The 57,671-nt window shown below is 50.5% G+C and carries 58 protein-coding genes and 1 other RNA gene (2 of these 59 running past the window's edge); 20 read left to right on the forward strand and 39 right to left on the reverse strand.

Annotated features, from left to right (window positions below; genetic code table 11):
- Both secA and FM042_RS06120 read right to left on the reverse strand, forming a co-directional pair.
- A protein-coding gene (secA, locus tag FM042_RS06115) for a preprotein translocase subunit SecA (RefSeq protein ID WP_143235357.1) crosses the window boundary here: on the reverse strand, positions 1-1,984 show its 5' portion. Its footprint begins 734 nt before the window's first position; 1,984 of the gene's 2,718 nt are visible here — the first part of the coding sequence; the start codon lies at positions 1,982-1,984; its stop codon lies beyond the left edge, outside the window.
- 92 nt (positions 1,985-2,076) lie between these two features.
- A complete protein-coding gene (locus FM042_RS06120; protein WP_143235359.1) occupies positions 2,077-3,006 on the reverse strand; it encodes a M23 family metallopeptidase in 930 nt (309 codons plus the stop codon).
- Between the two features lie 27 nt (positions 3,007-3,033).
- Between FM042_RS06120 and FM042_RS12030 the strand changes: the two genes are divergently transcribed.
- The gene (locus FM042_RS12030; protein ID WP_143235361.1) at positions 3,034-3,336 is read left to right on the forward strand and encodes a DciA family protein; all 303 of its coding nucleotides are present in this window, start codon (positions 3,034-3,036) and stop codon (positions 3,334-3,336) included.
- A 65-nt stretch (positions 3,337-3,401) separates the two neighbouring features.
- Here FM042_RS12030 and lpxC read toward each other — a convergent pair whose 3' ends face one another.
- From lpxC to mraZ, 16 genes are all read right to left on the reverse strand, one after another.
- Positions 3,402-4,316: a UDP-3-O-acyl-N-acetylglucosamine deacetylase gene (gene lpxC, locus FM042_RS06130; protein WP_143235363.1), complete on the reverse strand. Its 915-nt coding sequence runs from the start codon at positions 4,314-4,316 to the stop codon at positions 3,402-3,404.
- Positions 4,317-4,494: 178 nt separating this feature from the next.
- A complete protein-coding gene (ftsZ, locus tag FM042_RS06135) occupies positions 4,495-5,670 on the reverse strand; it encodes a cell division protein FtsZ (RefSeq protein ID WP_408608843.1) in 1,176 nt (391 codons plus the stop codon).
- Positions 5,671-5,741: 71 nt separating this feature from the next.
- A complete protein-coding gene (gene ftsA, locus FM042_RS06140) occupies positions 5,742-6,950 on the reverse strand; it encodes a cell division protein FtsA (RefSeq protein WP_408608849.1) in 1,209 nt (402 codons plus the stop codon).
- A 23-nt stretch (positions 6,951-6,973) separates the two neighbouring features.
- Positions 6,974-7,735 (reverse strand): cell division protein FtsQ/DivIB, encoded by a 762-nt coding sequence (locus FM042_RS06145; RefSeq protein ID WP_143235365.1) that lies wholly within the window; start codon positions 7,733-7,735, stop codon positions 6,974-6,976.
- A 7-nt stretch (positions 7,736-7,742) separates the two neighbouring features.
- A complete protein-coding gene (locus tag FM042_RS06150; protein ID WP_143235367.1) occupies positions 7,743-8,663 on the reverse strand; it encodes a D-alanine--D-alanine ligase in 921 nt (306 codons plus the stop codon).
- Complete coding sequence (murC, locus tag FM042_RS06155) at positions 8,660-10,135, reverse strand: UDP-N-acetylmuramate--L-alanine ligase (protein ID WP_143235369.1); 1,476 nt, start codon at positions 10,133-10,135, stop codon at positions 8,660-8,662. The genes FM042_RS06150 and murC overlap by 4 nt, the downstream gene beginning before the upstream one ends.
- Entirely contained in the window at positions 10,132-11,217 is a 1,086-nt protein-coding gene (murG, locus tag FM042_RS06160; RefSeq protein ID WP_143235372.1) for an undecaprenyldiphospho-muramoylpentapeptide beta-N-acetylglucosaminyltransferase, read from the reverse strand. The genes murC and murG overlap by 4 nt, the downstream gene beginning before the upstream one ends.
- Entirely contained in the window at positions 11,214-12,476 is a 1,263-nt protein-coding gene (gene ftsW, locus FM042_RS06165) for a cell division protein FtsW (protein ID WP_143235375.1), read from the reverse strand. Before ftsW ends, murG begins: the two co-directional genes overlap by 4 nt.
- Positions 12,463-13,815, reverse strand: a complete 1,353-nt coding sequence (murD, locus tag FM042_RS06170) for a UDP-N-acetylmuramoyl-L-alanine--D-glutamate ligase (RefSeq protein WP_232366371.1) — start codon at positions 13,813-13,815, stop codon at positions 12,463-12,465. The genes ftsW and murD overlap by 14 nt, the downstream gene beginning before the upstream one ends.
- A 24-nt stretch (positions 13,816-13,839) precedes the next feature.
- On the reverse strand, positions 13,840-14,925 hold the full coding sequence (mraY, locus tag FM042_RS06175) for a phospho-N-acetylmuramoyl-pentapeptide-transferase (RefSeq protein WP_143235377.1): 1,086 nt from the start codon (positions 14,923-14,925) through the stop codon (positions 13,840-13,842).
- Positions 14,919-16,337 carry a UDP-N-acetylmuramoyl-tripeptide--D-alanyl-D-alanine ligase gene (locus FM042_RS06180; RefSeq protein WP_143235379.1) on the reverse strand — a complete coding sequence of 473 codons (1,419 nt, stop codon included), beginning with the start codon at positions 16,335-16,337 and terminating at the stop codon, positions 14,919-14,921. Before FM042_RS06180 ends, mraY begins: the two co-directional genes overlap by 7 nt.
- The gene (gene murE / locus FM042_RS06185; protein ID WP_143235381.1) at positions 16,334-17,791 is read right to left on the reverse strand and encodes a UDP-N-acetylmuramoyl-L-alanyl-D-glutamate--2,6-diaminopimelate ligase; all 1,458 of its coding nucleotides are present in this window, start codon (positions 17,789-17,791) and stop codon (positions 16,334-16,336) included. Before murE ends, FM042_RS06180 begins: the two co-directional genes overlap by 4 nt.
- On the reverse strand, positions 17,784-19,520 hold the full coding sequence (locus FM042_RS06190) for a penicillin-binding transpeptidase domain-containing protein (RefSeq protein ID WP_143235383.1): 1,737 nt from the start codon (positions 19,518-19,520) through the stop codon (positions 17,784-17,786). Before FM042_RS06190 ends, murE begins: the two co-directional genes overlap by 8 nt.
- Positions 19,511-19,846: a cell division protein FtsL gene (gene ftsL / locus FM042_RS06195; RefSeq protein WP_143235385.1), complete on the reverse strand. Its 336-nt coding sequence runs from the start codon at positions 19,844-19,846 to the stop codon at positions 19,511-19,513. Before ftsL ends, FM042_RS06190 begins: the two co-directional genes overlap by 10 nt.
- Positions 19,843-20,784 (reverse strand): 16S rRNA (cytosine(1402)-N(4))-methyltransferase RsmH, encoded by a 942-nt coding sequence (gene rsmH, locus FM042_RS06200; RefSeq protein ID WP_185960728.1) that lies wholly within the window; start codon positions 20,782-20,784, stop codon positions 19,843-19,845. Before rsmH ends, ftsL begins: the two co-directional genes overlap by 4 nt.
- Positions 20,781-21,239 carry a division/cell wall cluster transcriptional repressor MraZ gene (gene mraZ / locus FM042_RS06205; RefSeq protein ID WP_143235389.1) on the reverse strand — a complete coding sequence of 153 codons (459 nt, stop codon included), beginning with the start codon at positions 21,237-21,239 and terminating at the stop codon, positions 20,781-20,783. The genes rsmH and mraZ overlap by 4 nt, the downstream gene beginning before the upstream one ends.
- A gap of 191 nt (positions 21,240-21,430) precedes the next feature.
- Here mraZ and FM042_RS06210 point away from each other — a divergent pair, with 191 nt between their 5' ends.
- A complete protein-coding gene (locus FM042_RS06210; protein WP_143235391.1) occupies positions 21,431-23,635 on the forward strand; it encodes a putative bifunctional diguanylate cyclase/phosphodiesterase in 2,205 nt (734 codons plus the stop codon).
- Positions 23,636-23,658: 23 nt separating this feature from the next.
- Here the strand turns inward: FM042_RS06210 and rnpB are convergent.
- Positions 23,659-24,037, reverse strand: an RNA gene (rnpB, locus tag FM042_RS06215) — RNase P RNA component class A.
- Positions 24,038-24,093: 56 nt separating this feature from the next.
- Positions 24,094-24,927 carry a 16S rRNA (cytidine(1402)-2'-O)-methyltransferase gene (gene rsmI, locus FM042_RS06220; RefSeq protein WP_143235393.1) on the reverse strand — a complete coding sequence of 278 codons (834 nt, stop codon included), beginning with the start codon at positions 24,925-24,927 and terminating at the stop codon, positions 24,094-24,096.
- A gap of 88 nt (positions 24,928-25,015) precedes the next feature.
- On the opposite strand from rsmI, the gene FM042_RS06225 reads away from it, so the two are divergent.
- Genes FM042_RS06225 through FM042_RS06240 form a run of 4 tightly spaced genes read left to right on the forward strand, consistent with a single transcriptional unit; the run spans position 25,016 to position 28,366 of the window.
- Positions 25,016-26,887: a penicillin-binding protein activator gene (locus FM042_RS06225; protein ID WP_143235395.1), complete on the forward strand. Its 1,872-nt coding sequence runs from the start codon at positions 25,016-25,018 to the stop codon at positions 26,885-26,887.
- Complete coding sequence (locus tag FM042_RS06230; protein WP_143235397.1) at positions 26,862-27,212, forward strand: YraN family protein; 351 nt, start codon at positions 26,862-26,864, stop codon at positions 27,210-27,212. The genes FM042_RS06225 and FM042_RS06230 overlap by 26 nt, the downstream gene beginning before the upstream one ends.
- A gap of 2 nt (positions 27,213-27,214) precedes the next feature.
- On the forward strand, positions 27,215-27,778 hold the full coding sequence (locus tag FM042_RS06235) for a D-sedoheptulose-7-phosphate isomerase (RefSeq protein ID WP_143235399.1): 564 nt from the start codon (positions 27,215-27,217) through the stop codon (positions 27,776-27,778).
- A 3-nt stretch (positions 27,779-27,781) separates the two neighbouring features.
- Complete coding sequence (locus FM042_RS06240) at positions 27,782-28,366, forward strand: BON domain-containing protein (RefSeq protein WP_143235401.1); 585 nt, start codon at positions 27,782-27,784, stop codon at positions 28,364-28,366.
- A gap of 97 nt (positions 28,367-28,463) precedes the next feature.
- Here the strand turns inward: FM042_RS06240 and FM042_RS06245 are convergent, their stop codons facing one another.
- From FM042_RS06245 to zapE, 8 genes are all read right to left on the reverse strand, one after another.
- Positions 28,464-28,880, reverse strand: a complete 417-nt coding sequence (locus FM042_RS06245; RefSeq protein WP_143235403.1) for a ClpXP protease specificity-enhancing factor — start codon at positions 28,878-28,880, stop codon at positions 28,464-28,466.
- Between the two features lie 37 nt (positions 28,881-28,917).
- Positions 28,918-29,553: a stringent starvation protein SspA gene (sspA, locus tag FM042_RS06250; RefSeq protein WP_143235404.1), complete on the reverse strand. Its 636-nt coding sequence runs from the start codon at positions 29,551-29,553 to the stop codon at positions 28,918-28,920.
- Positions 29,554-29,629: 76 nt separating this feature from the next.
- Entirely contained in the window at positions 29,630-30,364 is a 735-nt protein-coding gene (locus FM042_RS06255; protein ID WP_143235632.1) for a cytochrome c1, read from the reverse strand.
- A complete protein-coding gene (locus FM042_RS06260; protein WP_143235406.1) occupies positions 30,364-31,629 on the reverse strand; it encodes a cytochrome b in 1,266 nt (421 codons plus the stop codon). Before FM042_RS06260 ends, FM042_RS06255 begins: the two co-directional genes overlap by 1 nt.
- The gene (petA, locus tag FM042_RS06265) at positions 31,629-32,216 is read right to left on the reverse strand and encodes a ubiquinol-cytochrome c reductase iron-sulfur subunit (protein WP_143235408.1); all 588 of its coding nucleotides are present in this window, start codon (positions 32,214-32,216) and stop codon (positions 31,629-31,631) included. The genes FM042_RS06260 and petA overlap by 1 nt, the downstream gene beginning before the upstream one ends.
- Positions 32,217-32,453: 237 nt before the next feature.
- On the reverse strand, positions 32,454-32,846 hold the full coding sequence (gene rpsI, locus FM042_RS06270) for a 30S ribosomal protein S9 (protein WP_143235410.1): 393 nt from the start codon (positions 32,844-32,846) through the stop codon (positions 32,454-32,456).
- A gap of 16 nt (positions 32,847-32,862) precedes the next feature.
- Positions 32,863-33,291 carry a 50S ribosomal protein L13 gene (gene rplM / locus FM042_RS06275; RefSeq protein WP_143235412.1) on the reverse strand — a complete coding sequence of 143 codons (429 nt, stop codon included), beginning with the start codon at positions 33,289-33,291 and terminating at the stop codon, positions 32,863-32,865.
- A gap of 602 nt (positions 33,292-33,893) precedes the next feature.
- Positions 33,894-35,021 (reverse strand): cell division protein ZapE, encoded by a 1,128-nt coding sequence (gene zapE, locus FM042_RS06280; RefSeq protein WP_143235414.1) that lies wholly within the window; start codon positions 35,019-35,021, stop codon positions 33,894-33,896.
- A gap of 96 nt (positions 35,022-35,117) precedes the next feature.
- Between zapE and FM042_RS06285 the strand changes: the two genes are divergently transcribed.
- The 3 genes from FM042_RS06285 (at position 35,118) to FM042_RS06295 (ending at position 38,357) form a co-directional block, all read left to right on the forward strand.
- The gene (locus FM042_RS06285) at positions 35,118-35,567 is read left to right on the forward strand and encodes a ZapG family protein (protein WP_143235417.1); all 450 of its coding nucleotides are present in this window, start codon (positions 35,118-35,120) and stop codon (positions 35,565-35,567) included.
- A gap of 158 nt (positions 35,568-35,725) precedes the next feature.
- Positions 35,726-37,084, forward strand: coding sequence for a DegQ family serine endoprotease (locus FM042_RS06290; RefSeq protein ID WP_143235420.1), 1,359 nt, complete (start codon positions 35,726-35,728; stop codon positions 37,082-37,084).
- 208 nt (positions 37,085-37,292) lie between these two features.
- Positions 37,293-38,357 carry a trypsin-like peptidase domain-containing protein gene (locus FM042_RS06295; RefSeq protein WP_143235422.1) on the forward strand — a complete coding sequence of 355 codons (1,065 nt, stop codon included), beginning with the start codon at positions 37,293-37,295 and terminating at the stop codon, positions 38,355-38,357.
- Between the two features lie 60 nt (positions 38,358-38,417).
- Here the strand turns inward: FM042_RS06295 and murA are convergent, their stop codons facing one another.
- The 7 genes from murA to FM042_RS06330 form a co-directional block, all read right to left on the reverse strand.
- A complete protein-coding gene (gene murA / locus FM042_RS06300) occupies positions 38,418-39,707 on the reverse strand; it encodes a UDP-N-acetylglucosamine 1-carboxyvinyltransferase (protein ID WP_143235424.1) in 1,290 nt (429 codons plus the stop codon).
- Positions 39,708-39,717: 10 nt separating this feature from the next.
- The gene (locus FM042_RS06305) at positions 39,718-39,975 is read right to left on the reverse strand and encodes a BolA family protein (RefSeq protein WP_143235427.1); all 258 of its coding nucleotides are present in this window, start codon (positions 39,973-39,975) and stop codon (positions 39,718-39,720) included.
- 19 nt (positions 39,976-39,994) lie between these two features.
- The gene (locus FM042_RS06310) at positions 39,995-40,306 is read right to left on the reverse strand and encodes an STAS domain-containing protein (protein WP_143235429.1); all 312 of its coding nucleotides are present in this window, start codon (positions 40,304-40,306) and stop codon (positions 39,995-39,997) included.
- A 14-nt stretch (positions 40,307-40,320) separates the two neighbouring features.
- A complete protein-coding gene (gene mlaD, locus FM042_RS06315; RefSeq protein WP_143235432.1) occupies positions 40,321-40,788 on the reverse strand; it encodes an outer membrane lipid asymmetry maintenance protein MlaD in 468 nt (155 codons plus the stop codon).
- Positions 40,789-40,791: 3 nt separating this feature from the next.
- A complete protein-coding gene (gene mlaE, locus FM042_RS06320; protein ID WP_143235434.1) occupies positions 40,792-41,568 on the reverse strand; it encodes a lipid asymmetry maintenance ABC transporter permease subunit MlaE in 777 nt (258 codons plus the stop codon).
- Entirely contained in the window at positions 41,568-42,368 is an 801-nt protein-coding gene (locus tag FM042_RS06325) for an ATP-binding cassette domain-containing protein (protein WP_143235437.1), read from the reverse strand. Before FM042_RS06325 ends, mlaE begins: the two co-directional genes overlap by 1 nt.
- A gap of 118 nt (positions 42,369-42,486) precedes the next feature.
- Positions 42,487-43,107 carry a TetR/AcrR family transcriptional regulator gene (locus FM042_RS06330; protein ID WP_185960714.1) on the reverse strand — a complete coding sequence of 207 codons (621 nt, stop codon included), beginning with the start codon at positions 43,105-43,107 and terminating at the stop codon, positions 42,487-42,489.
- Positions 43,108-43,310: 203 nt separating this feature from the next.
- On the opposite strand from FM042_RS06330, the gene FM042_RS06335 reads away from it, so the two are divergent.
- From FM042_RS06335 to FM042_RS06380, 10 genes are all read left to right on the forward strand, one after another.
- Positions 43,311-44,303, forward strand: coding sequence for a KpsF/GutQ family sugar-phosphate isomerase (locus tag FM042_RS06335; protein ID WP_143235441.1), 993 nt, complete (start codon positions 43,311-43,313; stop codon positions 44,301-44,303).
- Positions 44,303-44,860, forward strand: a complete 558-nt coding sequence (gene kdsC, locus FM042_RS06340) for a 3-deoxy-manno-octulosonate-8-phosphatase KdsC (RefSeq protein WP_143235444.1) — start codon at positions 44,303-44,305, stop codon at positions 44,858-44,860. Before FM042_RS06335 ends, kdsC begins: the two co-directional genes overlap by 1 nt.
- Positions 44,857-45,450 (forward strand): LPS export ABC transporter periplasmic protein LptC, encoded by a 594-nt coding sequence (gene lptC, locus FM042_RS06345; protein ID WP_185960715.1) that lies wholly within the window; start codon positions 44,857-44,859, stop codon positions 45,448-45,450. The genes kdsC and lptC overlap by 4 nt, the downstream gene beginning before the upstream one ends.
- Complete coding sequence (gene lptA / locus FM042_RS06350) at positions 45,410-45,949, forward strand: lipopolysaccharide transport periplasmic protein LptA (RefSeq protein WP_143235448.1); 540 nt, start codon at positions 45,410-45,412, stop codon at positions 45,947-45,949. The genes lptC and lptA overlap by 41 nt, the downstream gene beginning before the upstream one ends.
- 8 nt (positions 45,950-45,957) lie before the next feature.
- Positions 45,958-46,683, forward strand: a complete 726-nt coding sequence (gene lptB / locus FM042_RS06355; protein ID WP_185960716.1) for an LPS export ABC transporter ATP-binding protein — start codon at positions 45,958-45,960, stop codon at positions 46,681-46,683.
- 67 nt (positions 46,684-46,750) lie between these two features.
- Positions 46,751-48,091: an RNA polymerase factor sigma-54 gene (locus FM042_RS06360; protein WP_143235450.1), complete on the forward strand. Its 1,341-nt coding sequence runs from the start codon at positions 46,751-46,753 to the stop codon at positions 48,089-48,091.
- A 28-nt stretch (positions 48,092-48,119) separates the two neighbouring features.
- On the forward strand, positions 48,120-48,407 hold the full coding sequence (gene hpf, locus FM042_RS06365) for a ribosome hibernation promoting factor (RefSeq protein ID WP_143235452.1): 288 nt from the start codon (positions 48,120-48,122) through the stop codon (positions 48,405-48,407).
- A gap of 5 nt (positions 48,408-48,412) precedes the next feature.
- Positions 48,413-48,877 (forward strand): PTS IIA-like nitrogen regulatory protein PtsN, encoded by a 465-nt coding sequence (ptsN, locus tag FM042_RS06370; RefSeq protein ID WP_143235454.1) that lies wholly within the window; start codon positions 48,413-48,415, stop codon positions 48,875-48,877.
- Positions 48,868-49,731 (forward strand): RNase adapter RapZ, encoded by an 864-nt coding sequence (rapZ, locus tag FM042_RS06375; protein ID WP_143235456.1) that lies wholly within the window; start codon positions 48,868-48,870, stop codon positions 49,729-49,731. The genes ptsN and rapZ overlap by 10 nt, the downstream gene beginning before the upstream one ends.
- The gene (locus FM042_RS06380; protein WP_143235458.1) at positions 49,718-49,993 is read left to right on the forward strand and encodes an HPr family phosphocarrier protein; all 276 of its coding nucleotides are present in this window, start codon (positions 49,718-49,720) and stop codon (positions 49,991-49,993) included. Before rapZ ends, FM042_RS06380 begins: the two co-directional genes overlap by 14 nt.
- Positions 49,994-50,364: 371 nt before the next feature.
- Here the strand turns inward: FM042_RS06380 and pmbA are convergent, their stop codons facing one another.
- Entirely contained in the window at positions 50,365-51,690 is a 1,326-nt protein-coding gene (gene pmbA, locus FM042_RS06385) for a metalloprotease PmbA (RefSeq protein ID WP_143235634.1), read from the reverse strand.
- Positions 51,691-51,822: 132 nt separating this feature from the next.
- Between pmbA and yjgA the strand changes: the two genes are divergently transcribed.
- The gene (gene yjgA / locus FM042_RS06390; RefSeq protein ID WP_143235460.1) at positions 51,823-52,347 is read left to right on the forward strand and encodes a ribosome biogenesis factor YjgA; all 525 of its coding nucleotides are present in this window, start codon (positions 51,823-51,825) and stop codon (positions 52,345-52,347) included.
- Between the two features lie 16 nt (positions 52,348-52,363).
- Here yjgA and tldD read toward each other — a convergent pair whose 3' ends face one another.
- The 3 genes in view from tldD to FM042_RS06405 are tightly spaced (at most 38 nt apart) and all read right to left on the reverse strand, a layout consistent with a single transcriptional unit that may run on beyond the window.
- On the reverse strand, positions 52,364-53,857 hold the full coding sequence (gene tldD / locus FM042_RS06395) for a metalloprotease TldD (RefSeq protein WP_143235462.1): 1,494 nt from the start codon (positions 53,855-53,857) through the stop codon (positions 52,364-52,366).
- The gene (locus FM042_RS06400; protein WP_143235464.1) at positions 53,850-54,686 is read right to left on the reverse strand and encodes a carbon-nitrogen hydrolase family protein; all 837 of its coding nucleotides are present in this window, start codon (positions 54,684-54,686) and stop codon (positions 53,850-53,852) included. The genes tldD and FM042_RS06400 overlap by 8 nt, the downstream gene beginning before the upstream one ends.
- A 38-nt stretch (positions 54,687-54,724) precedes the next feature.
- Positions 54,725-57,671 carry the 3' portion of a YhdP family protein gene (locus FM042_RS06405; protein WP_143235466.1) on the reverse strand. The gene runs 905 nt beyond the window's last position, so only the last 2,947 of its 3,852 coding nucleotides appear in the window; its start codon lies beyond the right edge, outside the window; the stop codon is at positions 54,725-54,727.

The following is a 57,671-nucleotide window of genomic DNA, read 5'->3' on the forward strand; positions in this document are numbered from 1 at the left end:
AGACCACTTTACGTTGGTCGTTGGCCACATCATCGTATTCAAGTAATTGCTTACGGATATCAAAGTTACGGGCTTCAACTTTGCGTTGGGCGTTCTCAATTGCTTTTGTTACCCAAGGATGCTCAATGGCTTCACCATCTTTCATTCCCAAGCGCTTCATCATCGCACCCATCCGATCCGACGCAAAGATACGCATCAAGCTATCGTCGAGCGACAAGTAGAACCGTGATGAACCTGGATCGCCCTGACGACCTGAACGACCGCGCAACTGATTATCAATACGACGGGATTCATGACGCTCGGTACCAATGATATGCAAACCACCGGCTGCCACTACTTCATCGTGACGGGTGCGCCAGTCTTCTTTGATCTTCTTGATTTGCTCATCAGTTGGGTTCTCGAGGGCATCGATTTCCATCATCCAGTTACCGCCCAACATAATGTCGGTTCCGCGACCTGCCATGTTGGTGGCAATGGTGACCGCGCCGGACATACCCGCGCGGGCAATAATCTCTGCTTCTTTTTCGTGGAACTTCGCATTCAGAACTTGGTGTTTAATTTTTTCTTTCTTCAAAAAACGCGACACCAATTCGGAACTTTCAATTGAACTAGTACCCACCAAAATAGGCCGACCCGCATCGCGCTGCGTGCGGATATCTTCCACAATGGCTTTGTATTTTTCCTCAGCAGTGAGGAAGATCAAATCCGGCATGTCTTCGCGAACCATAGGCTTATTCGTCGGTACCACGACGGTTTCTAAACCATAAATCGACTGGAATTCAAACGCTTCGGTATCTGCCGTACCTGTCATCCCCGCCAACTTTTCGTACAAACGGAAATAGTTCTGGAACGTAATCGAGGCCAAGGTTTGGTTCTCGTTTTGGATTTTCACCCCTTCCTTCGCTTCCACCGCTTGGTGTAAACCTTCAGACCAGCGACGGCCTTCCATCGTACGGCCAGTATGCTCATCAACAATAACGATTTGATCATCTTTAACGATGTAGTCCACGTCTTTTTGGAACAAGTGATGGGCGCGCAGAGCGGCGTTCACATGATGGAGTAACGCAATGTTACTTGCCGAATAGAGAGAATCGCCTTCTTGCAATAAGCCATTTTCAATCAGAATTTGCTCAATATGCTCTTGCCCGTGCTCGGTGAGGTATAGCTGACGGGCTTTCTCATCAATGGTGAAATCACCAACCTCGTCGCCTTCCTCTTCTTTGCCATCTTCATTGGCTTGACGCGTTAACTGAGGAACCAAGGTATTAATCTGTTTGTAAAGCTCCGAGGAATCATCCGTTGGGCCAGAAATAATCAACGGTGTCCGCGCTTCATCAATGAGGATTGAATCGACTTCATCGACAATAGCATAATGCAGGTCACGCTGAACCCGCTCGTCTTTAGTAAACGCCATATTGTCGCGCAGGTAGTCAAAACCGAATTCGTTATTGGTGCCATAGAGAATGTCGCAGCTGTATGCCTCTTTCTTCTCTTTTGGGTGCATGCCTGCCACATTGCAGCCCACCGTCATACCTAGAAACTCAAAGAAGGGACGGCTCCAATCGGCGTCGCGACGAGCAAGGTAATCGTTCACCGTAATAATATGCACACCGCGACCGGTAAGTGCATTCAAATACGCAGGCAACAGCGCGGTTAGGGTTTTACCTTCACCGGTGCGCATTTCTGAGATTTTGTGTTGATGCAGAATCATGCCACCAATCAGCTGCACATCGAAAGGTCGCATTTCAAAGATTCGTTTACTTGCTTCGCGCGCGACAGCAAAGGCTTCGTTGAGCAAGCTATCTAAGTTCTCACCGGCTTCGACGCGCTGCTTCAGTTCGGCACTTTTGGCTTGCAGTTCTTCATCGCTCAAGCTCTCAAACGTCGACTCCATAGCGTTAATTTGCTCGACTTGTTTGCGTGCGATGCGGATGATTCGATCGTTGCGGCTACCAAAAATGCGTTTAAAAAGACTACCTAACATGTGAATTCAGATTCCTGTAAAAATGCGTATTCAGAATTTCGCAAAATAAAACGGCACCCCAAAGGTGCCGGAGTCATTCAAGGGATTCTACACTACTCGCCCGACACTTGCCGAAATACAAATGACGATGGATTCACGTGGCGACCGTTTTCCAATACCTCATAGTGCACGTGCGGCCCCGTGGAGCGGCCGACGCTGCCCACACGAGCGATGGTCTGCCCTCGGGTTACCACATCCCCTACTTGCACATCAATCGACTTCATATGCCCGTAGCGGGTACGTAATCCCGCGCCATGGTCAATTTCAACGAGGTTGCCGTAACCTGCACGGCGTCCTGCAAAGGTAACAATACCCGCACCTGTTGCAATGACTGGGCTGCCTTCTGGCGCCGCGAAATCAATACCACGGTGCATGGTCGGGTTACCATGGAACGGATCTTTGCGCACACCATACTGAGAGGACAACCAACCTTCAACAATAGGACGACCTGCAATGAAGCGCTCTCCTTCGATATGGTGACTCAATAATAAAGATTCAAGGAGGCGAAGTTGTTTTTGTCGTGACGCTAACTGTTCAAGCACCGCATCGATATCGGCAAGAACTTGGTGTTCACCCACAACCGGCCATTCCAGCATAGGTTGATCAGGACCACCCACGGGCATCGGCTGGCTAAAGTCAAATTCACCTTGATCCAATTGGGTCGCCGATGCGAGGCGTTGGCTTAGCGCTTCTAGGCGCATAATTTGCGCCTGGATATCCCCTAATTTCATGGACATCGCTGTAAGTTCACGCTGCGCTTGTGCACGCACTTGCTGCACTGCATCACTTTGCATCGCCAAATCACGCTGATGTTGTTGAATGCGTTCTTGTGCAATTAAGGCGTTCACACCTTTATCTTGCCAGGGTTGATGGTAGGCGATCGCAATAAACGCAGCGATACCTAAAAATGACAGTATGCGGCGATTTGTGAATCTTATTTTGAAGCGTACCTTTTTACCACGGTACAAGATTGCTAAACTCATGCAATATCCTAACTTAGTGCGCGAATTATGTTGCGAAAACCACCCAAAACAGTGCAGTCGTTATTAAACGACAGTCCACTTGCTCGACTACAAAAGAAACAATCTGTGCAAGAGCGACTACAAGCACTCTGGTCAGAAACAGTTCCTGCTGATCTTCACGCCAACTCGCGCTGTCTCTCGGTTCAGGGTCAGACCCTATTTGTTGTTGCTCGAAGCGGGGTCTGGGCTACCCGTATCCGCCTCATGCAAACTCATATTATGGCGAAATTCAATCAATTACCAGACACAAATGTTCGTAGTCTGGATGTGAAGATTCGCCCTCACTTATAACGCCCGTTTTATCGGCCTTGAGCCAATGAAAAAGGCCGCGTGAATTAAACGCGGCCTTTCTCTATTTAGGCGATAGCAGGCTGTAAATAATTGATGGGCGCTTTCGCTGTTTTCTCTTCGAAGGTTACGAACTCCCACGCTTCTTGATTCTGCATTAAGGCAACTAACAGTTGATTGTTTAATGCATGGCCAGATTTGTAAGCACGTAAGTGCCCCAAAATACTGTGGCCGCCCATATAAAGGTCGCCCACGGCATCAAGAATTTTGTGTTTTACGAATTCGTCGTCGTAACGAAGGCCATCAGAATTCAATACCCGGAACTCATCTAGCACCACAGCATTTTCAAAGCTTCCGCCGAGCGCCAAATTATGTGCGCGCAGATACTCGATATCCTTCATAAAGCCAAAAGTCCGTGCGCGGCTAATGTCGCGAATAAAACTTTGGCTACTGAAATCCATGCTTACCACTTGGTTTGTGTCAGCTATAGCTGGGTGTTCGAAGTCGATGGCGAAATCGATCTTGAAGCCGTTGTGGGGTAACAACTCAGCCCATTTATCGCCATCTTCTACACGAATGGCCTTCTTCACGCGGACAAAGCGCTTAGGGCTATTCTGTTCTTCAACACCAGCAGACTGCAATAAGAAGATAAACGGATGCGAACTTCCGTCCATAATCGGAATTTCATGCGAGTCTACCTCGACGATGAGGTTATCAATCCCCATGCCAGCGATGGCCGCAAGCAGGTGTTCGACAGTGGAGATTCGTACGTTGTCATCATTAATCAGACACGTACACATACGGGTGTCTTTCACCAACTCTGGCGTCGCTTTAATATCGACGTGCGGATTCAGATCAGTACGACGGAATACAATACCCGTATTCACAGCAGCCGGACGCAGCACGAGGTTTACCTTGTTGCCCTTATGCAGGCCAACACCGGTCGTGGCGATCATCTGTTTGATGGTGCGCTGTTTAATCATCTCTGAATCCTCCATAGTCACATGTCATGTAGACCACGCGATCCATGCGCAGACAGTTATTAAGTTTTCCATCTGGTCCGATGACCTAGAAAGAAAGGCCAAATAATATACCAAATGGTAAAGCACTGGTCAATCCAATTGAGCGCTCAAATCCAATCTTCCTAATCGATATTCCCGATTAGTCTGCTTGGCGTCGCAAAAACGCGGGGATATCCAAAATATCTGGCTCTCCACCTTTCTTCTGCACCGGACGCTCTTCTGCATCAACATCCATCTCTTCTTCAAACTTCGGTGCTGCCGCCGCTGAAGAACGTGAGTAACCGCCGCCGGCGCTTGGACGTGCAACTGCAGGCTCTGGTTTCTTCTCGACCAATGAGATATCAGGCTTTTTCTCAGCGCCAATCCCCGTTGCAACAACAGTAACGCGCATTTCGTCAGACATATCCATATCGATAACAGTCCCGACGATCACGGTTGCGTTTTCAGACGCAAACGAGCGAATCACACTACCCACAGTTTCAAACTCGTCGATCCCCATATCCATACCTGCGGTCACGTTCACTAACACACCGCGAGCACCGGACAGATCAATATCTTCCAAGAGTGGGCTGTTGATGGCCATTTGTGCGGCTTCTTGTGCACGGTCTGGACCACTGGCCACACCGGTACCCATCATCGCCGTGCCCATCTCGCGCATAACCGCTTGCACGTCAGCAAAGTCGACGTTAATCAAACCTTGGCGTGTAATCAGTTCTGCGATGCCTTGCACTGCGCCTAAAAGCACGTTATTGGCTGCGCCGAACGCGTCCAGTAATGTTGTGCCCTTGCCCAGTACCTTCAACAGCTTTTCATTTGGAATCGTGATCAACGAATCCACGTGCTTACTCAATTGCGAGATACCTTCTTCGGCAGCCGCCATCCGCTTCTTCCCTTCAAATGGGAATGGCTTGGTCACCACCGCAATGGTCAAAATACCCAGCTCTTTGGCGACTTCTGCAACCACTGGTGCGGCACCTGTACCTGTACCACCACCCATACCGGCGGCGATAAAGATCATATCGGCACCTTCAAGTTGGCGCATAATTTCTTCACGATTCTCTTCTGCAGAGATACGGCCCACTTCTGGGTTCGCACCGGCACCCAAGCCTTTGGTGATTTCACCGCCGAGCTGAATGAGTACATCTGCATCGTGTTTGCGAAGCGCTTGCGCATCTGTATTGGCGGCTAAAAACTGAACGCCTTCAATTTTTTGCGCAACCATGTGCTGAACCGCGTTACCGCCGCCACCACCAACGCCGATGACTTTAATCACCGCGTCCTGTTCTGAGTTATCCATTACTTCAAAGATATTCATAATTATTACCTCTCCACTTGCCCGTATTTTCTGTTGTTACCCCAAAAAAATCAAAGTAAACGATTGAAAAATCAAAATTCTCCGCGGAACCAGCTCTGTATTCGCTGCAACCAGTGGGGCTGGTGACTGCGTTGTTTTTCTTTTTGCTGTTCCAACAGTTCCATTTGACCAAATTTCAACAAGCCTACACCGGTGGAATACACCGGGTCGTTTACATAATCACTCAAGCCTTTCACATGCAGCGGCGCGCCTAAACGCACCGGCATTTGAAATATTTCTTCGGCAAACTCCACGGCACCTTCCATCTTGGCGGTACCACCGGTAAGTACAACACCGGCCGCAATTTGCTCATCTAGGCCACTGCCATAGATTTCATCTCGAATCAGTTCAAACAATTCCTGATAGCGCGGCTCCACAACTTCGGCCAAGGTATGGCGCGACATGGAACGTGACGGGCGTCCGCCTACCGAAGGCACTTCGATGTTATCTTCCATGCTCACCATCTGTCGCAACGCGCAGGCGTACTGCACCTTAATCTCTTCCGCATGACTTAACGGTGTACGAAAAATCTTTGCGATATCATTGGTCACCTGATTGCCGGCAACCGGAATCACCGCGGTATGCCGCAACACACCACCTGAAAACAAGCTAATATCAATGGTTCCCGCCCCCATATCCACCAAAGCCACACCAAGTTCTTTTTCATCGTCGGTGAGGGCTGCATGGCTCGATGCCAATGCAGAAAACACCAAGCTCTCCACTTTCAAATCGCAACGCTCAACCGCTTTCACAATATTGCGTGCCATATCATTGGCACAGGTGATCATGTGTACCCGCGCTTCCATACGCACACCGGACATCCCCACGGGGCTTTTAATGCTTTCTTGGGAGTCAATCACGAACTCTTGTGGCAACACGTGCAAAATCTTGCGCTCTTGCGCGATGGGCACTGATTTTGCTGCGTGAATTACGCTATCCACATCGTCTTGCGTTACTTCAGCATCATTGATCGGCACCATCCCGTTCTCGTTCTGGCAGGCAATGTGACGACCGGAAATATTCAAATACACCGACGATGCCCGGCAGTCTGCCATCAGTTCCGCTTCATTGATGGCGCGCTGGATTGATTGCACCACGAGGTTCAAATCATTGACCCCGCCTTTATCCATGCCCCGAGCTGCCGTTACGCCCACACCAATAATGTTCATGTCCCCTTCGGGCTGAACTTCGGCAATCAATGCGGTGACCTTACTGGTTCCCACATCAAGGCTTACAATCATGTTGTCGTCTTCATTTTTTGTGATCACGGCTTACTCACTTCTTTATTGTCACGCCAACCAATCGCTATGCCAGTGTCGTAACGTAAATCTGCGTATTTCACTGGCTTGGTACTCTCACTCTGTATTACTGGATACAGATCCATAAATCGCTGAATCCGCTCTAAGCGCGCTTCTCGGCCTAAACGAAGTTCAATATCGTTATCGAGCCACACCCGCAGTGAGTAACGCTCACTCAACTCCACTCGGGTAATCTGCATATCGGCAATGCGCAATAAATTACTCATTTGTCGATACTGCTCCAGCACATCTTGATGCGCTGATTCAGGCCCGAATAAAAACGGAACCTGCGCTTTAATCATCTGTGGATCAGCATGAAATATCTGGCCTTGCTGATTCATCACGTATTCGTTGTTCCAGACCGCCACCGGTTGTTGCTCAACCACATACACCCGGAGCCGTCCTGGCCATTCTTTGCGAATTGATGCCGAAAAGATCCAAGGCAGGTGTTCAATTCGCTCGCGAATTTCATCAACATCGGCGGTAAAAAAACTCCCTACATCACCGGCAATGATCGCTTCGCGTATTTCTGCATCCGTTGTGTGCTGGCGTTCCCCATGCAATATCAATCCTTCCAAAGGTACTTGCTCTGCATCGGTGACAAATTTAAGCAGTTGATAACTGCCAAAAATGAGTCCCAACACAATCACCAGAAACACGGAGACACCAATCATGAATTCCCATTTTTCACGTTGCTCCGTTACCTGCTCTGGCGAGGGTTCGCGCATCACCAACTCACCCCAATGTATATCCGAGAACTCGCTCCACTAATTGCGGGAACGTTAATCCATGCTGCTTTGCCGCCATTGGAACCAAGCTTTTCTCGGTCATGCCAGGCGCTGTATTCAACTCTAGCAGCTGCAGATTTCCCTCAGCGTCTTCCATTAAATCGATGCGGCCCCAGCCTTTTGCACCGGTTGCTCGAAACGCAGTAAGCGCTAACTGACGCACCTCTTTTTCGCGCTGTTCCGTTAAACCTGCGGGGCACAAATACTCGGTGGTGTTGTCCTGATACTTAGCGGCGTAATCGTAAAAGTCATGAGGGGTCTTTACCCGAATCACGGGTAACGCCTCGTCACCTAAAATTGCCACTGTGTATTCAGGACCTGCTAACCACGCCTCCACTAAAATTTCATCGTCGAACTCAGCGGCTTGCTGTAATGCGGATGCGAGTTCTTCACCACTTTCCGCTTTCCCCATCCCAATGCTGCTGCCTTCATGGGCAGGCTTCACCATCACTTTGCCACCGAGCTCGGCGAGCAATTGCTCGGGATCCAGAGCCGCAAGCTGTTTTTTCTGCACGCTCATTGATGCCGCTGTGGGTAACTGCATTCCCCGCCACAAGGCTTTGGTTCTGCCTTTGTCCATCGATAACGCACATGCCAAAACGCCGCTGCCGGTATAAGGAAGCCCAAGGGATTCCAAAATCGCCTGCACACGACCGTCTTCTCCCGCGCCGCCGTGCAATACGTTAAATACGCGTTGTGCTCCAGTAACAGGCAACTCGAGTAACGAGTGCTCTTTCGGGTCAAAGCCAAACGCATCCACGTTCAATGATTGCAACGCGGCAAGCACCGCTGCCCCAGAGCGCAAAGACACCTCCCGCTCCGCTGAGCTACCACCCATTAACACCGCCACTTTCCCGAGCGTACTCATGAGGTCGCTCCTTCCTGTGGGTGTTGTTTCATGCGTTCTTTATCGAGCTGCAATTCGTTTAGCATCCGCGCCAGCCCGCCGACATTACCGGCACCCTGGGTGAGCACAAGATCACCAGATTGGATGATTTCCGAAAGACGCGCAGGCACCTGATCCACGCCCTTCACATACACGGGATCTACTTTTCCCCGTTGGCGGATTGAGCGACATAACGATCGGCTATCGGCACCAGCGACTTGTTCTTCGCCTGCGCTATACACTTCCAACATAATTAAGGTGTCTGTACCACTAAGCACATCCACAAAATCTTCGTACAAATCTCGAGTTCGGCTATAGCGATGGGGTTGAAAACACATTACCAAACGACGCTCTGGCCAACCTTCACGAACGGCGGCGATGGTCGCTGCCACCTCTGATGGATGGTGACCGTAGTCATCCACTAGCAATACATCGCCATCGTCACAGGCAAAACTTCCGAATTGCTGAAAACGACGCCCGATTCCTTCAAATTTCGCGAGTGCCGACACAATGGCATCGTCATCAACGCCATCATCCATGGCTACTGCAATCGCCGCCGCCGCATTCAAGGCGTTATGCTTACCCGGCAGATTGAGTTCAATAGCTAATGGGTCGCGCCCTTTGCGCAGCACTACAAACTCACTGCGGTTGCCAGTTTGCCGATATTGCGTGACACGCACATCAGCATTCTCCGAGAAACCGTAGGTGGTAATCTGGCGTCCGACCCGAGTTAACAAGGATTCAATCACCGGATCATCGACGCACATCACGGCCAAACCGTAAAACGGCAAGTTGTGCAAAAACTCAATGAAAGTGTCTTCCATGCGACTGAAATCACCGTCGTAGGTATCCATGTGGTCTGCTTCAATATTGGTGACCACGGTGACCATAGGTTGCAGATGTAAGAACGACGCATCGCTTTCGTCCGCTTCCGCAATGAGATACTTACTACTACCTAGGCGCGCGTTGGCACCTGCGCTATTCAACAATCCACCAATCACAAAAGTGGGATCCAAACCGGCTTCGGCAAAAATACTGGCAATTAAGCTGGTCGTAGTGGTTTTGCCATGGGTGCCCGCAACAGCGATGCCGTGACGAAAACGCATCAGCTCGGCCAACATTTCGGCGCGGCGTACCACCGGGATCAACATTTCTTTAGCCGCTAATAATTCGGGGTTATCTTTGCGAATCGCTGTCGATACCACCACCACGCTCGCAGTCGCCACATGGCTCGCGTTATGACCAAACTGGATGCTGGCCCCTAAACTGCGCAAGCGTTGGGTATTCGGGTTCTCGGCAATATCTGAACCACTGATTTGATAGCCTTGGTTCAATAACACTTCGGCGATGCCAGCCATACCTGCACCACCGATACCGACAAAATGAATACGCCGCACCCGACGCATTTCAGGCACGTTAATCACTTTAAATGCTTGCTCTCTGGAGACGGTCATACGTCTTTCCTCTCCACCATTAATGCTTCACATAGGGCCACGATCTTCGCCGTTGCCGCTATCGGCGCTTCACTTCGGGCATTCGCCGACATTTTCTTAATCTGTTCAGGGGCATTCGCCAATACACTTAACTCATCACACAACCGTTTCGGCGTGCAGTCTGGCTGCGGCAATACCAATGCGGCACCGCGATTCCCTAACACCTTCGCATTCGCCGTTTGATGATCATCCACCGCATGGGGGTACGGCACCAAAATCGCGGCTTTCCCTGCCATACTTAACTCAGCAACGGTCAGCGCACCTGCACGCCCAATCACAAGATCAGCACCTTGGTAGGCTGCTGCCATATCATCAATAAACTCGTCCACCTGCACATCAACATTAGCGGCGATGTTGGTGTAGGCGGCGGTCACTTCAGCGCTGCGTCCAGCCCCCACTTGATGTCGGATTTTTATTGCTGGACCGCACCATTGCGCGAATGCCGCTGGTACCGTTTGATTCAAGTGTTGTGCGCCTAAACTTCCGCCAATCACGAGAATCCGCAAAGGACTTTCCACAGTAATGCTATCGGTGGAATAGAGCGCACAGATGTCGTCTCGCACCGGGTTTCCGGTAACATCCCCGTTACCTAAATAGGCCTTGGCATCGGCAAAGCCGAGCAGGGTACGTGTTGCTATCTTGGCAAGCAACTTATTTGTCAGGCCTGGAATTGCATTTTGTTCATGCACCACTAAAGGAATGCCTTTGAACTTGGCAACAACCCCTGCGGGGCCTGCTGTATAGCCGCCAAAGCCAATCAATAAATCGGGCTTTTCCTTGGCCATTACACGACCACAAGCGCGTAACCCACGAATTACATTGAATGGCGCTTGCAACCAACCTAGGATTCCTTTTCCGCGCAATGGTCGCAAAGGTAATCCGTGGAAGGTAAAACCTTCTTGCGGTACCACACGCGACTCGATGCGATCGGCGGTACCTAACCAAGACACTTCATGGCCTTGGGCACGCAATGCTTTTGCCACAGCGAGTGCCGGAAACACATGACCTCCAGTGCCCCCTGCAGAAACGAGAACGCGGCTCATCGGCTACCTCCTCGTGCAGTTCGTGGTTTACCTTTGTGCTGTGCAGCTTCACCGGCTGAACGCTGTAATCGATAGCCAGTGCGAACTTCATAATCGATGCGCAGTAGAATGGCCATCGCGGCACACATCACCAGCAGGCTCGAACCGCCGTAACTCACAAATGGCAAAGTTAAGCCTTTCGTCGGAATCAATCCCGAGGCGGCACCCATATTTACTGCCGCCTGTAAGCTAAACCAAATACCAATACCTTGCGCTAAATAACCACTGAAAGGCCGTTTCTGACGCAGGGCTTTCTGTCCGAGCCACATTGCCTTAAAGACAATAAAGCCCACTAACAAGATAGTGACTAACACGCCCACAAAGCCAAGTTCTTCTCCAATCACGGATAGAATAAAGTCCGTGTGCGCTTCTGGTAGATACTGTAATTTCTGGACACTGTTACCAAGGCCCTGGCCTAACCAATCCCCCCGACCAAATGCCATTAACGATTGGGTCAGTTGGTACCCGGTATTAAAGGGGTCGTCCCAAGGATTCATAAATGATGTCACCCGCGCCATTCGATAGGGCTCGGCGGCAATTAACAACACAAAGGCGATCAACACTGTCATCACCAACCCGAAGAATTGAACCGCCCGTGCGCCAGCAAGCCAGAGCATTGTCATCGCGGTCGTTGCCAACACCACAACAGTTCCCAAATCAGGTTGGGCCAGAAGCAATACAGTAAGCACCCCTAGCACCAACAATGCTTTCATAAAACCTTTCCAATTCTTGCGTACTTCGTCGTAGCGCCGATCCAAATAGCTGGCCATATAAATCACGAAAAACAACTTGGCGAATTCTGCAACCTGCAAGGTGAACGGCCCCAACTTCAACCAACGCGTTGCCCCATTCACCGTATGTCCCACCACCAGCACCACCGCTAACATGCCAATGGCAAGCAAACATAACCAACCACTGACGGTTTGCCAGCGTGCTACAGGAATCATCAATACCAACAAGGCACCAAGGGTACCTAGCACCATGTAAAAACTATGTCGGGTAACAAAATAAAACGGGTTACCCGTCAATCGCTCGGCTGTAGGCAGTGAGGCAGACGCCACCATCACTAATCCTAGCGCCATTAAAATAAGGCTCGCCCAGAGCAAATGACGATCATAAAACTGCATTCCGGCTGAGCGCTGAAGTGCGTGGCCAATACGCTGCCACACGCTCTCACCGGTGCGAATCTCAAGTTCTAGTTGCGGCTCAGTTGTGCGCATAATACGCCTCCACTGCCGCGCGGAACTTCATACCGCGTTCTTTGTAGTTCGCGAACATATCCAAACTGGCACAAGCCGGCGACAACAACACCATGCTGTCGTTTTTGCAATGCTTCGCCGCATACGCCACCGCTTCATTCAAGCTCTGTACTTGTCGAGCGCCGGGCTTAAGTTCGGCTATTTTGCTACCATCGCGACCCAAAGTAATAAGCACATCCACGTGGGCTAATACGGGTCGCAACACACTTAAGTCTGCACCTTTCGCATCGCCACCGGCGATCAGAATAAGTTGACCAGGCACGGTCGGCCGTAAGCCTTCAATAGCAGCAATGGCGGCACCAGCATTCGTCGCTTTAGAGTCATCTATCCATCGGGTGCCATTGTGTTCAAACACAGGCTCACAACGATGTGGTAGCGCCTTGAAACCTTTCACCCCACGTGCCGCTTCTACGGGCAAAACACCCAGTCCATAGGCCAAAGCCATCGCTGCCTGAACATTTAGAACGTTATGCATTCCCTGAATAGGCAAACTCGCCACTTTCAGTAGCGCTTTATCTTGCCAGCTAATCCACAAGCCTTCTGGTTTGCGGATTAAACCAAAGCCTTGAGCCGCATCCGAGGTACCAAAGGAGAGCTTGGTCATGCCCTTACGGCGAAATACTGGCTTGGTTTTCACATCATCGCGATTCCAAATACACATACTGGTATGTTGGAAAATCCGGTGTTTGGCGCGCTCGTACGCACGCTCATCGTCGTATCGGTCCAGATGATCCGCGGTAATATTCAAAATACACGCGGCTTTCAGCTTAAGGGATTCCACCAGCTCTAATTGAAAGCTTGATAATTCCAATACAAAACAATCGTGGTCGGTAGCATCCGTCAGGTAATCCAGTACAGGAACACCTATGTTGCCAGCCACTGCCGGCTTCATTCCGCAGTTACGCAGTATGTGACCGGTAAGCTCGGTCACCGTTGATTTGCCGTTGGAGCCGGTTACAGCTACTACGGGAATGCTCACCACCCACGCAAATAGCTCAATATCAGAAATCATGGGAATGCCAGCATCTGCGGCCATTTGTAAGTTCGCATCGCGACGGTCAATGCCAGGACTTACGATAATAAGATCAGACTGCAACAAGTGCTCAAGTTGGAAAGGTCCAAAATAACACTCACATTGTGCAGCGATATCCTTTGCATCTGTCAGGCCAGGCGGATTTGTGCGGGAATCAAGTACCACTGGACGCACACCCTGAGTGAGCAAATAACGCGCACAGGACACCCCTGTCAGGCCAAAGCCTAACACGGTAATGGTGCTGTATTCTGTGAGCGGTCGCATCATAAGTTATTGCTGCCTTTTGTTCGCTTAACGCAATTTCAAGGTGGCTAGGCCAATCAGCACAAGCACCAATGAAATAATCCAGAATCGAACGATCACGCGCGGTTCTGGCCATCCTTTTAATTCGTAATGATGATGAATGGGTGCCATACGGAAGATTCGCTTCCCTCGTAGTTTGTAGCTACCCACCTGTAACATCACCGACAGCGTTTCAATCACAAATACGCCACCCATGATGAACAACACTAATTCTTGGCGCACTAAGATGGCGATAATGCCGAGTACCGCGCCTAGCGCAAGGGAGCCCACATCGCCCATAAATACTTGTGCCGGGTAGGTGTTAAACCATAAGAAGCCTAAGCCGGCGCCAACAATGGCGGCACACACCACCGTTAGCTCTGCGGCTAACGGGATATAAGGAATTTGTAGGTAATCCGCAAAATTCACGTTCCCGGTCACATAGGCAAATACGCCCAGAGCACCGGCAACCATGATAGTTGGCATAATGGCCAAGCCATCTAAGCCATCGGTCAAATTAACTGCGTTACTGGTCCCGACAATCACGAAATATGCGAGCAACATGTAAAGCATGCCTAGTTGTGGCATCACATCCTTGAAAAATGGAATCAACAACGCCGTTTCTGCAGGCTGTGTTGCTGTCCAATACAAGTACACCGCCACCGTGCCGGCTAACACAGACTGCCAAAAGTACTTCCAGCGCGCGGCTAATCCGTTCGGGTCCTTGCGTACCACCTTCCGGTAATCATCGATAAAGCCGATAATGCCAAAGCCGCTGAGAGTGAGTAAGGTCACCCAGACATATCGATTGCTCAGATCTGCCCAAAGCAGTGCCGAGACCAAAATACTAATCAGGATCATTAATCCGCCCATAGTGGGCGTTCCTGATTTGCTTAAATGGCTCTGAGGGCCATCGTCCCGCACGGTTTGTCCAATCTGTAAGCGCTGCAACCAACGAATCACTTTAGGACCAATCCACAGCGACAGAACGAGCGCGGTAAGGATACCCATGATGGAACGCATAGTGAGGTACGAAAAGACATTAAAGCCCGTAGCCACATTTTGTTGTAAGTATTCGGCTAGCCAGACTAACATGTGGCTTTCCCCCGTCGTTGAGTGGTTAGATTTGCTGCCAGCAGAGACTCAACGATGCGCTCCATACGCGAACTCCGTGATCCTTTCACCAAGATGGTAATCTCCGGATGCTGACTAATTTCTTCCAATAAACCATCGACCACTGCATCGATGGAATCAAAATGACGACCACCATGGCCGTTAAAAATTTCGCTGGCACTCTGGCTCAAAACCCCAAGGGTGAACAAGCCATCAATGCCAGCGGAAATCGCGTACGCACCCACCTCTTCGTGGTATGCCCGCGCGTTTGCCCCCAGCTCCCCCATGTCTCCGAAGACAAACAGTCGCCGTCCTGGAAGGCTTGCCAGCACATCAATCGCTGCTTTTGCCGATCCCACATTGGCGTTATAAGTATCATCAATGAGCTGCACACCCGGAACCGGCTTGTGAACCACCATGCGCCCAGGTACTGCTTGCATCTTGCCGAAACCACGCACAATTTCTGCAAAACTCAATCCTAGGGCACGGCACATGGCCACGGCTGCCAAAGCATTCATTACATTGTGTTTGCCTGGCAGGGTCAGCTGAATCCGGTGCGTTTCCCCTTCCGCATGCAGCGTAAATTGCGCACAACCTTCTTGATTTATCTGTATATCAGTTGCCCGCAAATCAGCTTCGGAGTTGTCGATTCCGAAGGTACGATGGTTACGCCCATCAAGCTCGCGCAACCAATACTCATGAAACTCTGAATCACTATTGGTGAGAACGAGGCCGCCCTCAGGCACGCCTCGGAAAATTTCGGTTTTTGCTTTCGCTACGCCGCAGATATCACCGAAGCCTTCAACGTGCGCCGGTGCTACGTTATTAATCATGGCGGCATCGGGCTTCACTAAGCCGGTGGTATAGGCGATTTCACCTCGATGATTAGCGCCCAGTTCAATCACCGCATGCGTATGATTTTGAGTTAAGCGCAGTAATGTGAGCGGCACCCCAATATCATTGTTAAAGTTTCCTTGGGTAGCGAGCACCTCACCATGGACCGACTCAGCTTGCTGTAGTATCGCTGCGACCATTTCTTTTACTGTGGTTTTGCCGCTACTGCCGGTAATGGCAACAGTGCGCGGTGCAACATCGGCTTTTACCGCTGCCGCTAGGTCGCCAAGTGCGCGACGCGTGTCCCGCACCCGAATTTGGGGTAAGGGAGTACTTACTTCGCGGTCACAGATAACCGCGCAAGCACCGGCTTTCTCAGCAGCTTCGATAAAATCGTGGCCGTCGAAGTTTGGCCCTTTGATGGCAATAAATAGATCCCCAACATTGAGCTGGCGACTATCAATAACCACATTGCCTTTCACTTTCAACGCACCCGTGGTGTGATCCACGAGTACACCGTCGACGTGAGACGCCACCCAATGTAATGTTACCGGAATCATGCTGCACCCCCTAGCACTGACGCAACAACCGCCCGCTCATCATAATCAATAGATTTATTGCCAATCACTTGATAGGTTTCATGCCCTTTACCCGCAAGCACGACTACATCTTCAGGAGCTGCCTTGCGAATCGTTTCCAACACTGTACGCGAACGACCTGGTGAGGCTTCATAGGCTGTATTGGCCGGCATGCCGCTTATAATGTCATCAATAATCGACTGGGGGTCTTCAGTGCGTGGATTATCATCGGTAACCACCACATGATCCGCGCATCGCGCCGCTACTTGTCCCATTTGTGGGCGCTTGCCGCGATCACGATCGCCGCCACAGCCAAACACACACCATAATTTGCCCTGACAATGACGACGGGCTGCAGTAAGTACGTGCTCGAGAGCATCTGGTGTGTGCGCATAATCCACCACCACTAATGGGAAACCATCTGCACGGAAGGTTTCCATACGTCCAACCACCGGCTTCAAATAACTGACCAGCGCGGCCACGTCGGCTAGGCTATATCCTGCAGATAGTGGGCTTAAGAGGGCAGCCAACACATTGGCCACGTTGAAGTCGCCTAAAAGTGGACTGCGCACCCGTAACCGGTGTTCGAACCAGCACAAAGTAAACTCAGTGCCATCATCGGTATAGTGAATTTCATCAGCCACTAGGGTGTTATTACTACCAATTGCGTCTGTGTCCATGGAATACCAAAAGTCGTTCTCGGTGCCCCATTTAGCCACCACCGGATCATCCCGATTAAAAATTCGAGTGGCACCTGGAAAATCGGAGAACAGACGCTTTTTAGCGGTAATGTAGGCATCCATAGAGCCGTGATAATCCAAATGGTCACGGCTGATATTGGTGGCAATCACAGTGGCGAAACGCAACGCATCGACGCGATGCTGCACTAACGCATGCGACGATACTTCCATGGCTACACTGCGCGCGCCTTCCGCATAAAATCCAGCTAAACGTTGCTGAACCGTAACCGCATCTGGCGTTGTATTTTGTTCGGGTAATAATTGTGGCAATACGCCACTGCCAATAGTGCCTAATACGGCCGCAGCAGGCTCTAATTCATGCCACAGTTGAGCAATTAAGTTACTCACTGTCGTTTTACCATTGGTGCCAGTCACGCCAATCACACGCAATTGCTGCGATGGATTACCATGGAAACGACCGGCGACTTCCGACACGCGCTGCTTCAGGTTGGGAACACCTAACACGGGAACACCATCCATTTCACCGGAGGTCCACTGGTCCATATCTGCGAGAACTGCGCTGGCCCCTGCCGCAACAGCCGCATCAATATAGTCACGGCCGTCAGTGGCATAGCCTGGAACCGCAATAAAGGCATCACCCGCTGCGACACGACGGCTATCAAGCTTAAGCCCGGATACGACGAGCTCAGGCACGGGAAACGGGCAATCAGGTATCAGATCGAGAAGCTTAATCATGTGCGCTCCCCCATCCTGCAACCCGCAGTTCACGTCCGGTTAAATTATCTGGTGCTACGTTCAAAATTCGCATGCTTTCTTCTGCAATAGCGGAAAATACTGGGGCCGCTACCGTTCCCCCATGATAACTATCACCGGCCGGTTCGTTGATCATCACCACAATGGAAATCCGCGGTCGACTGGCAGGTAATACACCGGCAAATAATCCGATATATTCATCGCCATAACCGCCCGCAACTGCTTTCCGTGACGTTCCGGTTTTGCCCGCTACGCGGTAGCCCGGCACGCGAGCTCGGGTGCCGGTACCGTCCTCAGACGTTACCGATTCCATCAGACGTAACGTTTCCCGAGTAAGTTCACTGGGAAAGACCTGTCTTCCTGCAAAGGGTTGATCGACCTTAAGAATACTTAGCGGTCGTTTTACACCGCCATTTCCAAGAATCGCGTACATCTGAGCTAACTGCAGTGTGGTGACCGATAAGCCGTAACCAAATGAGAGTGTCGCAATCTCAAAATCAGACCAGCGCCGCTGATCTCGCAACATCCCCATATTCTCGCCGAGCATGTTAATTCCAGTATCACTGCCGAAACCGATAAGGCTGTACAGATCGAGGAAGTCTTCCCGTTCCATGCCCAACGCTAACCGCGATGTGCCCACGTTACTTGAGTGGGCCAGAATACCGGACAGGGTGAGTTCACCGTAGTTACGCGCATCCTGAACACGACGACCACCGACGCGCATCCAACCTGGGCTGGTATTCAACTTATCATCAGCATTCACTTGGCCTGATGTCAGCGCACCAAGCACCACTAATGGTTTAATCGTTGAGCCCGGCTCAAAACTATCGGAGATCGCTCGGTTCCGCATTTGATGCGGTTGCACGCCACTGCGGTTGTTTGGGTTATACGACGGACTATTCACCATCGCCAATACTTCCCCGGTATGCACATCAAGCACCACGACCGATCCCGAAGTGGCCTGATGGTAGCGCACGGCTTTGGTAAGCTCGCGGTACGCCACCGATTGAATCCGCTGATCAATACTCAAGGTAAGATTTTGCGGCATCAGGCTTTCGGTCACTTCAATTTCTTCCACCAAACGCCCTTGTCCATCGCGTCGCACCCGGCGCTGTCCTGGGGTGCCAGTAAGTAGGCCGTTATACACGGCTTCAACCCCGTCTAACCCTTCTGCGTCAATGTTGGTAATGCCCACAACGTGTGCAGAAATCTCACCCATGGGGTAAAACCGACGTGATTCTTCTTTTAAGCCCACGCCAGGAATACGAAGTTGCGCAATGTAATTGGCGACAGCCGGCGTTAACATGCGCTCAAGATACACAAATCGACGCTGCGGATTTTCAACTTTACGTAATAATTGCTCTGGTGTTGTATTTAATACATCGGCCATTGCCTGCCAGCGCCGCATATCGCTTAAACCATTGCGATCGTGAATGACTTTTGGATCCGCCCACACGGTTTGTACGGGCACGCTTACGGCAAGTTCAACGCCATTGCGGTCAGTAATATTGCCTCGTTGAACACGATCTTGAGCGACACGAATAGAACGAAGATCCCCTTCATAGCGCAATCTGTCAGGTTCAATAACCTGAATATAAGCGGCACGAGCAACCAACGCAGTAAAGCCCAAGAAAAGGGCTACTAACACAACCATGAAACGTCCAGGCATAGGTTCTGGACGCAATATTTTCTCGTTGCGTCTTACCGCCATGGCACCAGTACCTCCTGATCGTCGCTCGGACGTCGCATACCCAGCTCGCGCTGTGCAATGGTTTCAATGCGACTATGTTCTGACAACGCGCTTTGTTCGATCACTAAATGACGAAACTCCACATCAATGGCATCCCGTTGCCGCATTAACTGTTCACGCTCTGCCAATAACTCACGGTTTAAATGGGTCAGGTATACGGTGGCCAGCGCACTGACAACCGCCAATAGGATCCAAAACACCAAACCCCGGAACTGTTGCAGGTCACTAAAGATGACTTGTAACAAACCAGGGTGTGCATGCAGGCGTTTTAGATCGATTTTTTTCATGGCAGACGCTCCGCAACTCGCAACACCGAACTCCGTGCCCGCGGATTCACGTTTAACTCCGACTGCCCCGGCTTAATTGCCTTGCCAATGGGTTTCAGCGTGCGGTTATCTTCAATTTGATCTTCCGTGAGTGGTAAACCTGCCGGAACCTGGGCCCGACGGCTTTGGTCACGAATAAACTGTTTGGCTATGCGGTCTTCCAAGCTGTGAAAGCTGATTACTGCCAAGCGACCACCCGGCATCAAGGCCTCAACCGCTGCCACCAAGGCCTCACGCACTTCATCAAGCTCGCGATTCACATGAATACGAATGGCTTGAAACACACGCGTTGCCGGGTGCTTATGCTTCTCGCGAGTGGGACTGACTTTACTAATCAGGTTCGCCAACTCACTGGTCCGCGTCAGCGTGTGGTCTTGCCGATACTCGATAATGGCTCGGGCAATTCGCGCAGCAAATTTTTCCTCGCCGTAGGTACGAAAAACATAACAAAGCGCATCCATGTCCGCGTAGGCCAACCAATCTGCAGCAGACTCACCTTGTTCAGGGTTCATACGCATATCGAGGGGCCCGTCACGCATAAAGCTGAATCCTCGCTCGGCGTCATCAAGTTGTGGGGATGAGACGCCCAGGTCAAAAAGGATGCCAGCAACGCGGCCGTGCAATTGTTGTTGTTCAACAATGTTTGCAAGTGAAGAGAAAGCAGTGTGAAAAAAGTGGAAACGTGGGTCGTCAGCCAAGGCCTGAGCGGCTTTGGCGGCGGTGGGGTCACGGTCGAATGCCAGCAGCTTACCTTCGCTGCCAAGTTTTTCGAGCACAGCGCGGCTGTGGCCGCCGCGTCCGAAGGTGGCATCGATATATATTTGGTCCGGCTGGATCGCTAACGCCTCAATCGACTCCGCTAGCAACACCGGTACATGTTGCGGTGTCTGCGCCATTATAATGAAAAGTCTTGTAGTCGATCACTTAAAGTAAAGTCGCCTGCTTGCTCAGCCGCGATATCATCTGCGACCTGCTGCTGCCAAACCTCTTCGTCCCAAATTTCAAATTTGTTGAGCTGGCCTACGAGCATTAACTTTTTCGTAAGACCGGCATGTTGACGAAGGGGCGTTGCGATAAGAACACGACCGTTTTTGTCCATTTCGCAATCATCGGCATAACCAAGCAACAATCGTTGCAGGCGACGCTCTGAGGGGTTCATGGTCGATAGGGTGGATAATTTCTGCTCGATCACCTGCCATTCCGGGAGCGGATATAACAAAAGGCATGGCTGTTTGATATCAATCGTACAAACCAGTTTACCTTCGCAATCCAATGACAAAAGGTTACGATACCGCGCGGGTATCGCAAGGCGACCTTTATCATCGAGACTGATGCTGTTAGCTCCACGAAACATAATCTATTAGCGGGATCACAGAATGATCCACTTCTCTCCACTTTTCCCCACAATGATACAGTCTAGGTGCCACTCTGATCCCCTGTCAAGGAAAAATGCATGAAGTTTAATAGCTGAGATCCGCTTTTTTACTTGCTTTGGGCCTAGGATTCGTTAACTATTTGTTTAATCGCTAAACATAGGTGGGCTTTGTGAACAAAAGAGTCTGGATTGCAATCATCAGTTTATGGGTGTTTGTGATCTGCGAAATCGTATTAGTGCGCTTTGTTATGACCGATCGAGATCGGCAAGTTGAGAACAAGCGCTACCTTGCACTGGAGCAACTGAGCACCATTCGAGCCCGCCTCGAAGGGTTACTGCAGACAAATCTCATTGCTATTCGTCAGTTGCATACGGAACTCACCTTAGAACCTGAGATTAGCGAGTATCGGTTTGCCGCACTGACCGAAAATCTCATGAGTCAAAATTTACATATTCGCCACTTGGCCATTGCGCAAGATTTTCAGATTCGCATGATTTATCCATTGGCTGGAAATGAAAGCGCCCTTGGATTTGATTACCGCACCCGTCCCGATCAGTTGCGCACCCTCCATGAAGCGATCTCTAACCGCACTATCACGCTCAATGGCCCTGTTGCGTTAGCCCAAGGTGGCGAAGCCTTAATTGCCCGTGTTCCCGTTTTTTCTAATAACACCGGCGAACTCTTAGCTTTAATCTCACAAGTGATTGATCACGAGTCATTGTTTTCTGATGCTGGTTTACTCTCCCATCCCGAGTTAAACATTAGTTTGCGCGGGCTTGATGGAACCGGAGCTCAAGGTGAGCTAATCACAGGTCATTATGATGTTTGGGACGCCAACCCCGTTGAGCTCACGGTTTCCTTGCCGCGCGGCGAATGGAAGCTTGCGGCAGTCCCCTTATCCGGAGACTGGGCCCCTGCCGATCGAACTGGCTCCCTCTACTTAATTTTCGGAACTTTACTCGCCTTATTGATTGCGGCGATGACCTACTTACTGCTACGTAATCAACAACGCCTACGCCAAGCCTTTGGCTTAATTAGTAACCAGGCCCGCTTTGATAATCTTACCGGTCTTGCCAATCGCCATTTCTTCGAAGAGCAGCTCAGTACTTATATGAGCGCTTGTGAACGTCGCGATGAGAAGTTTGCCTTGTTGTTTATCGACCTCGACCACTTTAAAGAAGTCAATGACGCCCTCGGCCACAGTGCCGGTGATGATTTGTTAAAGCTGGTAACCGGACGCTTACAGGCCTCGTTACGGCGAGACGATATTGTTGCTCGCCTCGGGGGTGACGAATTTGTTGTTGTCTTAAAGAACTTATCAGAACCATTTCACGCACAGTTACAGGCACAGAAATTACTTAAACACATTCGCGAGCCAATGAATCTGGGTAACAACGAGGTGTCTATCGGTGCCTCCATTGGCATTGCCTTATTTCCTCGTGATGGGGATAGCCACGCGGAGTTGCTAAAAGCTGCGGATTTAGCAATGTATGCGGCCAAAGATTCGGGGCGAGGCACCAGTGAGTTCTTTAACGACGAGTTACGAGAACAAGCGTCTACCCACTTACATATGCACCAAGCGATTTTGCAGGGGATTCGCAACAATGATTTCCTTGTGCATTATCAACCGGTGATTAACTCGAAAGATGGTTCCTTGCACAGCATTGAGGCATTAGCACGTTGGAAACACCCGACCCGCGGCTTGCTATTGCCCAAGGACTTTATTGCCATTGCAGAGAAAAGTGGAGCCATTCGGGAACTTGGTAACTTTGTGTTGAATTGCGTATGTATGGATATTCCTGCACTACAGGCCGCTGGTATGAAGGGGCGCGTCGCAATTAACTTTTCGTCTCATCAGTTCTACGACAAAGTCGCCATGGACCATTGGTTTCAAATTATGCAGCAACACCAAGTGGATCCCACCTGTTTTACGTTTGAAATTACCGAGTCTATGTTGTTACCGGATCGCGAGCGCCAGCGTGACCTGCTGTTAGAGGTAAACGATCGTGGTGTTACCCTCGCCATCGATGATTTTGGCACCGGCTATTCATCTGCCAGCTACTTAAAGCATTTCCCCATTAGCTTACTGAAAATAGATCGCACCTTTGTTACCGGAGTACCGGACGACCCTCACCAAAACGCGCTCTTGTCGGCGTTAATTCATATGGCGCGGGCATTAAATATCGATGTGGTGATTGAAGGGGTGGAAACCGTAAGTCAGGTGAATTTCCTCAACATGCAAACGGCAAATCTCATCCAAGGCTTTTACTTTGCCAAGCCCATGCCCCTTGAGCAGCTTATTGAGCGCTATGGCAACCAACCGCTGCCAAAAGGTCCTCGCGCACAGAACGAGCGACGCAAGAACTCAACCTAAGCGGAACACACGAGAAAAAGAAAGAGTGGAGTTGGCCGTTAAGCCGGGTTCTGTCGTGGACAATCATTCGTCTAGGACTATAGTCGCCTATAGCCTCAAGCAACCTACCCGGACCCGAGGCGGGCCGCCCCATGGATCCCTATTTGGTCTTGCTCCGAGTGGAGTTTACCGTGCCGCAATCTGTTACCAGTTGCGCGGTGCGCTCTTACCGCACCCTTTCACCCTTACCTGATCCCTTATCCTCTTGCGAGAATATGGGCCATCGGCGGTTTGCTCTCTGTTGCACTAGTCGTCGGCTCGCGCCGCCCAGGCGTTACCTGGCACTCTGCCCTATGGAGCCCGGACTTTCCTCCCCTAAGTTACCCGAGGGTAACTCCAGCGGCGATTGTCTTGGCCAACTCCGCGGCGGAGTATAGCACGAATCTAGCCCACAAAAACCATTCCTAAAGTGCGTTCGTTTAGGAACGATGCAACTGGCTTTGATATAGGGTATTGGCGCTCAAATTATAATGCTCCGCTACAATTTTGGCGGCTTTCTTTGGCGGCAGTTCCTGACTTAACCTAGCCAGCAGCTGCAGGGCTTCTGGCGGCGTCGCATCATCACTTGCAGGAGCGCCTCCTACCAATAAAACCATTTCTCCCCGTTGCTGATTCGAATCAGCCTGCACCATGGCTAAGACGTCAGCAGCGGATCCATGCAAATAGGTTTCAAACTGTTTGGTTACTTCACGCGCGATCACCACAGGACGGTCTGCCCCGAAGATGTGAATAAGCGCCTCTAGGGTATCGATGATGCGTCGCGGCGATTCATAATAGATCAAGGTTGCACTTTCCCCGACCAAAGCCTGTAAGGCCTTCTCTCGAGCTTGTTGCTTGGCCGGCAAAAATCCGCAAAATAAGAAACGGTCCGTAGGTAACCCAGCAGCAGACAGTGCGGTGATAGCGGCACAAGCGCCAGGCAATGCAACCACATGAGCACCAGCAGCCCGACAGGCATTTACGAGTGGATAACCCGGGTCACTGATCAGCGGTGTGCCGGCGTCGCTAATGAGAGCAATCGTTTGGCCATCAAGCAATCGTTGCACGATCTGATCAGCTTTTTGCCGTTCATTGTGCTCGTGAACAGCCCAAAGCGTGGCTTGGATACCAAAATGATTGAGCAGAACACTACTATGGCGGGTGTCTTCCGCAGCAATCACGTCCACACTGCGCAACACGTCCAACGCACGTAAAGTGATGTCGTTAAGGTTGCCGATCGGCGTTGGAACGATATACAAAGTACCTTTGCTCATTTTTCCATCTCTTTACGTGAATCATTAGCGCTGTTATTTGTCTGACAGGCATGGTCGGTTTATAGTAGGGCCTTAGGGTCCCAATGAGATGTCTATTGTGCCAAATAAGCGTTCTTCGTGCATTCCTGTTTTTGTTCTCGCAGCCTTGGTGATTAGTGGTTGTGCGAGTTCACCCGAATCACCTACTCCCAGAGACGAACCTTCTGAGCAGGTTGAGCCTACCACAGCGCCCAGCGTGCGCACAGGGTATGATTGGGTCAATCAAGCCGCACAAAGTACACGAATCCATGAAACTCACGAATATCTAGTGAATGCAGCCGCCGCATTTCTCGATGCAGATCAAATTAGTCATGCGGGTGCTGTCCTCACGCAAGTGGATGTTCGTCAGTTACGGCCGACCCATGCAGCGCTTTACCGACTGCAACAAGCTCGTTTTCATGATGCTATGGGACGTTGGCAGCAGGTGCTTGATTTAACCACTGACCTAGAGCGCCAATTCAGTCAACGTCATTACCGTGCACAAACATTACAACTTCGCTATCAGGCCTATAGCGGACTCAAGGATTCTTTATCTGCGGGCGTTACCTTAATTCAACTGCAACGATACGATACGGATCTTGAGGATATCCACATTTGGCGCTACCTCAGCCAAGTGACTCTCGCAGAAATAGAGGCGTATCGCGGTACCTCGGACGAAATTACCCGGGGGTGGCTACAATTAGCCCTGCGCCTTCACCAAGCGGCCCGTCAATCTAGTGCCCCAGCGCAAGCTCTGGCATCCTGGCAGCGGAGCTATCCACGCCATCCAGCTGCGGATTTAGTCACTGCCATGCAACAGCGCATTGAGTTTGCCGCGGCACCACAAAATATTGCGGTTTTACTGCCGCTCAGCGGTCAATTTGCGGCACAGGGGCACGCGGTTCGCAATGGCGTTCTTGCCGCTTACGGGGGCGAGTTACGCGCCAATTTGCATTTCTTTGATACCGCTACAGCGAGCATGGATGACATTTACGCGTCCCTGCAAGAACACAACATCGAGCTCGTCATTGGCCCGCTCGATCGCGATGCGTTGGAGCATTTTGCCAATTATCCAGCAGGTCAATGGCACCAACTATGGCTGAATCAGGCGGAGAACGTGAGCGAGGAAGCGCAGCAACGCAGTGCCTTTTTTGCACTCGATTTAGCTTCAGAAGTTGATGCCGCCTTATCGTTCTTAGCCAGCAAGGGGCATCGAAATGTGCTGTTGTTAGGCCCTGATACGGCCCGCGGTCGACAAATGTCACAAGCCTTTACCCAAGCTTGGGTTCAGCAATTTGGCCCCGATTCAGCACGTACCGGGTTTTATAGTTCTAGCAGTGATATGACCGATATCATTCGTGATAGTCTGAAGGTGAGCACAAGCCAAGGGCGCATTGACGCACTTGAGCGGAGTTTGCAGCAACGATTACAGAACGAAGAACTCCATCATGAATTTCGCAGTCGACAAGATATCGATGCAATCTATTTACTCGGAGATGCACAACAGGCGCGCTTATTACGCCCCTTCATTGATGTCAATTTAAGTGCCTTTGGTAACCGTATTCCTATGTATGCCAATTCTGCGGTCCATCAAGAACAAACCAGTCGCGGTGAGAATGATTTGGAAGGGATTTATTTCTCCGACGCACCATGGGTGATTCATACCCAGCGCGATGCCGACCTCAAGCAAACCTTAGCGCAAGCGATGACACCGTGGACATTGAGTCAACAACGTCTTGTAGCCATGGGATATGATGCTATGCAACTTGCCCAGCGCTTACCACTGCTACTTGAATTACCTGGCTATCGTCACCCTGGTCTCACTGGACAATTGCGGATTTCTAACGGATCCGTCGTTCGTGAACTCGATTGGGCTACTTTTGAAGGACATACCTTAAAAGTGGAGCACGCCGCCTATGTCGACACGGGACGTCGGGACTGACTATGAAGAAGTAGCTATTCGCCATTTAAGCCAGTACGGGCTTGAACTTATTGCCCAGAACTATCGTCTTAACAATGGCGAAATTGATGTCATCATGCGAGACGATGACTTTATTATTTTTATTGAAGTTAAATATCGGGAAACGACGGCCTTTGCCGATGTGCTCGAACAAATAAGTGCAAAGCAGTTACAACGGGTGCGCCATGCCGCGCGGGTGTGGCTAGCCAAAAATGAAATCAGTGAGCATACAACCGCATGTCGTTTCGATATTGTAGCAATCACCGGACACCCATTTAAGATCGAGTGGCTTAAGGACGCATTCTAACCATGCATGACACGATTCGTACGTATTTTAATGAGAGCATTCAGATTCAAGTTGCCGCGGCGGATACCTTGGCACAGCCGATTCAAAACGCAGCTCAATTGATGGTTAGCTCATTACTCAATGGCCGCCGCGTATTTAGCTGTGGCGACGGCAACAGTACATTTGTAGCGCATCACTTTACTGATTTACTCCTCCATGGGAGTCGGCTGGAGCGGCCACCTTTCCCAGCGATCACGCTAGGAATGAATTCCACCCACCCGAATCAACACGAATGTTTATCTCGACAAGTCAGTGCGTTGGGGCAATCCGGTGATTTATTAATTGCCTATGTGAGTCAGCACCACTCGGATCGTGTTCACCAAGCAATGGAAGCAGCACTCTCTCGGGAAATGAAAATCGTGGCCTTCACCGGCGAAGAAGCACCCGAGATCACAGGTCTGCTCGGTCCTTCCGATATTGAAATTCGAATTCCGAGTAGTCACTCAGCGCGAATTGTGGAACAACAATTATTTTTCAGTCAGTTACTGGTAGATTTGATCGAAGAACGTATATTTCAAGGGGAATAATCTATGCCAGCATCACGTATCGCTGTTTTGCTTCTCTGCGCACCTCTACTCGTAACCCAGCTCAGCGGCTGCGCCGTTGCCGTCGTGGGTGCGACTATTGGCGGCACCGCAGTTGCATTAGACAGTCGCGACATGAGCACACAGATAGATGATTCAACGCTTCGTGTGCGCTTGGTGTCAGCGTTCACTGAATCCGAAGCTATGCGCAACCAACGGGTAAAGTATCTGCCTTATAATGGCGACGTATTACTTTACGGTCAGGTGGATACTCAGGGCCGAGCCGATGAAGCCGAGCGCCTCGCGCGCAATGTGGATGGCGTGAACCGCGTGTTTAACCAAATTCGCATTACCGATGTGGCCAATTTTCGTACCCGTGCCGACGATACTTGGATTACCACTCGAGTGAAAACGCTGCTGTTACGTGATCAAGACTACGATGCTTCTGGCATCAAAGTCGTGACCGAAGACGGCGAGGTTTTTCTATTCGGAATTGTCGACAAAGACACCGCCGATCGTGCGATTGATATCGCGCGTAACGTGCGCGGCGTGCGCAAAGTGGTAGACGTCCTCACCATTCGCGAGAGCTAACATAGAGGAGCTCACAGCGCCCTATCCGCATATACAAAAAAGGCCTGTGCCCAAGAGAATGTGGCGCAGGCCTTTTTATATTTTTTATCGGGTCACTTTACTTCACGACGCTCAGTGTCGGCTTGCCTTTGCCACTTGGCTTTCCTTGGCTATCCTCGTTTGGCGCATGGGTGTTTTCGTTAGCGACATCTTCAAGTAAGAGACCTTGCTCTGGCTCGAAAATCGTTCCTGCACCATTTTCTCGTGCATAAATCGCTAACAATGAACCCATCGGTAAATAAACCCGTTGATCTTGTCCATTAAAGCGCGCATGAAATTGCACTTGGTTATTTTCCATACGCAATGACTGCACTGCCCCTGGGGCGATGTTTAATACAATCTGGCCGTCTTGTACATATTCGCGTGGGATCTGTGTACCCGGAAACTCAGCGTCTACCACTAAGTGCGGGGTTAATTCATTATCGATTAACCACTCATACAACGCACGCAACAAATAGGGACGTCTGGGTGTCATTGTGTTCCTCCAGGTCGATGGATGGCGCGGATCGTAATTACTGACGACCGATCTCGCGCTCTTCTTCAGTCATGGAGTCGCGGAACGATTCTCTTTCGAAAACACGCAACATATACGACTTCACTTCTTTTGCTCCGGCGCCTGTCAACTCAATGCCGTATGACGGTAAACGCCACAACAATGGTGCCAAGTAACAATCCACGAGCGTAAATTCTTCACTCATAAAGTACGGCGTATCTGCAAACACCGGCGCAAGGGCTAACAAACTTTCTTTTAGCTCTTGGCGGGCTGCTTCCGCTTCTTTCTTTGTACCGGAAAGAATGGTTGCTGCTAGTGCATACCAATCACGCTCGATCCGATACATCATTAAACGACTCGTACCACGCGCAACCGGATACACCGGCATCAACGGTGGATGCGGGAACCGCTCGTCCAAATACTCCATGATAATTTGCGCTTTATAAAGCACCAACTCCCGGTCTACAAGCGTAGGCACGTTATCGGAATACGGGTTCAGCTGCAGTAAATCTTCTGGCTGGTTGTTGGGGTCGATATAGGCGATTTCAACACTGACGCCTTTTTCAGCCAAAACTATACGAGTTTGATGACTGAATAAATCATCTTTCCCTGAATACAGGGTCATTACTGAACGCTTATTGGCAGCCACAGCCATGGGTTTCTCCACTCTTCGGAAACAGCAAAGGGGGCGAAGCTCGCCCCCAAAAATTAACTACAAGTAATTCAACGAATTACTTAATGTCGCGCCAATACTCACGTTTCAAAAGAATCGTAAGAATCAGGAACACAATCAGGAAGCCAATCACGTAGTACCCTAAGCGCTGACGCTCGAGATACATGGGCTCACCTGTGTATACCAAGAATGCAGTCAGATCGAGCATCGCTTGATCAAACTCATCCGGACTCATGCGGCCTGTACCGTCTGAACGAATGCCAACGTAAACGTCACGCATCTCGCCATCAACCATGCGGCGCTCGTAGGTTTGACGCGGAACACCTTGCAGCTCTTGTAATACGTGAGGCATCCCCACGTTTTCAAAAACTTCATTGTTCACGCCAAATGGACGGCTTGGATCTTCATAAAACGAACGGAAGTAAGTATACAACCAATCCGCACCGCGTACCCGAGCAACCATCGTGATATCCGGTGGTGTTAAACCAAACCATTCACTTGAGGCATCCGCATCGATTGCAGAAATCATGTGCGATCCAGGACCATCACCCGTGAACTGCAACAACTCTTGACCTAGATCGATTGGGATCTCAAGGTCTTCAAATGTCCGCTGATACCGCTGGTACTGCATCGTATGACAGCCCAAGCAGTAGTTCATGAAGATTTGTGCACCACGCTGCAGTGACGCCTTGTCACGCAAATCATAGTCGGCCTTGTCTAGCGGTCCGCTGTAGCCTGCCGCAAATGCGGCAGACGGGAGCAGAAGTGCCAGGGCCATCAAGAATCGCTTCATCATTTCGTTACTCTCTCAGGCAGTGGTTTGGTTTTCTCGTTCTTACTGTAGAAGAACAGGAAGACAAAGAACGCAAAGTACAGGAACGTAAAGATCTGACCAATGCGGGTAAATAGTTCCGTTGGCGGTAACGCCCCGACAAACCCTAGTACGATGAAACTCACCACGAGCATCGCCAAGTTCGCCTTGTGCAGACCACTCCGATAGCGAATTGAACGCACAGTTGAACGGTCAATCCACGGCATCAGGAACAACAGAACAATCGAACCAAACATGAGGATTACCCCACCGATTGGATTCGGTACCGCCGCCAAGATGGCGTAGAACGGCGTGAAGTACCACACCGGAGCAATATGCTCAGGCGTCCGCATTGGATCTGCCGCTTCAAAGTTAGGTGGCTCTAAGAAGTGCCCACCCATGGTCGGCTCAAAGAAAATCACCCAAGCAAAGAAGATTAAGAATACGGCGAGTCCGACCAAATCTTTCACCGTGTAATACGGGTGGAAAGGAATCGAGTCGACGATGTCATACTTCTTCGTATAACGCTCATGGAACTCATACGGAGATTTATCTTCTTCCTTCACGCTGCCTTTCGGCTTCTTCAGATCAATACCGTCTGGGTTGTTTGAACCCACTTCGTGCAGCGCAATCAAGTGCAAGAACACCAGAATCACGATCACCAAAGGCAATGCAATCACGTGCAATGCAAAGAATCGGTTCAAGGTCGCTCCGGAGATCACGTAATCACCACGAATCCAGGTGGTTAACGCTTCACCAATGCCAAACGGAATGGTACCGAACAGCGAGATAATTACCTGCGCGCCCCAGTACGACATCTGCCCCCATGGCAACATGTAGCCCATAAAGGCTTCAGCCATCAGAACCAAGAAGATAAGCATACCGAAGATCCACAGCAGTTCGCGAGGCTTCTGGTAAGAGCCGTACATTAAGCCGCGGAACATATGAAGATACACAACGATAAAGAAGAAAGACGCACCAGTAGAGTGCATATAGCGAAGTAACCAGCCGTATTCTACATCACGCATGATGTATTCAACTGAGGCAAAAGCGCCTTCCGCACTTGGGTTGTAGCTCATTGTTAACCAAATACCTGTAACAATTTGGTTCACCAATACAATAAGCGCTAATGATCCCATCAGGTACCAGAAGTTAAAGTTCTTCGGTGCCGGATACTGGGTCACGTGTAATTTCAGGGTATTGCTCAGCGGAATACGCTGATCAATCCAATCAAGTATGCGTGACATTAAGCTGCCCCCTCTTCTGCACCCACCATAATGGTGTCGTCATTAATATAATAATGCGGTGGCACTACCAGGTTAGCCGGAGCAGGAACCCCTGAAAAAACCCGACCAGCGATATCAAAACGAGAACCGTGACACGGACAGAAGAATCCAGAGTCGACGCCTTCAGCCACACCAAAGTTGCGCGGAATAAACTGCGGAGAGCAACCTAAGTGTGTACACAAACCTACGGCAACAAAGAGTTCCGGCTTAATAGAGCGGTACTCGTTCTTTGCGTAGTCTGGCTGCTGCGGTGCATTTGACTCAGGGTCACGCAGACGATTCTCAATCAAAGGTAAACTATCGAGCATGGCTTGGGTGCGACGGATAATCCATACAGGACTTCCACGCCATTCAGCCCGAATCAACTGACCCGGCTCGATTTTGTCAATCTTCACTTCCACTGGTGCACCCGCGATACGGGCTTTGGCACTCGGATTCCATGAAACAATAAAGGGTACGGCGGCACCCACGACCCCTGCACCGCCGACTACCGAAGTAGCAACAGTGAGAAACCGACGGCGGCCTTTATCTACAGGCGCATTGCTCATCCATCTTTCTCCAGTTTTGGACGCTGTGCGGAACTTACCGCAGCAAAATAACCTATTGCTTGCGAGAAAAAATTGCTCCCCGATCATAAAGAAAACCCATGCTCTTTACAAGGTAAAAGCTACCAAACAAGGAGTATTCCTTGATTTAATCTCGATTTCTGCTTTGCGGAAATTCTCGCACAAAAAAGCCCGGAAAAATCCGGGCTTTTGAAGGTCTTAAATCTAAGCTCTGAGCGATTAACGCTTGCTGAACTGAGGACGCTTACGCGCTTTATGAAGACCCACTTTCTTACGCTCAACTTTACGCGCATCACGAGTAACATAACCCGCTTTACGTAAGTCGCCACGCAACGCTTCGTCGTATTGCATCAATGCACGAGTAATACCGTGACGGATAGCACCCGCTTGACCCGTTGTACCACCACCAGCAACGGTGATGTACAAGTCAAACTTTTCTACTATGTCCAGCAACTCGAGTGGCTGACGCACGACCATGCGTGCTGTGTCACGCGAAAAATATTCTTCGAGTGAACGATTATTGATTTTAATTTCGCCGCTGCCAGCGCGCAGGAATACCCGCGCAGTAGAGCTTTTGCGACGACCTGTACCGTAGTATTGATTATCTGCCATCTTCATCTGCTCCGTATTAAATCTCTAAGGTTTGCGGCTGCTGAGCTGCATGATTGTGCTCAGGGCCCGCATACACTTTCAGTTTACGGAACACGGCACGACCTAATGGACCACGTGGAAGCATGCCTTTTACCGCTGCTTCGATGATCATCTCAGGCTTCTTAGCTTGCAGCTTTTCAAAGCTGATTGACTTCAGACCACCTGGATATCCGCTGTGCGCGTGATACATTTTGTCTTTCGCCTTGTTACCAGTCACGGTAACTTTTTCCGCATTGATGATCACGATGTAGTCACCGGTATCAACGTGAGGAGTAAATTCAGCTTTATGCTTGCCACGCAGACGACGAGCAACTTCAGTCGCCAAACGACCTAAAGTTTTGCCTTCGGCATCAATTACGTACCAGTCGCGCTTTACAGTTTCTGGTTTTGCTACAAAAGTTTTCATGAGTTATTTATACCCAAATTCATGAGTTTACCTGCGGCTTTCCGGGCTTCCCCGCGAAATACCAAATAATAGTCACCCCGTACACCTGGAAGACTTACCTCTCGGTGTAAATCGGGGGAGGTAACGTGGGCGGCGGGTAGTATATAAGAAGATCGCGCACAGATCACCCCCTATTCACGAAAAAGTTCAGGTTATTCCGCGGCCAACGCGGTGCGTTGGGTACGATTGGTCCAGAGGGAGAGATTGGCGTCGTGAGGGTGTCTGCCGCAGGGATGCGGCAGCCAAGCCTGCATGGATGCATTTACGGCGTCCCCCACGGGGCTTACCCACCGCCGTGCCCTGAATCAACCACGGGCCAACGCGGCGCGTTGGGTACGACTGAGGTAATGCTGGTGCGGTGGTGGGATAAGTCACGTGGGGGTGTGCGCGGCAGGGATGCCGGACAAGCCAGCTCGCCCAAACTAGAAGCGCAGGCAGAAACTCCGAGAGCAAGGCATAATCAGGTCGATTGAGGGAGCGTACACGAAGTACGTGACCGATTGAGGCCTGATTATAACGCAGCTATCGGAGCTTTCTGACAAGCCACAGCCCAAGGGCCTTGTTCAGGGTAGGTGCGCTAGTGCTAGGTATTCCTGGCTTTGCATTTCTTGCAGGCGACTGAGACAGCGTTTGAATTCAAACTCGAGCTGCCCAGAGGTATATAACTCCTGCATGGGTACTTCCGCCGATAGAATGAGCTTCACTTTGTGTTCGTAGAACTCATCCACCAATGCGATAAACCGCCGAGCGACATCGTCGCTCTCGCGCCCCATTTGTTTTACATTACTGACCAACACCGCATGGTATAACCGCGCCAGCTCAATGTAATCCAACTGACTGCGTGGCCCTTCACACAGCTCTTTGAAGTCGAACAGCACCACATCGTCGGCTTCGCAGCGCGTTCTGATAGCACGCCCGTTGATTTCAATGGCTACGTTGCGGTTGTGGGCATGGTTATCTGGAGCCAATTGATCGAAATAGCGCAGTAAGTTGGTATCTGCTTCCGCATCGAGCGGCGCATGATAAATCTCCGCTTTGCTTAGGGTACGCATGCGATAGTCGATACCGCCATCCACATTTACCACATCACAATGCTTTTTGATCAGCTCAATAGCCGGTACAAAACGCGCACGCTGCAAACCATTTTTGTAGAGGTCATCGGGAACAATATTCGAAGTCGCTACCAACACCACCCCTTGTTTAAACAAAGTATCAAGCAAAGTGGCAAGAATCATGGCATCAGTAATATCCTGAACGTAGAACTCATCGAAGCAAATCACACGTGCTTCTTTGGCGAGCTTCGTGCCAATCGTGATCAAGGGATCTTGCTTGCCTTTGAGCTGCTTTAACTCATCGTGTACGCGCTGCATAAACCGATGGAAATGCACCCGCCATTTTTGTTCAAACGGCAAGGCATTGTAAAAAGTATCCACGAGGTAGGTTTTGCCGCGGCCAACGCCACCCCAAAAATAAAGCCCTTGAACTGGGCTTGTACGCTGTTTAAACAGTTTGCTCGAGAGACGCTTAAGGCCGCGTTTTCGCTCGCTTTCGATAAGCTCGTCGAAAAGACGCTGCAGATGCCCCACCGCCTGCTCCTGCGCAGGATCATGTTGAAACCCGTCACGTTTCAAATCATTTTGATAAGCCGCCCATGGCGTATTTACATTTTCCGACACAAAATTGCCTGTCATCTGACTACTGATCCAAGAATTACATGATACCATTATATGTGAATTGGGATCATATTTGTGTCATGCTGAATCCCTAGATTAAAGAGGAATAAAGATATGGATTGGCTCATCGGACTTTTGCTGTTAATTGCAGGTGGCGTGATTGGATTCTTCGCCGCACGCTATGTGTTTTTGCATACGGGGGAAGCGGCAGAGTTGCAAGAGCAGGTGGAGCAAGCACGCCAGCAGTTTGAGGCGTATCGCAAAGATGTCACCGAACAACTTGCGACAGCGCGTCAAATTGCCTCAGAAGTCACTGATATTCAGCATCGCTTGAATTTATTTTTACAAGACAGCCAGCAGCTGCTTGAGCAAAACAAAGAATGGCAACAACCATTGCCATTTTTCGCGGAAGAAACCATTCGTTCTATCCGCCAGTCGAATATTCTCAACAAGGAACGACGCGAAGATAGCGATGTATCTGATACCGGTGCACCGCCGCGAGATTATTCAGAGCCCGGCAGCGGTTTGTTCTCACCGCCGGTAAAAGAAGAAAAATCAAACTGATACTGCGTAAATAAAAAGGAGCTTCGGCTCCTTTTTTCGTCGTAAAAGCTAGTTTATTTACCGCTTGAAAAACATCACATCAGAACTTATTTCCTATCTCAGTGGTCATTCAAGAAGTGGCATTGCGCCCATTAACACGATGATTTCGGAGAAGACTGATGAAAAAGATGGTAACCCTGCTAGCTGCCGCTAGCCTGGCTTTTGTTTTTTCACTGCAACCCGTGGTCGCTAACATTCCTGCAGCGGCCATGACCGACGAGCGTGGCGTGCCTACCCTCGCCCCCATGCTAGAAGAAGTCACCCCTGCTGTCGTTAATATATCGGTTGCCGGTAAACGCGTCACTCGGCAACGTTTACCGGAAGCCTTTCGATTCTTCTTTGGCCCGAACGCACCGCAAGAACAAGTGCGAGAACAACCTTTTCGGGGATTAGGATCCGGAGTCATTATCGATGCTAAAAATGGCTATGTGGTAACCAATAATCACGTGATTGACGATGCCAATGAAATCACCGTGACCCTCAAAGATGGTCGACAGTTTAGTGCCACAGTGTTAGGCCGGGATGAAGAATCCGATATCGCCCTACTGCAATTAGAAAATCCCCGCAACCTGACACAAATCAACATTGGCAATTCCGACCAACTGCGTGTGGGCGACTTTGTCGTGGCTATCGGTAATCCCTTCGGGTTAGGACAAACCGTAACTTCAGGCATTGTATCGGCTCTAGGCCGCAGTGGCCTTGGTATTGATCGCCTCGAAAACTTCATTCAAACCGATGCTGCCATTAATAGCGGTAATTCCGGTGGTGCTCTTGTTGACCTGAATGGAAACCTAATTGGCATCAATACCGCTATCATTGGAGCCTCTGGGGGCAACATCGGTATTGGCTTCGCCATTCCTGCCAATATGATGAAAAATTTAGTGGACCAAATTATTGAGTTTGGTGAAATACGTCGCGGTGTATTGGGTGTCCGCGGTGGTAATCTCACCCAAGAACTCGCCGACGCCCTCGATATCGACAGAGTGCGCGGTGCCTGGGTGAGCGAAGTATTACCCGAGTCTGCCGCTGAACGTGCTGGCATTCAGGCCGGCGATCTCATTCTCGCCATCGATGGAACGCCAGTGCACTCGTTCACTGAGCTCGCAGCTAAAGTCGGTACCATAGGCGCAGGCCGTGAAGTGCAGTTACGAGTGTTGCGCGAAGGACGCGAGATGAACGTCACTGTGGAACTTGATGAGCGGGGCACACAACAGGTAAACGCAGATAGTATTCACCCCGCCCTTGAAGGTGCAGAACTGACTCGAGAAGAACGAGGAGGTATTCGGATTGAAAGTGTCGAAAGTGGTTCCCCAGCCGCCCGACTTGGATTGCGTGAAGGCGATGTGATCATCGCCGTCAACCGTCAACGCGTCGACAGCGTACAGGACCTCCAGCGCTTTGTTCAAAACGCCCGTGGCGTGGTGGCATTGAACCTGCGCCGAGGTAACAGCTCCCTTTATGTTGTTCTTCCCAATTAAAATGTAACCCGTGGCACCCTGCTCACTGCAGTGGGGTGCCGTATTTTTTTGTCGAGATTTTAACCTACCTGTCCCTCGTCTTTAATGATAAACTCCTGTTCTTATAGGTGGCATTTGCGTGTCGAAATTTACGCGCTCTGCAGGTCAATAAAATACGACTGTACCTGCCAACGCCAACCAGACATTATCAACCTCAAACGAAGTATTCATGAAGCAAAAACAAAACCGAACCGCGCCAATTATGACGTTCCTGATCAAACCAGCCCTATTGGGATTGGTCGTCGCGGTGATCGTGTTATGGGTACTGCCCTACTTCGACCAACCTATCAATGGTAGCGAGCGTCAAACTCAGCCGCTGGCGTCGTATTCCGATGCCTTCGAGCGGGCGTCGCCTGCGGTTGTGAATATCTACACCACACAATCTTTGCGCGAACCTCGTTTTCAAGCACAGCCGACAACGGTTATGCGTTTAGGCTCTGGTATGATCATGGATGAGCGTGGTTTTATTCTGACGGCTCTGCATGTGGTTGAGAATGTCGATATGATTCAAGTGGCATTGCAAGACGGCCGCATCTTCGGTGCATCATTAATTGGCAGTGACCCGTTAACTGATCTCGCGGTATTGCGCATCGAGGCCGAGAATTTACCGACGATTCCGATTAACTCGGATTATCAACCACGCACCGGCGACGTTGTATTGGCTATTGGCAACCCATACAATTTAGGACAAACCGTTACCCAAGGGATTATTTCCGCCACCGGCCGCGTGGCAATGGGCAGCGGCTATGCTGAATTTATCCAAATGGATGCAGCGATCAATCAGGGGAATTCCGGCGGCGCCTTGGTGAATAGCCGTGGCGAATTAGTCGGCATCAACAGCGCCTCGTACCAATCGGAGCTCACCAGTCGTGGCTCTCAAGGTATTTATTTTGCGTTGTCTTACAATCTCGCTATTCGCATTATGCAACAGCTTATTTCAGAAGGCGTGGTAACCCGTGGCTACTTAGGCATTACCGCGGGCCAGTACTATCACGATGATCACTCCACCCAAGGCCTGCGCATCGACGAAGTAGATGAAAACAGTCCGGCGTATCGTGCCGGATTACGGGAAGGTGATTTTATCTTTGAGATTGCCGGCAAAACCGTGACGTCTGTTAACCAAGGCTTAGACCTCGTCGCGGAAGCCCGCCCTGGCACTGAGCTTGAGATTCGCTATTATCGGGGCAATGAAACGCGGCGTACCTCAGTGGTCATCGAACAGCTCCAGTTATAAACAATGTCATAAAAAAACTCCGCTGTAAGCGGAGCTTTTTTATATGACTTACCCTTCGCGCTAGTCTTGCGTTCGCTTAATTCGGGTCGGACACATTTGCGCACGCTCGATTTGCGCACCCAAGTTGCCAAGTTTCCGTTCAATTGCTTCGTAGCCACGATCGATGTGATACACCCGTTCTACCTCGGTAATACCTTCAGCCACCATGCCTGCAATCACCAAAGAAGCCGATGCACGTAGATCGGTACACATGACCTGAGCGCCAGTTAAACGCTCAACACCCGTTGAAATGGCAGTGTTGCCTTCCAAATCAATGTGCGCTCCCATACGTCGCAATTCAGGCACATGCATAAACCGATTTTCGAAAATGGTTTCACGGACCACTCCGGTACCTGTTGCAATGCTGTTTAATGCAATAAATTGTGCCTGCATATCTGTGGGGAACGCTGGGTGAGGGGCCGTCACGATGTTCACTGCTTTAGGACGCCCATGGCTTTTCAGCTCGATCCAATCCTGACCGCGGATAATTTCTGCACCCGCTTCCGTCAATTTTTTCAGTACCGCATCGAGAAAATCTGGCTGCGTGTGGGTACAGCGAATATGACCTTGTGTTGCCAATGCCGCCACCAAAAAGGTGCCCGTTTCAATACGATCAGGCAACACGCGGTATTCGCCGCCGTGCAAACGATCCACCCCATGAATATGAATAGTATCACTGCCTGCGTGACGAACATCCGCACCTAAGGTATTTAAAAACCGTGCTAAATCGATGATCTCCGGTTCCCGAGCAGCGTTCTCGATCACCGTTTCACCTTCCGCAAGCACCGCCGCCATCATGAGGTTTTCAGTCCCGGTCACACTCACGGTATCCATTAAGATATGGGCACCACGCAAGCGGCCATTACTACGTGCTTTTATGTAGCCGTTTTCAACGACAATTTCAGCACCCATCTGGCGCATACCTTCGATATGTAAGTTGACTGGGCGGGCCCCGATTGCACAGCCGCCGGGAAGCGATACTTCCGCATGCCCACACTTCCCTAAAAGCGGACCTAGCACGAGAATCGACGCGCGCATGGTCTTCACTAATTCATAAGGAGCCACATGCCCGTGTTCTTTGGGAGGGGAAATCCGGTAGCTAGATGCGTCCTCGCGGACATGGGGAATGCCAAGCTCACCCAGTAATTCCAGCGATGTTTCCACGTCTTGCAAGCGTGGTACATTGTGGATGAGAACTGGGCTATCCGCTAAAATAGACGCCAACAATATAGGCAAGGCCGCATTTTTTGCGCCGGAGATTTCAACCTCTCCGGTGAGTCGGGTGCCCCCGTGAACCACTAACTTTTCCATTCGTTTACACTCAGCTCGGCATGTTTAGCATTTTTTCACGGCGCCACTTCTCTGGCGTGTACGCTTTAATGCTCAGTGCATGGATGGTCCCGTCTGCAATCTTGTCGGCTAGGGGTGCGTAAATCATTTGTTGTTGCTTCACACGCGAACAGTCGGCAAATACATCAGACACCGCAATCACTTGATAGTGACTGCCTTCGCCCTTCACATGTACTTCATCGAGCGCGAGTGCTTCTTGCAGTATTTGTTCAATTTCTTTGGGATCCATCAGGTCATCCGTCGTTAACTTATTTCGATGGCGTATAGCTTAACGAAAGCAGGTCGGTTACGCCACTCACTGCGGCGAATTGGCGCAGTTGAGTGTTCACATTGTGTAAAGACAACGCACGCTGTTGCTGAGCGAGTTCCGCCTGAATCTGAATCAGAAATGCAAGACCTGCGGAATCCACCTTCTCCACTTCAGAAAGATCCATCACCAGCTCGTTTTCTTGCCCCATCCAGTGGCTTCGGTTCGACCAAGCAGCACCCACTTGATCGCGGTCTAAATCGCCAGCCACACGCACTAGCGTGTCTTCTCGCGTCAGTTGTAATGCACTCATACCGCCTCCGACACTTAATCGTTTCCTTGGCTAAAAAGGAACTGTCCAATCAGGTTTTCTAGCACAATGGCAGAGTTTGTGGTGTAGATGTAATCACCATCTTCAAGGGTAAATACATCATCATCGATAAACCCAGGCTCCAAGCCGACGTATTGCTCGCCGAGTAATCCAGAGGTAAGAATTGACGCCGAGCTGGTATCTGGAAAGCCCCGAAAGTCGGTACTGATACGCATTTCTACCAGCGGTTCAAAATACTCACGATCGAGTGTAATGCGGGTCACGCGGCCAACAACCACACCACCAACTTTCACTGGAGAGCGCACTTTTAAACCGCCAATATTATCGAACTTGGCATACAAGGTGTACGTTTCGCCCCGGGTTGCATCGCTGTTGTTTGCCACTTGCATCGCAAGAAACACGATAGCTGCAATAGCCACTGTAACGAACACACCCACGAGCATTTCTATTTTTCGCGCTTCCATAAATCACCCAAACATCAAAGCTGTTAAAACGAAGTCTAAACCGAGTACGGCCAATGAGCTGTACACGACCGTTTGCGTTGTTGCTGCACTAATTCCTGGCGATGTTGGCATTGCCGTGTATCCTTTATACAACGCAATCCAAGTGACCACGACGGCAAACACTAAACTCTTGATAAAGCCGTTCATCACGTCATGTTGCCAATCTACACTCGCCTGCATCACCGACCAAAACGCACCGTCGTCGACACCTAACCACTGCACACCTACAAAGTAACCACCGTAGATACCTACTGCACTGAACATAAATGCGAGCAGTGGCATACTAATAAAACCTGCCCAAAATCGGGGCGCAACCACACGGCGTAATGGATCTACTGCCATCATTTCTAAACTCGATAACTGTTCCGTGGCGCGCATTAAACCAATTTCGGCGGTTAATGCAGAGCCTGCTCGCCCTGCAAATAGCAATGCGGTGACCACCGGACCAAGCTCACGCAATAATGACAAGGCGACCATCGGGCCGAGTGCTTGTTCGGCACCAAAATCGACCAAAATGGTATACCCCTGTAATGCCAGCACCATGCCAATAAATAACCCCGAAATGAGGATAATCAACATCGACTGCACGCCCACCACATACAGTTGGCGAATAAGCAGTGGGAACATTTTTACTGGCTGTGGCTTTCCAATCAGTGCTTGTACGAGCATGATGCTCGCTTCACCAATACCGCGAATGGTTTGCAAGGTATCACGCCCGACATTTCGGAAAAAACCAAGCATTAGCGCGATCCTCCTAGTAAATCTTCGTGATACGGCGTAGCACCATAATGGAAAGGTACCGGGCCATCGGCATCGCCGTTTAGAAATTGCTGAACCAGCGGATTATCACTGGCTTTCAATTCCTCGGGGGAACCTTGGGCGACCACCCGCTGATTTGCCATAATGGCGACATGATCAGCAATGCTCATCACTTCATGAATATCATGGGAGACCACAATGGAGGTTAAGCCCAAGGTATGATTCAGCTCTTTAATTAACTTCACCAGCATCCCCATGGAGATTGGGTCCTGTCCGGCAAAAGGTTCATCGTACATGATGAGTTCTGGATCCAACGCAATAGAGCGCGCTAGCGCCGCGCGTCGAGCCATACCCCCCGAGAGTTCCCCAGGGAAAAGGCTTCCTGCCCCGCGTAAACCCACTGCCTCGAGCTTCATTTTCACGATGGTTGCGATAATATTTTCTGGTAAATTCGTGTGCTCACGAATAGGGAACGCCACATTGTCGAACACGGTCATATCACTGAACAGCGCGCCACTTTGAAACAACATGCTCATACGTTTACGGGCCTCATACAAGGCGCCGCGACCTAACGAAGGGATGTTCATGCCGGCGAAATTGATAGTACCTTGTTGCGGCTTTAACTGACCACCAATCAAACGCAACAATGTGGTTTTACCACAACCGCTAGGGCCCATAACTGCCGTCACCTTGCCGCGTGGTACCACTAAACTCACCCCTTGATAGATGGCTTTATCACCACGCTTAAAATGGATGTCGTTTACCTCGACTAAATTTTCCACAGCAACCCTCTTGCTCTCGTCGGAATGGCACTACGCTTCACTTCATTCCATCCGGTGTTTAGATCCATGTGCCAAGAATACCATGAACTAAGGAAGCGCTGGAATCGAAACCAGCAATCTATCCAAATACGCTGTCGTCTGCATCCGACCCAGCAACCGGCTCAAGCAGGGCTAACAACTCCGTCGCAAATGCTTCTGATTGCTCTGGGGTTTCATGCAATAAGCCAAACTGCAAAAGCAATCGGTGGCCCATGGCCGCTTTCCAAGCGATGCGAGCGCGAATGCTCCCCGCTTTTGCCATGTCTAAGCGCTGCCACAATTCGGCATTTCGCTCACGAATTGGCGCCAACAATTCGGGGTTATTCGCAACCGCCGCTAAAATCGCAGAGTCGAGCACTAAGCGCTCTTTCGATTCAGAAATCTCCGCTAACAAAATCGCTTTAAGATCCTGATCGCAACCATACAGACCATTTCCATCTTCAAGCACTTGTGCAATACGCCGTTCCCGTTGCCCCGCATAGCGCTCGAGCATCGACATAATCAAGGCTTCTTTGCTTTCAAAGTGATAGAGCAATCCGCCCTTACTAATACCGGTCGTTTCGGTGAGTGCATCAAAGGTAAGTTGCGCAGCGCCTTTATCGAGAACGAGTTGTTCCGCTTGTTCAAGAATGTAATCCCTTTTACTCGGGCGCCCGCCACGAGATTTGGTGGGCTTTTTGGCCCCATTTTTGATAGTCATGTCTACATGCCTTGTATGACGTTTTTTCAAAGTAAATCCTAGAAACCGTATCGGACTGATTTGGATTTCATACCGACCACTTGGTAAAGTATCAATTTTGCTGCACCGGCTCAATGTGCGCCTCCACATAAAGGGGAGATTTCATCGTGTCAAATGGTATACTGGGCCGATTTCATCATTCGATCACATGGGAACGAACGAATATGTCCGCTGCGAACCACCCTAACGTTGCCGCAAACTACGTTGAGCATGGTCGAAAAGTCTTGGCCATTGAGCAAAACGCAATCGCCGCGCTTGCCGCATCCATTAACGATGATTTTGCGCGCGCCTGTGCATTGATGATGGCCTGCAAAGGCCGGGTTGTGGTGACCGGTATGGGTAAGTCAGGTCATATTGGTGGAAAGATTGCAGCCACCCTCGCTAGCACCGGAACCCCCGCATTTTTCGTACACCCCGGTGAAGCCAGCCATGGTGATTTAGGCATGATCACTGGGCAAGACGTGGTGATCGCGATTTCCAATTCGGGAGAAACCCATGAAGTTTTAGCGATTCTCCCGGTAATCAAGCGCTTAGGCGTTCCCCTCATTGCCCTCACCGGCAAACCTGAATCAACACTGGCGAGCCTTTCTGATGTTCACGTGTCCGTCGCCGTGAGCGAAGAAGCCTGCCCGCTTGGTCTTGCACCGACTGCCAGCACCACCGCTACGCTTGTTATGGGCGATGCGCTTGCTGTTGCATTACTCAACGAGCGTGGATTTACCGCCAACGACTTTGCCCTGTCACACCCAGGCGGAAGTTTGGGTAAACGGTTGCTGCTTCGAGTGAGCGACATTATGCACACGGGCGAACGTGTGCCGAAAGTGAGCGCCGAAGCTATCGTGACCGAGGCACTTATGGAGATTTCTCGTAAGGGTTTGGGGATGACCACCATTGTGGATGACCAAGACCAGCTGTTAGGGTTATTCACTGACGGTGATTTACGCCGCATTTTGGACCAACGAGTCGATATACATCAAACCGTGATTGCCAACACCATGACCACCCAATGTGTGACCGCGCGACCAGAAATGCTTGCCGCAGAGGCGCTGAAACTAATGGAAACACGAAAAATTAATGGCCTGATCGTCGTGAACAAAGACAAACAAGTCGTCGGTGCATTTAATATGCATGACCTGCTGCGAGCGGGAGTAGTCTAATGCCAGAGTATGTAAGCACATGGTATGGCGATATCGCCGCTGACATCATCGCACGCATGTCGCAGATTCAATTATTAGTTTGTGATGTCGATGGCGTATTTTCCGATGGTCGCATCTATTTAGGTGATCAAGGCGAAGAACTAAAAGCATTTCATACCCGTGATGGTTTGGGCGTAAAAGCGTTAGTAAGCGCGGGTATTCAGGTCGCCGTCATTACCGGACGACGTTCGCATATTGTGGCCAATCGCATGTCGGCTCTTGGCGTTGAACATATCATTCAAGGCGAGCACGACAAAGGCCAAGCCCTCGCGTCGCTGTTAAATAAAACCGGGTATAGTGCCGATACTCTCGCGGCAATTGGCGACGACTTACCAGACATTCCGATGCTCGAAGCTGCAGCCCTGGGTGTTGCGGTGTTTGATGCGCATCCATCGGTACAGCAGGCTGCAAATTACGTGACACGACAGCGCGGTGGATTTGGTGCCGTGCGCGAGCTAGCAGATCTGATCTTACTCAGCCAAGGAAAATTGCATCAGGTGCAGGAGAGCAGCACGTGAATCGACGCAGTATAATATTGGTCGCGCTATTTCTACTGGGGGCGACATTTATACTTTGGCTCGCAATGGACAGCGACAGCGACGACGTGGAGCCGGCACTGATTGAGCAGCAAATACCAGATTTTACTGCCCGTGGATTAGAAACTCGTATTTTTGAGTCCGATGGTCGTCTTTCTCACCAAATTCGTGCCGAGCGGATGGCGCATTTCAGTTTGTTTCGCCTTACGGAGCTCGAATCGCCCGTTTACACCTCATACCTCAGCGACGAGCAGGTCAATATTGAGGAAGCTGGCGCCGTATGGCAAATTACTGCACGCGTGGGACGCCTCTACGAAGACGTGCGTTTGGAGTTGGAAGAATCCATTAAAATAGTGAACCAATCTGATGTCGGCTATATCGAACAGATAGATACCGAGTATTTGGCGATTGATTTACAAAACCGTACTATGCATACCGAGGCCCCGGTCACTATCCGGGGTGACCGTTTTATCGTTCGCGGCGAAGGCATGCGCATCGATTTAGAAGCCCAGCAGTTGGAGCTGATACACCATGTTGAAACGATTTTTTATCCTCGTCCTCGCTCCTTGTAGCTTGGCGCTCGCTTTCGCTCTGCACGCAAATACGCCTTCGGGCTTTGCGCGTGACTTTGAGCAACCTGTGCAAATCCTAGCAGACAACGATCTGCTCGATTTGCAACAGAGTATCTATCGCGCCATGGGGAATGTGCGGATTAATCAGGGTAGTTTGCAGATCACCGCCGACGAGTTGGAGGTTACCGGCTTTGATAATCGGAGCGACGAACCCGAAGTGTTTTCGCTGCGCGGCAGCCCTGCGACTTATCAGCAAGAAATCGAACCGGGGATTATCGTGAATGCCCAAGCCACAACGATTCAATATGATTCCACCGCAGGCATTTTGACCTTGCAAGGCGGCGCTGAGTTGCGTCAAGACGGTAGTCTCGTGCGTGCAGAACGCATTATCTATAACATTGAAACTCAACAAGTAACTTCCGATCGCGGGGAAGAGCAAGTAGAAACGATTTTCCGACCACGCCCTCGCACGCAACAAAACAACGGACAGGACCAATAGCCATCACTATGATTACTCTTCGCGCAAGCCACCTCGCCAAAGCGTACAAAGGCCGCACTGTGGTCAAGGATGTCAGTATTGAAGTCAATGCCGGACAAGTGGTTGGTTTACTTGGACCCAACGGCGCAGGAAAAACAACCACCTTCTATATGATTGTCGGCTTGGTGGCGAACGACAAGGGCACAATCGAATTAGATAACGAAGATATCACGCTCTTGCCGATGCATTCACGTGCTCGCAAAGGTATTGGCTACTTACCACAAGAAGCGTCGGTATTTCGCAAGTTGAGCGTACGCGACAACATCATGGCGATCTTAGAAACCCGTCGTGATTTAGATGCCGCCGGGCGTGAAGAAAAGCTCGATGAGCTCCTTAACGAGTTTAGTATTGGGCACATCGTGAATAGTTTAGGCATGAGTTTATCCGGTGGTGAACGCCGGCGAGTGGAAATTGCCCGAGCATTGGCCGCGGAACCCAAGTTTATTTTACTCGACGAACCTTTTGCCGGCGTGGATCCCATTTCTGTGATCGATATCAAAAAAATCATTCAGCAGTTGAGCGATCGTGGCATTGGCGTGTTGATTACCGATCATAACGTGCGTGAAACACTCTCTGTCTGTGAAGTTGCATACATCGTGAGCCACGGCCAATTGATTGCAAAAGGCTCGGCACAAGAAGTACTTGCCAACCAACAGGTCAAAGAAGTCTACCTTGGTGATCAATTCTCCTTGTAATTTCTCGGAAAACCCCAATGATTATAGGTATGGGCGCAATTTACCTAATTAACGCAGAGTGGCTCGAATGAGACCAGGCTTACAGCTCAAAATGGGTCAGAACCTGAGCATGACCCCGCAACTGCAACAAGCGATTCGCCTGTTGCAGTTGTCGACAATTGAGCTGCAATCAGAGATTCAAGAAGCGTTAGAAACCAATCCTCTCCTCGAAGAACCCGACGACGTTGTTAACGATTACGAATGGGACAGCCCCTACTCGGCGGGCACATCGGCCGGCGAAGCCAGTGAAGACGACTATATCTATCAAGGAGAAACCACGGAAAGCCTGCAAGATTATCTGTTATGGCAGATGCGATTGTCGCATTTTTCACCACTTGATGAATTTATCGCTGAATTAATCATCGATGCTATCGACGAAAGCGGATATTTAACCCAAGATATAGATGAGATCTTTCAAGCGGTGTTGGTGGAAGAGCCCGACGCCGAGCTCGATGAAGTGGAGGTAGTGTTAAAGCGAATTCAGCATTTCGATCCCATGGGGGTCGGTGCACGCTCGGTACAGGAGTGTTTGCTGATTCAGCTTGAACAACGGGCGATCGATTCGCCTTACCTTGATGCAGCACGGCGGGTGGTCAGTCAGCACCTTGAGTTACTCGCCAAACGCGATTATCGCACTTTGGCACGTAAAAGCAGATTAAAAGAAGACACGCTCAAAGAAGTATTGAAGTTATTGCAGGATTTAGAGCCCCGCCCAGGGGAAGGTTTTGGCGGCGCGCAAAATGACTACGTTATTCCCGATGTTCTGGTACGCAAACACCAAGGGCGCTGGCGCGTTGAGCTCAACCAAGATGCACTACCCAAGTTACGTATCAATCAAATGTACGCAGACATTGCCAACAACGGCTGTAGTCGCCAAGATAGTCAGTATATCCGCCAGCATTTGCAAGACGCTCGCTGGCTCATAAAGAGTGTAGAAAGTCGCAATGAAACATTGCTGAAGGTCGCCAATTGTATTGTTCATCGGCAACAGGCTTTTTTCGAACAAGGCCCAGAAGCGATGAAACCAATGATACTCAGTGATGTCGCAGAAAGTATAGAGATGCATGAGAGCACAATTTCACGGGTCACCACCCAGAAATTCATGCACACGCCACAAGGTGTCTTTGAGTTGAAATATTTCTTTTCAAGTCACGTTGGCACCGACGATGGTGGGGAGTGTTCATCCACTGCAATCCGAGCGTTCATTAAAAAGCTGGTTGCAGCCGAGAACTCTGCGAAGCCACTGAGCGATAGCAAGCTCGCACAACTTTTGGCTGAGCAGGGGATTCAGGTAGCGAGACGGACCGTCGCGAAGTATCGTGAATCCTTAGGGATTCCTTCTTCGAGTCAACGGAAGACACTACTTTAAAATCACGTCAACAGAAGGAAGATGTGTTATGCAAATCAATCTTACCGGTCATCATGTAGAAATTACTGAAGCCCTGCGCGATTATGTCGATAATAAATTTGCTAAGCTTGAACGGCATTTCGACCATATTAATAACGTGCATGTGATTTTAAATGTCGAGAAACTCTTGCAAAAAGCAGAGGCCACGCTTCACTTGAACGGTGGAGAGGTGTTTGCAACATCTGAGCACCAAGATATGTATGCGGCGATTGATGGTTTAATCGATAAGTTGGACCGTCAAGTGATTAAACACAAAGAGAAACTAAGAAGCCACTAGTACCTATGGACCTAAAAGATATCCTAAGCCCCGATTGCACACGTTCCGCTATATCGGAGAGCAGTAAAAAGAAAGTGCTTGAGCTGATTAGTCAGCTCATTGCACCTAAGCTCGCAGGTGTCAGCAAGTCTGACGTTTTCGAAAGCTTACTGCAACGTGAGCGATTAGGCAGTACAGGTATTGGCTTAGGTATCGCCATCCCACATGGCCGGCTGGAAAATGCCGGCCATCCTGTCGCCGCTTTAATTACTCTCAAGCAGCCCATTGATTTTGACGCCATTGATAATCAGCCTGTGGATTTAATATTTGCGTTACTGGTGCCAAAAGATAACCCCGAAGTGCATTTAAAAACGCTGTCTGCGGTGGCAGCGCGTTTGAATGACAAAGAGTGTTGTCGAGCGCTCCGCGCCGCCACGAGCGACAGTGATCTACACGAACATATGATAAGTGAACCCACATCATGCAACTGATCGTTGTTAGCGGACGCTCAGGCTCAGGAAAAACTGTAGCGCTACGCGCACTTGAAGACCTCGGTTTTTATTGCGTTGATAATTTGCCTATCGAACTTTTACCAACCTTGGTGCATACCACGTCTTCACGATATACCTCGGTTGCCGTAAGTATCGATGTACGTAACCTTGGGCAAGATTCCGATGTTCTCCACGATGCATTGGAATTCCTGCCTAATGATGTCAAACCGGAAATTCTGTTTATTGACGCAAGCGACGAGGTGCTCATCCGCCGTTATGGTGAAACTCGACGCATGCACCCGCTCTCACAAGGCGCTCTTACATTGGCCGATGCGATTCACTCCGAAGGTGTATTAATTGAGCCTCTCGCCGCGATGGCTACATGGCGCATCGACAGCACTGATTTAAGTATTCATGAGTTAATTTCGCAAGTGACCGAACGTGTATTAGGGCGGGAACAGAACCAATTAATGCTCGTTTTTATGTCATTTGGTTTCAAACACGGCATCCCTACAACCGCCGACACCGTATTCGATGCACGTATCCTACCGAACCCCCATTGGGAACCCGAACTACGCCCCTACAGTGGTCTTGATGAGCCTGTTCAGCATTATTTGGGGCAACAGCAGTTAGTGACCAAGTTTATCTATCAAGTCGAGAACTTTGTCGGCACCTGGCTCCCTTACTTCCAACGCAGTAACCGCAGTTATTTAACTATCGCGATTGGCTGCACCGGTGGTCAACACCGATCGGTATATATTGCCGAACGCCTTGCTGAAAACTTTGCCAATCAGCATCCAAGTATTCGTGTGAAACATCGGGAATTAGATAAGAAAAAGCATGCCACAGCATAGTCGTCAGCTTCGAATTCAAAACAAACTCGGATTACATGCTCGGGCCGCTACCAAGCTTGCCCGCCTTGCCAACGAGTTTGATGCACGTATCTCGATCCGCCAAGGGGAACGCGAAGTGGATGCCTCCAGCGTAATGGGCATTATGCTTCTCGCCAGCCAACAAGGTAAAACCATTGAAGTGAACGCCGAGGGCGAAGATGCCGAAGCCGCGCTCGACGCCATCGAAAAACTCATCCAAGACCGCTTCGACGAAGACGAATAATCGTACCCGCCTCTATGCAAAAGCACGGGCGCGGATATGCCCCCGTGCGGGACGCTGCAAGTACATCCATGTAAGCTTGGCTGCCGCATCCCTGCGGCAGACACCCGCTCGGTGCCATATCTGCGCCCATGCTCCGCAAGTAATCTAGCCTTTTAAATGTTTATGGTTGAAATCCCGTCTAACCCAGTGGGAGCGGTGCTGGGTAAGTCCTGGTGCTGGGAAAAGCTTCGTGGGGGTGTGCGCGGCAGGGATGCCGCGCCCAAGCCTACATGGACGTACTTGCGGCGTCCCCCACGAGGCTTTCCCAGCACTAGGGCTCGAAGCCTCGTGCCCATGCCCGCAGCGGACCAACGCGGTGCGTTGGGTAAGGGTTAAGAGCCGGCGATTTTCATGGCGCCTAACAGGACGGAGCCGGTTTGGATGCCGTGACGGGGATCGATATCTTGTCCGATGGCTTGGATGTTCATGAGCATGTCTTTGAGGTTTCCGGCAATGGTCACTTCCGTGACTGGGAATTGAATTTCGCCATTTTCCACCCAAAACCCTGCAGCGCCGCGAGAATAATCGCCAGTGACCATATTGACGCCCTGCCCCATGAGTTCGGTCACCAGTAAACCTGTGCCCATTTGCTGACACAATGCCTCGAGCCCTTCCACTTGATGGGCTTTATCTGGTCGCACAAACCAATTATGAATCCCACCCGCATGACCTGTGGTTGGCATTTTCAGTTTGCGACCCGCGTAGCTAGTGAGCAGATAAGTATTCAGAATTCCGTCGCTGACAATAGGCTGCGCTGTTGTGCGCACGCCTTCATGATCAAACGGGCTTGATGCCAAGCCTCCAGGCACCAACGGATCTTCATCAATAGTGAGCCATTGTGGTAACACCCCTTTGCCCAAATGATCTAGCAAGAAACTGCTTTTTCGATACAGGCTACCGCCGCTGATCGCTGTTGCAAGCGCACCAAAGAGGCCATGGGCAAGATCTCGGTGGAAAATTACCGGCACCGAACAAGTGGGTACTGAACGCGCACCTAAGCGTGAAATTGTATTTTCCACCGCTTCTTTGGCGACCTGCTCCGGGGTTGCCAAATACGCTGGATTACGTGCGATGGTATAGGCGTAATCACGTTCCATTCGATCACCTTCTTTGGCAATCGGCATGCAGCTTAAACTTTGCCGCGAGCTCATGTAATGACCGGTAAAGCCATGACTATTTCCATAGACGCGAAAGCCACAATGACTGGCAAAATGTGCCCCGTCAGAATTTACAATACGCGGGTCGCCTGCGAGAGCGATTTGCTCACAGGCTAGCGCCCACTCCGTGGCGTCGGCAGGATCTTGCGAAGCGGGGTAAAACAGCTTCGGATCTGGATAATCAAAGGCCATAAGATCGGCATCGGCTAATCCTGCACAGGGATCGTCAGACGTAAAACGAGCAATGGCATCGGCTTTTTCTACCGCGGCACGTACTGCCTCGGCGGATAGGTCTGAAGTACTTGCGGAACCCTTGCGTTGACCACGGTAAACCGTAATACCCAAGCTGCCATCTTGATTGAATTCCACGGTTTCCACTTCCGCTAAGCGTGTACTCACACTCAACCCGCGCGAATGGGAAATTGCGCATTCAGCGGCACTCGCCCCTCGTTTCTTGGCTTGCCGAATAGCCGCTTCAACGGCGTCTATGGCTTGATCCATATCGGGTTGTAACTGTTCCGCTGATGTTTTCTTCAATGTATTCAAACCTTACCTCATGTTCCTGTGCGATTCGGCATATCTTAGCCGGCTGCTTCCTGATAAAATTAGATCATTGAATAAAGGTAAATCACTATGCAATCTGATCATCAGGACGAATTTTTTGACGATTCCGAGTCGAGTAAAAGCCAGCGTAAACGCGAATCGCAGGCCATGCATGAGCTCGGAGTTAAGCTCGTAAAACTGGGCAAAAATGTGCTTAAACAGCTCCCTCTCGATCACGAGGTTCTTGCTGCCGTGCAGTTGGCCCAAAAAATTGAAAACAAACGCGAAGGCTATCGCCGTCAGCTACAATTTATCGGCAAACTGTTGCGCCAACGCGATACTGATGCCTTGCTAGCCAAGATAGACGAAATCGAAAATCACTCGCTCTATCAGGCCTCTCATTTTCATGCCTTGGAACGCTGGCGCGATCGTATCATCAGTGGTGGCGACGACGCGATCCAAGCCTTTATCGACGACTACCCTATGGCCGATCGTCAACAATTGCGGCAGTATGCGCGCCAAGCGCAGAAAGAGCTCGAGCAGAACAAACCACCTGCAGCCTCTCGTGCTCTCTTTAAATATATTCGCGGCGTTGTCGACAGCCAAGCGAAGTAATCATGCAAGGCACCGATTACTCGGTGCCGCCTACGGTCATGGCGTCAATCTTCAAGGTCGGCTGCCCAACACCCACAGGCACACTCTGACCATCCTTTCCACACACGCCAATGCCTGTATCGAGCGCTAAATCATTTCCGATCATCGACACCCGCGCCATCGCCTCTGGGCCATTACCGATCAAGGTAGCGCCTTTCAGTGGTGCCGTAATCTTGCCGTCTTCAATTAAATAAGCTTCCGATGCGCTAAATACAAATTTGCCGGACGTAATATCTACCTGACCGCCGGAAAATTGAGGCGCATAAATACCACGTTTTACCGATTGAATAATTTCATCCGGCTCATGGTTACCGCCCAACATGTAGGTATTGGTCATGCGTGGCATGGGTAGATGCGCGTAGGACTCTCGGCGACCATTCCCCGTTGGAGCGACACCCATCAAGCGCGCATTCATTTTATCCTGCATGTAGCCCACTAAGCGGCCATCTTCGATAAGCACGTTATACCCCGATGGTGTGCCTTCATCATCCACACTCAAGGAGCCACGGCGATTCTTGATTGTGCCGTCATCCACAATAGTGCAGCCTTTAGCGGCCACTTGCTCACCCATACGTCCAGAATACGCAGATGCGCCCTTGCGATTAAAATCACCTTCTAGGCCATGTCCAACGGCTTCGTGCAGAAGTACACCGGGCCAGCCTGCGCCTAATACAACTGGCATGGTGCCCGCCGGTGCGGGCTTGGCTTCAAGCATAATCAGTGCTTGCCGCACCGCTTCTTCCACGTAGCTGACATAACGACGTTTGTCGTTTTCTTTGCCATTCCCGTTAGTGCCTTGGTTGCTCGTGTTATCGAGCCATACCGGCTGCATAAAGTATTGATAATCGACACGCCCACCGCCACCGCTCGAACCGCGCTCGCGGCGTCCATTTTGTTCCGCCAATACAGAACAATTCAAACGCACCAACGGACGAATATCGGTGGCTAAAGTCCCATCCGACGCGGCGACTAGCACGTGCTCGTATGCGCCAGTCAGTGACACCGTCACTTCAGTGATACGTGGGTCAAGTTTGCGCGCGTGTTTATCCATGGCTTGCAGCAACTCAATTTTTTGTTGCTCAGACCAAGTCGCAAGAGGGTTATCGCTAAGGTATAAAGCAGGTGCAGTGATATTACTCAGCACCGTTTGTTGCCCCGACTGTCCTGCCGCAGCAATCCCCCGCGCGGCAATAGCCGCTCGCGATAATGCTGCCGCATCAATACTATCGGCATAGGCAAATCCAGTTTTTTCGCCCGCAATAGCGCGAACACCCAAACCTTTTTCAATATTAAAACTGCCGCTTTTTACGATCCCATCTTCCAATACCCAAGCTTCGTTAATGCTGCTCTGCAAATAGATATCGGCATAATCGATAGCGCCTGAGTGCAGGGTATCTAAACAGCGGGCAAGCTGCTCGGTGTCGAGCCCTGACGGCGCTAACAACTGATCGTGGACCATTGGGTTAATCATGGATAAAACGTACCTCAAATTGATTGTGCTGCTGCACGGGCATGCGTTTACGCACTGCCTGTAATTCGTTGTGGTCAATACGGACTGTCAGTGTTCCCACGGTATTTTCAATGACCCCAAGAACCCGTCCCCACGGATCGACCACCATACTGTGGCCCCATGTGTGCCGCCCATCATCGTGTTGGCCGCATTGATTGGGGGCCAACATATACACTTGATTTTCTATGGCGCGCGCTTGCAATAAAGGCAACCAATGCGCGCGACCAGTCACTTCGGTAAACGCCGAGGGTAACGCAATCAATTCCGCTCCCATGGAGCGCAAGGCGCGAAACTGCTCAGGAAAGCGGAGATCGTAGCATACCGCCAAACCTAATTTCCCAAACGGCGTATCAACCACCTGTAACGACTGCCCCGGGCGCGTAAATTTAGATTCCCGATAGCTCTTGGTGCCGTCCTCAACGTCTGCATCAAAAAGATGAATTTTATCGTAACGTGCAACGTGCTGCCCATCGGCATCAAACAAAATAGACGCCGCCGCGTAGCGTTCGCCTGCTTGCAGCGGTAGTGTCCCCGCAAGAATCCACACATTAAACTTTTCGGCGGCCGCCGCTAACCAATCTTGTACTTCACCGCTACCTGCAGGTTCTGCAAATTGGCCTTGTGCTTTTTCCCCAGCACCAAAACGGGCAAACATCTCCGGTAACACCACTAAATGGGGCTCTTCTGGATCCCGTGACCGGGTTGTCGATGCAAGCAATTCGTGCAGTATGCGCTTATTCTCGGCCCATTCTGCCCGCGACGTCCATTGCAATAAACTGATTGCTGCCATCGATACGTTCCTCATGCTTACTTGGGTCGACCGTGGAACTAGTGATCAGGTCCTGAGTTCTCGCGCTGACTCTCAATCTGCTCCGGTAATTGGCGCGGCAATACATCTTCGGCCATCTCTGGCAATTCCACTTCCGTGGCATCCCGGCGAACTTCCGTGACCACTGGATCAGACATGGTGCCGGAAATCTGATACTGCAAGCGCGATATCACCTCTGCATCGTGCAGCATGCGATCGATAAACAACGCCGCAAGCCCACTTGGCGGGTTCACCATAAACGCCAGCAAGACCGGAATACTCGATGTCACTTTGGGTACATAGGTAAGTTGATAATCCAGTGTTTCATCGGCCAAATTAGTTTGCCCGCGCACCGTCATATCACCCGCGGCACCGTTCATTCGCGTATTATCTGTACTAACAATACCGTCCTGTAAATTCAGGGTACCACCGAAACTGGAGTAGAACATACCCCGCGCAAATATATCTCGGAAATCCAAGGTTAACTTACGCAGAATACTTTCCATACTGAGCACCGAAAAGATGCGCGCGCCACCATCGGATACGTCACGTAAGTAACCAGGGCCAAGTTGCCAATCCACGCGCCCAGATAGGGTTTCGGTATTCCAGTCTAATAGACCACCCTGCCACTCCAGCTGATAACGAATTGATGCACTCGAGTCGCGCACAGTGGAGTTAAACCCAAAATCGCCGAGCAACGCACCGACATCGTTGGATTCGAATTGCCCCTGCAGTTTGCTTTGAGTTTGTTCACCAGGTTGCCAGCCTGCGCTCCCTTGCAGCCGCGTGTTTCCACGTCGCACATCTAACGCATTAATTTGGGCGCCATAGTTCTCCGGTTGCAGCTCAAAGCTGATCTCACCCAATAAATGCGTATCGTAACGACAGATCCGGCAAGTCACGTGCATGGCCGGTAAATTATCAAGCCAGCTGCGGTCACTTGCCACATGGGAATCATGAGTATCTTCTGGTAGCCGCTGAAGCTCGAGAAAATCGAGGTTCAATCGCAGAACATGTGAATCTGACCCGCCACTGATGCGTCCACGTAGGTTGTCAGCGTTCAGATCAATCGACCAAGCACCATTTTCACGACCACCGCGAATCTGGGTATTGGCAAAGCGCTGACCCGCGCTGTACAATTCATCTATTTGCCCTTCTAAACGCGCGAATGGCGGGAGGATCTGAATGTGTTCACTCTCTTCTGCTTGAGGTACGAGTAGACCCGCCACTAACGGTAGCCACTCTTCGAGCACCGCCGACGATAACCCGATATACGCGGACAATCCCGCAGCGGGCGACGCAGCAATGGCGACCGGACTCTCGCCAATAACGATTTCGAAGGCGTGAAAGCCCTCTCCCAACTGCATATCGCCACGCACTCGGGCACTATCACCTAACTGGGCACTGCCCTGTAAGCGAGCTTGGTTACCGGTAACCTCAGTGTTTATTTTGGCACTAGTGCCCGCTGCTTTTCCAAGGGGGGCAGGCAAACGTAACTCCATCTCAGCCAGCTGCGTGTCCATTACCCATTGATAATCAAAGCCTACTTCTTTTAGTCTCAATGTAAATTCTGCCTGATGCTCGAGCCGTCCATGCATTAAATTGAACGTAGTGAGTTCAGGGAAACGCGCCTGTAAGTCATCACTTGTCCAGGAGCCAAAAATATCCGCCTGCAACTCGTAAGGATGTTCGTCTGTAACAGCACCTTGAAGTGACACACTAATGGGTTGATCAAACACATGGGCATCATCGCTGTGAAAGCGGATTTGATCATTGGTAAAGGTCAGCTCACCATGCACTCGTTGCAGTGTTAAATTGACCGGCTCGATATAGATATCTTGGCCCTCAAGATCAACGCTCCCTTCGGCCACAATAGGGCCATCGGAAAACGGAATAGCCAGCGTGAATTGCCCACGCAACGGCCCTTCCGGTTGCACAATCGCCAATGTGGCTGCAACAGAATCAGCAAGGGGGCTTTGTTCGAATAACGCCTTCAGTTGCTCCCCAGTGGCGAACACATCGGAGCGAATATGGAGTTCAGTAGGACTTCCCACCAGTGGGGTGATTTCGGCATTCACGTCACTGAGTTCAATGTTTGCGAGCGATCCACCACGGGTGCTGATATGCAAGGTGTCGTGTTCGAATACAAGCTCCGCTTCCGCACCAAGAATGGCGGGCCATTCAGGGCGGAATTGAAAATCAAGACCACTGATAATGGTGCGTGCTTGTAACACCCCATTTGCACCCATGTAAGGCAAATCCTCAAGGGCTCCACGCCAAGCCATGCTTAACGCATCAATTTGTCCTTGCTGGAGGGCGTTGGTGAGATATTCACTGAGTCCATCTCCAAGTTGCAACGGCAGTAAAGCCACAACATCAAATACATCCATGCCACGGCTACCACCTGATAGCAGCCACTCCACCTGAACTGGTGCTCCATTTTCGCTACTAAAGCGCATAGACTGGCGAACATCGGCATTCGGTAATTGGAAATACGCATCGGCAACCGCAAACTCCCAAAAGCCGTTATGCTGATTCCAATGACCGTCGACGGAAAATTCAGACAGGGTTTTGGCGTCGCTAAAGGTCGACGGCGAAGCGAGATTGACCTGCTCACCTGTGAGTTCAAAACGGCCTTCCGATTCTGTACTCCATACTTCAAGGTGCAAGCCCTCAATACCTGGCACCGATTGAAATGGCAGCCAGCCTAATTCATCTGCACGCACATAGAATTGCCACTCGCGAGCTTGAGTTAATTGGATCTGCGCTTCTCGAATCGTTCCTTCCGCTTGCAGACCATCAGACCACTCTGCAATCATGTCGCCGGGTCGCCCGAACAGCCCCCATATGGGCGCAAAATCAAAGAGTTCTATATCCGCTACATTCCAGCGATGAGCACCGTCGCGATAACGCCAAATCACGCGATCAAGAGGCCATTCCCGCTCATCCAAGGTAAGCAACAAGGGC

Source organism: Aliidiomarina halalkaliphila (genome assembly GCF_007096385.1).
GTDB lineage: Bacteria > Pseudomonadota > Gammaproteobacteria > Enterobacterales > Alteromonadaceae > Aliidiomarina > Aliidiomarina halalkaliphila.

Bases quoted from the DNA above. Each gene is read 5' to 3' on its own strand.
- FM042_RS06295 (WP_143235422.1), top strand. From the start codon at position 37,293: ATGAAGCAAAAACAAAACCGAACCGCGCCAATTATGACGTTCCTGATC.
- murD (WP_232366371.1), bottom strand. From the start codon at position 13,815: ATGATGCGACCGCTCACAGAATACAGCACCATTACCGTGTTAGGCTTT.
- FM042_RS06230 (WP_143235397.1), top strand. From the start codon at position 26,862: ATGTCGACACGGGACGTCGGGACTGACTATGAAGAAGTAGCTATTCGC.
- FM042_RS06180 (WP_143235379.1), bottom strand. From the start codon at position 16,337: ATGATTCCGGTAACATTACATTGGGTGGCGTCTCACGTCGACGGTGTA.
- murE (WP_143235381.1), bottom strand. From the start codon at position 17,791: ATGATTAAGCTTCTCGATCTGATACCTGATTGCCCGTTTCCCGTGCCT.
- FM042_RS06235 (WP_143235399.1), top strand. From the start codon at position 27,215: ATGCATGACACGATTCGTACGTATTTTAATGAGAGCATTCAGATTCAA.
- FM042_RS06240 (WP_143235401.1), top strand. From the start codon at position 27,782: ATGCCAGCATCACGTATCGCTGTTTTGCTTCTCTGCGCACCTCTACTC.
- lptA (WP_143235448.1), top strand. From the start codon at position 45,410: ATGTTGAAACGATTTTTTATCCTCGTCCTCGCTCCTTGTAGCTTGGCG.
- pmbA (WP_143235634.1), bottom strand. From the start codon at position 51,690: ATGGATCAAGCCATAGACGCCGTTGAAGCGGCTATTCGGCAAGCCAAG.
- mlaE (WP_143235434.1), bottom strand. From the start codon at position 41,568: ATGCTTGGTTTTTTCCGAAATGTCGGGCGTGATACCTTGCAAACCATT.
- FM042_RS06305 (WP_143235427.1), bottom strand. From the start codon at position 39,975: ATGGATCCCAAAGAAATTGAACAAATACTGCAAGAAGCACTCGCGCTC.
- zapE (WP_143235414.1), bottom strand. From the start codon at position 35,021: ATGACAGGCAATTTTGTGTCGGAAAATGTAAATACGCCATGGGCGGCT.
- sspA (WP_143235404.1), bottom strand. From the start codon at position 29,553: ATGGCTGTGGCTGCCAATAAGCGTTCAGTAATGACCCTGTATTCAGGG.
- FM042_RS06285 (WP_143235417.1), top strand. From the start codon at position 35,118: ATGGATTGGCTCATCGGACTTTTGCTGTTAATTGCAGGTGGCGTGATT.
- FM042_RS06380 (WP_143235458.1), top strand. From the start codon at position 49,718: ATGCCACAGCATAGTCGTCAGCTTCGAATTCAAAACAAACTCGGATTA.
- FM042_RS06360 (WP_143235450.1), top strand. From the start codon at position 46,751: ATGAGACCAGGCTTACAGCTCAAAATGGGTCAGAACCTGAGCATGACC.
- ptsN (WP_143235454.1), top strand. From the start codon at position 48,413: ATGGACCTAAAAGATATCCTAAGCCCCGATTGCACACGTTCCGCTATA.
- FM042_RS06310 (WP_143235429.1), bottom strand. From the start codon at position 40,306: ATGAGTGCATTACAACTGACGCGAGAAGACACGCTAGTGCGTGTGGCT.
- FM042_RS06150 (WP_143235367.1), bottom strand. From the start codon at position 8,663: ATGAGTACGCTCGGGAAAGTGGCGGTGTTAATGGGTGGTAGCTCAGCG.
- mraZ (WP_143235389.1), bottom strand. From the start codon at position 21,239: ATGTTTCGTGGAGCTAACAGCATCAGTCTCGATGATAAAGGTCGCCTT.
- FM042_RS06245 (WP_143235403.1), bottom strand. From the start codon at position 28,880: ATGACACCCAGACGTCCCTATTTGTTGCGTGCGTTGTATGAGTGGTTA.
- rapZ (WP_143235456.1), top strand. From the start codon at position 48,868: ATGCAACTGATCGTTGTTAGCGGACGCTCAGGCTCAGGAAAAACTGTA.
- petA (WP_143235408.1), bottom strand. From the start codon at position 32,216: ATGAGCAATGCGCCTGTAGATAAAGGCCGCCGTCGGTTTCTCACTGTT.
- FM042_RS06330 (WP_185960714.1), bottom strand. From the start codon at position 43,107: ATGACTATCAAAAATGGGGCCAAAAAGCCCACCAAATCTCGTGGCGGG.
- FM042_RS06335 (WP_143235441.1), top strand. From the start codon at position 43,311: ATGTCCGCTGCGAACCACCCTAACGTTGCCGCAAACTACGTTGAGCAT.
- ftsZ (WP_408608843.1), bottom strand. From the start codon at position 5,670: ATGAATATCTTTGAAGTAATGGATAACTCAGAACAGGACGCGGTGATT.
- lpxC (WP_143235363.1), bottom strand. From the start codon at position 4,316: ATGATTAAACAGCGCACCATCAAACAGATGATCGCCACGACCGGTGTT.
- FM042_RS06255 (WP_143235632.1), bottom strand. From the start codon at position 30,364: ATGAAGCGATTCTTGATGGCCCTGGCACTTCTGCTCCCGTCTGCCGCA.
- mraY (WP_143235377.1), bottom strand. From the start codon at position 14,925: ATGTTAGTCTGGCTAGCCGAATACTTACAACAAAATGTGGCTACGGGC.
- murG (WP_143235372.1), bottom strand. From the start codon at position 11,217: ATGAGCCGCGTTCTCGTTTCTGCAGGGGGCACTGGAGGTCATGTGTTT.
- murC (WP_143235369.1), bottom strand. From the start codon at position 10,135: ATGACCGTCTCCAGAGAGCAAGCATTTAAAGTGATTAACGTGCCTGAA.
- FM042_RS06225 (WP_143235395.1), top strand. From the start codon at position 25,016: ATGTCTATTGTGCCAAATAAGCGTTCTTCGTGCATTCCTGTTTTTGTT.
- ftsL (WP_143235385.1), bottom strand. From the start codon at position 19,846: ATGAAAAAAATCGATCTAAAACGCCTGCATGCACACCCTGGTTTGTTA.
- hpf (WP_143235452.1), top strand. From the start codon at position 48,120: ATGCAAATCAATCTTACCGGTCATCATGTAGAAATTACTGAAGCCCTG.
- murA (WP_143235424.1), bottom strand. From the start codon at position 39,707: ATGGAAAAGTTAGTGGTTCACGGGGGCACCCGACTCACCGGAGAGGTT.
- rpsI (WP_143235410.1), bottom strand. From the start codon at position 32,846: ATGGCAGATAATCAATACTACGGTACAGGTCGTCGCAAAAGCTCTACT.
- kdsC (WP_143235444.1), top strand. From the start codon at position 44,303: ATGCCAGAGTATGTAAGCACATGGTATGGCGATATCGCCGCTGACATC.
- FM042_RS06120 (WP_143235359.1), bottom strand. From the start codon at position 3,006: ATGAGTTTAGCAATCTTGTACCGTGGTAAAAAGGTACGCTTCAAAATA.
- FM042_RS06260 (WP_143235406.1), bottom strand. From the start codon at position 31,629: ATGTCACGCATACTTGATTGGATTGATCAGCGTATTCCGCTGAGCAAT.
- FM042_RS06290 (WP_143235420.1), top strand. From the start codon at position 35,726: ATGAAAAAGATGGTAACCCTGCTAGCTGCCGCTAGCCTGGCTTTTGTT.
- rsmI (WP_143235393.1), bottom strand. From the start codon at position 24,927: ATGAGCAAAGGTACTTTGTATATCGTTCCAACGCCGATCGGCAACCTT.
- mlaD (WP_143235432.1), bottom strand. From the start codon at position 40,788: ATGGAAGCGCGAAAAATAGAAATGCTCGTGGGTGTGTTCGTTACAGTG.
- ftsA (WP_408608849.1), bottom strand. From the start codon at position 6,950: ATGATTGTAAGCCTTGATGTGGGAACCAGTAAGGTCACCGCATTGATT.
- tldD (WP_143235462.1), bottom strand. From the start codon at position 53,857: ATGATTAACCCAATGGTCCACGATCAGTTGTTAGCGCCGTCAGGGCTC.
- FM042_RS06400 (WP_143235464.1), bottom strand. From the start codon at position 54,686: ATGGCAGCAATCAGTTTATTGCAATGGACGTCGCGGGCAGAATGGGCC.
- lptB (WP_185960716.1), top strand. From the start codon at position 45,958: ATGATTACTCTTCGCGCAAGCCACCTCGCCAAAGCGTACAAAGGCCGC.
- rplM (WP_143235412.1), bottom strand. From the start codon at position 33,291: ATGAAAACTTTTGTAGCAAAACCAGAAACTGTAAAGCGCGACTGGTAC.
- FM042_RS06145 (WP_143235365.1), bottom strand. From the start codon at position 7,735: ATGCGCGAACCCTCGCCAGAGCAGGTAACGGAGCAACGTGAAAAATGG.
- FM042_RS06190 (WP_143235383.1), bottom strand. From the start codon at position 19,520: ATGGCGGTAAGACGCAACGAGAAAATATTGCGTCCAGAACCTATGCCT.
- ftsW (WP_143235375.1), bottom strand. From the start codon at position 12,476: ATGCGCACAACTGAGCCGCAACTAGAACTTGAGATTCGCACCGGTGAG.
- FM042_RS12030 (WP_143235361.1), top strand. From the start codon at position 3,034: ATGTTGCGAAAACCACCCAAAACAGTGCAGTCGTTATTAAACGACAGT.
- yjgA (WP_143235460.1), top strand. From the start codon at position 51,823: ATGCAATCTGATCATCAGGACGAATTTTTTGACGATTCCGAGTCGAGT.